35 protein-coding genes and 2 pseudogenes (2 of these 37 cut by a window edge) are annotated in these 57,671 nt (G+C 62.6%); 20 read left to right on the plus strand and 17 right to left on the minus strand.

Annotation, left to right across the window (positions count from 1 at the left end; all coding sequences use genetic code 11):
* On the plus strand, positions 1–235 hold the end of the coding sequence (locus ACWZHB_RS19100) for an HAD family hydrolase (RefSeq protein WP_427903223.1). The gene continues 455 nt to the left of window position 1, outside the view; the window shows 235 of its 690 coding nt (coding positions 456–690); the start codon falls outside the window, past its left edge; its stop codon occupies positions 233–235.
* A 19-nt stretch (positions 236–254) separates the two neighbouring features.
* Here ACWZHB_RS19100 and ACWZHB_RS19105 read toward each other — a convergent pair whose 3' ends face one another.
* From ACWZHB_RS19105 to ACWZHB_RS19120, 4 genes are all read right to left on the minus strand, one after another.
* Complete coding sequence (locus ACWZHB_RS19105) at positions 255–1,130, minus strand: phosphoribulokinase (RefSeq protein ID WP_427903224.1); 876 nt, start codon at positions 1,128–1,130, stop codon at positions 255–257.
* An 11-nt stretch (positions 1,131–1,141) separates the two neighbouring features.
* Positions 1,142–2,218, minus strand: a complete 1,077-nt coding sequence (locus ACWZHB_RS19110) for a class 1 fructose-bisphosphatase (RefSeq protein WP_427903225.1) — start codon at positions 2,216–2,218, stop codon at positions 1,142–1,144.
* Positions 2,219–2,300: 82 nt separating this feature from the next.
* Positions 2,301–3,731 (minus strand): MFS transporter, encoded by a 1,431-nt coding sequence (locus ACWZHB_RS19115; RefSeq protein ID WP_427903226.1) that lies wholly within the window; start codon positions 3,729–3,731, stop codon positions 2,301–2,303.
* Between the two features lie 72 nt (positions 3,732–3,803).
* Positions 3,804–4,280, minus strand: coding sequence for a MarR family winged helix-turn-helix transcriptional regulator (locus ACWZHB_RS19120; RefSeq protein ID WP_427903227.1), 477 nt, complete (start codon positions 4,278–4,280; stop codon positions 3,804–3,806).
* Positions 4,281–4,391: 111 nt separating this feature from the next.
* Between ACWZHB_RS19120 and ACWZHB_RS19125 the strand changes: the two genes are divergently transcribed.
* Positions 4,392–5,402: an LLM class flavin-dependent oxidoreductase gene (locus ACWZHB_RS19125; RefSeq protein WP_427903228.1), complete on the plus strand. Its 1,011-nt coding sequence runs from the start codon at positions 4,392–4,394 to the stop codon at positions 5,400–5,402.
* A gap of 7 nt (positions 5,403–5,409) precedes the next feature.
* Here ACWZHB_RS19125 and ACWZHB_RS19130 read toward each other — a convergent pair whose 3' ends face one another.
* Entirely contained in the window at positions 5,410–6,018 is a 609-nt protein-coding gene (locus ACWZHB_RS19130; RefSeq protein ID WP_427903229.1) for a DUF4126 domain-containing protein, read from the minus strand.
* A 170-nt stretch (positions 6,019–6,188) separates the two neighbouring features.
* Here ACWZHB_RS19130 and ACWZHB_RS19135 point away from each other — a divergent pair, with 170 nt between their 5' ends.
* Entirely contained in the window at positions 6,189–7,034 is an 846-nt protein-coding gene (locus ACWZHB_RS19135) for an NAD(P)H-binding protein (protein WP_427903230.1), read from the plus strand.
* Positions 7,035–7,214: 180 nt separating this feature from the next.
* On the opposite strand, the gene ACWZHB_RS19140 is transcribed toward ACWZHB_RS19135, so the two are convergent.
* Both ACWZHB_RS19140 and ACWZHB_RS19145 read right to left on the minus strand, forming a co-directional pair.
* Positions 7,215–9,551, minus strand: a complete 2,337-nt coding sequence (locus tag ACWZHB_RS19140) for a caspase, EACC1-associated type (RefSeq protein WP_427903231.1) — start codon at positions 9,549–9,551, stop codon at positions 7,215–7,217.
* Positions 9,535–9,876 (minus strand): effector-associated constant component EACC1, encoded by a 342-nt coding sequence (locus ACWZHB_RS19145; RefSeq protein ID WP_427903232.1) that lies wholly within the window; start codon positions 9,874–9,876, stop codon positions 9,535–9,537. The genes ACWZHB_RS19140 and ACWZHB_RS19145 overlap by 17 nt, the downstream gene beginning before the upstream one ends.
* A gap of 998 nt (positions 9,877–10,874) precedes the next feature.
* On the opposite strand from ACWZHB_RS19145, the pseudogene ACWZHB_RS19150 reads away from it, so the two are divergent.
* The 10 genes and pseudogenes from ACWZHB_RS19150 to ACWZHB_RS19195 form a co-directional block, all read left to right on the plus strand.
* A pseudogene (locus ACWZHB_RS19150) lies at positions 10,875–11,027 on the plus strand (transcriptional regulator); the annotation flags it as partial.
* Positions 11,028–12,206: 1,179 nt separating this feature from the next.
* Complete coding sequence (locus ACWZHB_RS19155) at positions 12,207–18,545, plus strand: hypothetical protein (protein WP_427903233.1); 6,339 nt, start codon at positions 12,207–12,209, stop codon at positions 18,543–18,545.
* Complete coding sequence (locus ACWZHB_RS19160; RefSeq protein ID WP_427903234.1) at positions 18,542–20,761, plus strand: MBL fold metallo-hydrolase; 2,220 nt, start codon at positions 18,542–18,544, stop codon at positions 20,759–20,761. The genes ACWZHB_RS19155 and ACWZHB_RS19160 overlap by 4 nt, the downstream gene beginning before the upstream one ends.
* Positions 20,762–20,922: 161 nt before the next feature.
* On the plus strand, positions 20,923–23,295 hold the full coding sequence (locus ACWZHB_RS19165; RefSeq protein WP_427903235.1) for a DISARM anti-phage system protein DrmE domain-containing protein: 2,373 nt from the start codon (positions 20,923–20,925) through the stop codon (positions 23,293–23,295).
* Between the two features lie 446 nt (positions 23,296–23,741).
* Positions 23,742–26,900 (plus strand): DEAD/DEAH box helicase family protein, encoded by a 3,159-nt coding sequence (locus ACWZHB_RS19170; protein ID WP_427903236.1) that lies wholly within the window; start codon positions 23,742–23,744, stop codon positions 26,898–26,900.
* 13 nt (positions 26,901–26,913) lie between these two features.
* Positions 26,914–28,731, plus strand: coding sequence for a hypothetical protein (locus ACWZHB_RS19175; protein ID WP_427903237.1), 1,818 nt, complete (start codon positions 26,914–26,916; stop codon positions 28,729–28,731).
* Entirely contained in the window at positions 28,728–29,564 is an 837-nt protein-coding gene (locus ACWZHB_RS19180; protein WP_427903238.1) for a phospholipase D-like domain-containing protein, read from the plus strand. Before ACWZHB_RS19175 ends, ACWZHB_RS19180 begins: the two co-directional genes overlap by 4 nt.
* 146 nt (positions 29,565–29,710) lie before the next feature.
* A complete protein-coding gene (locus tag ACWZHB_RS19185; RefSeq protein ID WP_427903239.1) occupies positions 29,711–31,474 on the plus strand; it encodes a hypothetical protein in 1,764 nt (587 codons plus the stop codon).
* 467 nt (positions 31,475–31,941) lie between these two features.
* Complete coding sequence (locus ACWZHB_RS19190; RefSeq protein ID WP_427903240.1) at positions 31,942–32,757, plus strand: class I SAM-dependent methyltransferase; 816 nt, start codon at positions 31,942–31,944, stop codon at positions 32,755–32,757.
* 216 nt (positions 32,758–32,973) lie between these two features.
* Positions 32,974–34,155, plus strand: a complete 1,182-nt coding sequence (locus ACWZHB_RS19195) for a DUF3558 family protein (RefSeq protein WP_427903241.1) — start codon at positions 32,974–32,976, stop codon at positions 34,153–34,155.
* A gap of 166 nt (positions 34,156–34,321) precedes the next feature.
* On the opposite strand, the gene ACWZHB_RS19200 is transcribed toward ACWZHB_RS19195, so the two are convergent.
* Complete coding sequence (locus tag ACWZHB_RS19200) at positions 34,322–34,978, minus strand: hypothetical protein (RefSeq protein ID WP_427903242.1); 657 nt, start codon at positions 34,976–34,978, stop codon at positions 34,322–34,324.
* A gap of 566 nt (positions 34,979–35,544) precedes the next feature.
* Here ACWZHB_RS19200 and ACWZHB_RS19205 point away from each other — a divergent pair.
* Positions 35,545–35,718 (plus strand): annotated as a pseudogene (locus tag ACWZHB_RS19205) (transcriptional regulator); the annotation flags it as partial.
* A 357-nt stretch (positions 35,719–36,075) separates the two neighbouring features.
* Here the strand turns inward: ACWZHB_RS19205 and ACWZHB_RS19210 are convergent.
* Both ACWZHB_RS19210 and ACWZHB_RS19215 read right to left on the minus strand, forming a co-directional pair.
* Positions 36,076–36,582, minus strand: a complete 507-nt coding sequence (locus ACWZHB_RS19210; protein WP_427903243.1) for a hypothetical protein — start codon at positions 36,580–36,582, stop codon at positions 36,076–36,078.
* A 170-nt stretch (positions 36,583–36,752) separates the two neighbouring features.
* A complete protein-coding gene (locus ACWZHB_RS19215) occupies positions 36,753–37,349 on the minus strand; it encodes a hypothetical protein (RefSeq protein WP_427903244.1) in 597 nt (198 codons plus the stop codon).
* A 522-nt stretch (positions 37,350–37,871) separates the two neighbouring features.
* Between ACWZHB_RS19215 and ACWZHB_RS19220 the strand changes: the two genes are divergently transcribed.
* The 3 genes from ACWZHB_RS19220 (at position 37,872) to ACWZHB_RS19230 (ending at position 45,346) form a co-directional block, all read left to right on the plus strand.
* On the plus strand, positions 37,872–40,748 hold the full coding sequence (locus tag ACWZHB_RS19220; RefSeq protein ID WP_427903245.1) for a dsDNA nuclease domain-containing protein: 2,877 nt from the start codon (positions 37,872–37,874) through the stop codon (positions 40,746–40,748).
* 540 nt (positions 40,749–41,288) lie between these two features.
* On the plus strand, positions 41,289–42,665 hold the full coding sequence (locus tag ACWZHB_RS19225) for a DUF4365 domain-containing protein (RefSeq protein ID WP_427903246.1): 1,377 nt from the start codon (positions 41,289–41,291) through the stop codon (positions 42,663–42,665).
* 1,031 nt (positions 42,666–43,696) lie between these two features.
* Positions 43,697–45,346 carry an AAA family ATPase gene (locus tag ACWZHB_RS19230; RefSeq protein ID WP_427903247.1) on the plus strand — a complete coding sequence of 550 codons (1,650 nt, stop codon included), beginning with the start codon at positions 43,697–43,699 and terminating at the stop codon, positions 45,344–45,346.
* 531 nt (positions 45,347–45,877) lie between these two features.
* Here the strand turns inward: ACWZHB_RS19230 and ACWZHB_RS19235 are convergent.
* Positions 45,878–46,996 (minus strand): competence protein CoiA family protein, encoded by a 1,119-nt coding sequence (locus ACWZHB_RS19235; protein ID WP_427903248.1) that lies wholly within the window; start codon positions 46,994–46,996, stop codon positions 45,878–45,880.
* A 573-nt stretch (positions 46,997–47,569) separates the two neighbouring features.
* On the opposite strand from ACWZHB_RS19235, the gene ACWZHB_RS19240 reads away from it, so the two are divergent.
* Positions 47,570–47,821, plus strand: a complete 252-nt coding sequence (locus tag ACWZHB_RS19240; RefSeq protein ID WP_427903249.1) for a hypothetical protein — start codon at positions 47,570–47,572, stop codon at positions 47,819–47,821.
* Between the two features lie 489 nt (positions 47,822–48,310).
* Here the strand turns inward: ACWZHB_RS19240 and ACWZHB_RS19245 are convergent, their stop codons facing one another.
* Positions 48,311–48,607 carry a hypothetical protein gene (locus ACWZHB_RS19245; protein WP_427903250.1) on the minus strand — a complete coding sequence of 99 codons (297 nt, stop codon included), beginning with the start codon at positions 48,605–48,607 and terminating at the stop codon, positions 48,311–48,313.
* Between the two features lie 414 nt (positions 48,608–49,021).
* Here ACWZHB_RS19245 and ACWZHB_RS19250 point away from each other — a divergent pair, with 414 nt between their 5' ends.
* Entirely contained in the window at positions 49,022–50,488 is a 1,467-nt protein-coding gene (locus ACWZHB_RS19250; protein WP_427903251.1) for a hypothetical protein, read from the plus strand.
* 95 nt (positions 50,489–50,583) lie between these two features.
* On the opposite strand, the gene ACWZHB_RS19255 is transcribed toward ACWZHB_RS19250, so the two are convergent.
* Together ACWZHB_RS19255 and ACWZHB_RS19260 are read right to left on the minus strand one after the other, a co-directional pair.
* Positions 50,584–51,693: a hypothetical protein gene (locus ACWZHB_RS19255; protein WP_427903252.1), complete on the minus strand. Its 1,110-nt coding sequence runs from the start codon at positions 51,691–51,693 to the stop codon at positions 50,584–50,586.
* 382 nt (positions 51,694–52,075) lie between these two features.
* Positions 52,076–52,606 carry an HNH endonuclease gene (locus ACWZHB_RS19260; RefSeq protein ID WP_427903253.1) on the minus strand — a complete coding sequence of 177 codons (531 nt, stop codon included), beginning with the start codon at positions 52,604–52,606 and terminating at the stop codon, positions 52,076–52,078.
* A gap of 478 nt (positions 52,607–53,084) precedes the next feature.
* Between ACWZHB_RS19260 and ACWZHB_RS19265 the strand changes: the two genes are divergently transcribed.
* The gene (locus ACWZHB_RS19265; RefSeq protein ID WP_427903254.1) at positions 53,085–54,323 is read left to right on the plus strand and encodes a GTP pyrophosphokinase; all 1,239 of its coding nucleotides are present in this window, start codon (positions 53,085–53,087) and stop codon (positions 54,321–54,323) included.
* Positions 54,324–54,431: 108 nt separating this feature from the next.
* On the opposite strand, the gene ACWZHB_RS19270 is transcribed toward ACWZHB_RS19265, so the two are convergent.
* From ACWZHB_RS19270 to ACWZHB_RS19280, 3 genes are all read right to left on the minus strand, one after another.
* Complete coding sequence (locus ACWZHB_RS19270) at positions 54,432–55,295, minus strand: phosphotransferase enzyme family protein (RefSeq protein WP_427903255.1); 864 nt, start codon at positions 55,293–55,295, stop codon at positions 54,432–54,434.
* 19 nt (positions 55,296–55,314) lie between these two features.
* Positions 55,315–56,694, minus strand: a complete 1,380-nt coding sequence (locus ACWZHB_RS19275; protein WP_427903256.1) for a UDP-N-acetylmuramoyl-tripeptide--D-alanyl-D-alanine ligase — start codon at positions 56,692–56,694, stop codon at positions 55,315–55,317.
* Positions 56,695–57,250: 556 nt separating this feature from the next.
* Positions 57,251–57,671, minus strand: the 3' portion of a protein-coding gene (locus tag ACWZHB_RS19280; protein ID WP_427903257.1) for a DNA-directed RNA polymerase subunit beta. 56 nt of this gene lie beyond the right edge of the window; 421 of the gene's 477 nt are visible here — the last part of the coding sequence; the start codon falls outside the window, past its right edge — the gene reads right to left on this strand; it ends in the stop codon at positions 57,251–57,253.

Here is a 57,671-nt window from a genome sequence, read left to right on the forward strand (position 1 = left end):
ACCGAGCCCCGCGGTGTATCTGGACGTGCTGATCCAGACCGGGCTGTCCGCCGATCAGGTGGTGGCCGTGGAGGATTCGGCGAACGGCGTGCAGTCGGCGGTGGCCGCGGGGCTGCGGTGTGTGGCCGCGCAGAACGCGTACACCCGCACCGATGATCTGTCGGCGGCGGTACTGGTCGCCGACGGCCTCGACGATCCCGAGCTGTTGACCTGGTTCGACGACCACCTCGGGTGAGGTGGTCGTCGCATTCATCTCAGCGGGAGCGGCCGCGACGTTCCATGAGCCGCAACAACATCGGCGTGAAGATCAACTGCATTGCCAGGTCCATCTTCCCGCCAGGACACACGATCGTGTTCGGGCGGGACATGAACGAGTCGTGCAGCATCGACAGCAGATACGGGAAGTCGATGCCGTGCGGGTCGGCGAACCGGATCACCAGCATCGACTCATCCGGTGTCGGAATGGTGCGGGCGACAAAGGGATTCGACGTATCCACCACGGGGACCCGCTGGAAGTTCACATGGGTGCGGGAGAACTGCGGGCACATGAAGTTCACGTAGTCGTGCATGCGGCGCAGGATCGTCTCGGTCACCGCCTCGGTGGAGTAGCCGCGTTTGTCCTTGTCGCGGTGCAACTTCTGGGTCCACTCAAGGTTGATCACCGGCACCACTCCGATGAGCAGATCCGCGTATTGCGCCACGTCGACCTGCTCGTTGGCCACGGCGCCGTGCAGACCCTCGTAGAACAGCAGGTCGGTGCCGGGGCGAACGTCCTCCCACGGCGTGAATGTGCCGGGTTCCTGATCGTAGGGCGCGGCTTCTTCCTTGTCGTGCAAGTACTTTCGCACCCGACCCGTTCCGGTCTCGCCGTAGCCTCGGAACAGCTTCTCGAGGTCTTCGAACAGGTTGGCCTCCGCACCGAAATGGCTGAAGGTGTGGTCACCGTCCGACAGCGCTCGCGCCAGCTCCTCCTTCATGCCTGCCCGGTCGAACTTGTGGAAACTGTCGCCCTCGACGTAGGCGGCATCGATGCCTTCCCGGCGGAAGATCGAATCGAACGTGCGCATCACCGACGTTGTTCCGGCACCGGATGACCCGGTGATGGCGACGACAGGGTGCTTGGCGGACATGAATCTCCTCCTCAGGTGGTGGAACGGTAGAGACCGCGTAGACCGAACAGCGGACTCCACTGGCCGTCGGGCTCCTCGGCCGCTTCGGCGTGATAACTCACGATGCGTGCTACCTCGTCGCGGGAACCGAAGATGAACGCGATCCGCTGGTGCAGCTCGGTGGGGGCTACCTCGAGGATCCGCTCGCGGCCGGTCGAGGCGAGTCCGCCTGCCTGCTCGATCAGGAAGGCGATGGGATTGGCCTCGTAGAGCAGCCGCAGCCGGCCCTTTTTCGACGGATCCTTCGAATCGCGCGGATACAGGAACACCCCGCCGCGGGTGAGAATGCGGTGGGTTTCGACCACCAGCGAGGCCACCCAGCGCATGTTGAAGTCCTTCTCGCGCGGGCCCGTCGCGCCCGCCAGGCATTCGTCGATGTAGCGGCGCACGGCCGGTTCCCAGAAGCGGCGATTGGAGGCGTTGACCGCGTACTCCGAGGTGGACTCCGGCAGTCGCAGGTTCTGCCCGGTCAGGAAGAACTCGCCGAGCTCGGGGGCGAGGGTGAAGGCGTGCACGCCGGTGCCGACGGTGAGCACGAGTTGCGTTGCGGGACCGTAGATCGCGTATCCCGCGGCCACCTGCTCGGTGCCGGGCTGCAAGAAGTCCTCGAGAGTCGCGTCCAGGCCGGGGGTCGGTGCGCGCAAGATGGAAAAGATGCTGCCCACAGCGACATTCACGTCGATATTGGATGACCCGTCCAGCGGATCGAACGCCAGCAGGTATTTTCCGCGCGGATACTCGGGCGGGATCGGGTAGGGGTCGTCGAGTTCCTCCGACACCATGCCCGCCAGCTGTCCGCCCCATTCACTGGCGCGCAGGAAGAGGTCGTTGGCGACCACGTCGAGCTTCTGCTGCTGCTCACCCTGCACGTTCACCACTCCGGCGCCGCCGAGGACGCCGGTGAGCGCACCGGAGGCGATGCGCTGGGAGATCGCCTTGCAGGCCAGCGCGACGTCGAGGATCAGGGAATTGAGCTCACCGCTGGAACCGGGATGGCGGCGGCGCTCTTCGATGAGAAACTTGGTCAACGTCGTGCGGTCGGTCAGCATCCTTCGAGGACACCACCGAACCCCCGGGTGAACATCCACCCAGGGGGTGAATCGCAGGGGTGGTCCCCTGCGATTCGCCCGCTCAGAAGGCGGGGACCGCCTCGGCGACCGGCTTCGCTTCAGCGCTGTCCTGCTTGCGCAGTACGGTGGCGCTGATGACGAGCGCTGCGGCGAGCAGACCGGCCGCGACGGTGAATGCCAGCCGGTAACCGCTGGTCAGAGCGGCGGCCTCGGATGTTCCGGCCACCAGTGCGGTGCCGGTTCGCGCGGCGGCGAGGGTGGACAGGACCGCGACACCGATCGCCATGCCGACCTGCTGGGTGGTGTTGAACAGCCCCGAGGCCAGGCCCGCGTCGTCGGCTTCGGCGCCCGACATGCCCAGCGCGGTGAGCGCGGGCAGTACCAGCCCGCCACCGGAGATGGCCACCATCACCGGCAGCACGTCGGTGATGTAGTCGGCACCTACGGGGAGACGCATCAGCCACGACATCCCGGCCAGCAGCAGGGCCAGACCGGCGATGAGCACCGCCCGCTCACCGAAGCGGGTGATCAGGCGGGCCGAGGCGAACAGCGACACTCCACCGATGGCGACGGCGGCGGGCAGCATGGCCAGGCCGGTCTGTGATGCGTTGTAACCCAGCACCTTCTGCAGGTAGAGCGCGACGATGATCTGGAAGGCGAACATGGCCGCGAGAGTGAGCATCTGGACCAGATTGGCACCGGAGACCGTGCGGGAGCGCAAGATTCGCAGTGGCAGCAGCGGGTTGGACGCGGTGGCCTGACGGACGACGAAGGCGGCGAGCAGCGCGGCGGCCAGCGCGCCGAGGCCGAGGGTGTGCGCCGAAATCCAGCCGTAGCGTTCGACTTCGACGACGGTGTAGATGCCGAGCATCAGACCGGCGGTGACCAGGGCGGCGCCCAGCACATCGGCACCGGCGGACCATCCGAGACCGCGGTCGGCGGGCAACGCCTTCACCGCTATCAACACGGTCAGCACCCCGATCGGCACATTGATCAGGAAGATCCAGTGCCAGTTCAGCGCGTCGGTGAGCACGCCGCCGAGCACCTGCCCGATCGAGGCGCCCGCCGCACCGGTGAAGCTGAAAACACCGATGGCCGTTGCCCGTTGGCGTGGCTCGGTGAAGATCGTCACCAGAATGCCGAGCACCACCGAGGCGGCGATCGCACTGCCGACGCCCTGGAGGAATCGGGCACCGACAAGCACGGCGGGGGTGGTCGCCACGCCTGCCAGCACCGAGGCGGCGGTGAAGACGATATTGCCGGTGACGAACATCGTCTTGCGGCCGATCAGGTCACCGAGGCGCCCCGCCAGTAGGAGCAGACCGCCGAAGGCGATCAGGTAGGCGTTCACGGTCCAGCTCAGACCGGCGGGCGAGAAGCCGAGGTCTTCCTGGATGGCCGGCATGGCGACGGTGACGATGCTGCCGTCGAGGATGGTCATCAGCATCGCTGCCGACAGCACCGCGAGGGCGGTGCGCTGGGACTTGGTCATGGGTCATCTCCTGCTTCGAGCCAACAAGAGAGACCGTACTAGATAGTTCCGTAGTAGACAATCTATAACGGACTATTGCCTGGCGCGGCGCGCGGGAGCAGCCTCCACCACCGTCGACAAATGACCCTCGACCAGGCCGTTCAGTGCGCGGAGCAGGGATTCGCGCTCATCCTTCGGTAGCGAACCGAGCGCTCGCTGATGGACGCCATCGACGATTTCAGTGCTACGCGCGGCAAGTTCCGCACCCGCCGGGGTCACCGAGATGATGCGGGCACGACGGTCGGTGCTCGAGGGCCTCCGTTGCGCCAGACCCGCCTTTTCCAGCGCGTCGACGGTGACGACCATCGTCGTCTTGTCCATGTCGCCGAGCTCGGCGAGCTGGGCCTGCGTGCGCTCGTCTTCCAGCGCGTGAACCAGCACGCAGTGCATGCGCGCCGTCAGTCCGATCTCAGCCAGCGCCGCCGCCATCTGCGTACGCAGGACGTGACTGGTGCGGTCGAGCAGGAAGGACAGGTCGGGTTCGGTGCGCGTCGTCGCCAGGGCAGTCATACCGCTCACTATAGTTTTGTCATAGATAATCCGCATCCATCCATAAACCGAGGGAATGATATCGGACTGCGGTCCGTTTAGACTGGGACCGCATCCCGAAGAGAGGTTCACATGGAACTGGGGCTCACCACCTTCGCCGAGCTGTACCCCACCGGCGACCGGCCTGCGCCGACCGCTGCCGAGCGGCTGCGTCAGGTGGTCGATGAAGCCGTCGCCACCGAGACCGCCGGGCTCGATGTGTACGGCGTGGGCGAACACCATCGCCGCGATTTCGCCGCGTCCTCCCCCGCTGTCGTACTGGCCGCCGCTGCCGCCCGGACCGAACGCATCCAGCTGACCAGCGCGGTAACGGTGCTCAGCTCCGACGATCCGGTGCGGGTGTACCAGGACTTCGCGACGCTGGACGGGCTGTCGAACGGGCGCGCGGAGTTGATGGCGGGGCGCGGGTCGTTCACGGAGTCGTTCCCGTTGTTCGGGTACGACCTGGGCGACTACGACGCACTGTTCGAAGAGAAGCTGGCACTGCTGCTGCATGTGCGCGAGGAAGGTCCGGTCACCTGGTCGGGCCGATTCCGGGCACCGCTGCACGAGGTGACGGTGTACCCACGCACCGATAACCGGCCCTTGCCGGTATGGATCGCGGTCGGCGGCAGCCCCGAATCGGTGATTCGCGCCGGCCTACTCGGCCTGCCCCTCGCCATCGCGATCATCGGCGGTGAGCCCGCACGGTTCAAGCCGCTGGTCGAGCTGTATCACCGAGCACTCGCCGAGGGCGGCCACGAGAAGCAGCCCGTAGCGGTGCACGCGCACGGCTATGTGGCAGACACGGACGCGCATGCCGTCGCCGAGTTCTACGAGCCCTACGCCCTGGCCATGTCGACGATCGGCCGCGAACGCGGCTGGGGTCCGATGACGCGCGAACAATTCGACGCCCTGCGCTCGCAGAGCGGCTCCCTGTTCGTCGGCACTCCCGACTACGTGGCGAACAAGATCGCCGAGGTCCGCGACACCCTCGGCCTCGACCGATTCATGCTGCACACCAGCGTGGGCACGCTCCCGCCCGAGCAGGTGCTGCACAGCATCGACCTGCTGGGGACGAAGGTGGCGCCGCAGGTGCGGTGAACCCCACCTACTCCAGCGCGGACTCGATGCCGTGCGTCCGAGCGGCACGGCGTTCGCGCCGTCGTCGAAGATAGCGGCGGATTCGACTGGCGCACATATAGACCACCGACAAACCGATCACCAACAGGACAGCGGCGATCACCGCGGCCAACACCGGGAAGAACACCGCGAGGGTGACTACACCGCCGACCGTGAAGTCTTCGGCGGTGCTCATCGCGATATTGGTGACCGGCTCCGGGGACGTGTTGATCGCCATCCGGGTGCCCGCTTTGACGATGTGGCTGAGCAAAGCGGTGGTGCCGCCGACAGCGGCCGCGAACATCGTGGGCAGCGAATCGTCTTGGCCCGCAATCAGAGCCGAGACGATCGCGCCCGACGCGGGCCGCACCACCGTGTGCACCGCGTCCCAGAACGAGTCCAGATACGGAATCTTGTCCGCCACGGCCTCGATCAGGAACAACACCCCGGCAGCGACGAGTACATCGGTCCGCTGCAGCCCCGGTGGCACGTCACCGGCCCACCCGATCCGCCCGAACAGCCCCAGCAGAAACACCACCGCGTACGCGTTGATCCCGCTGGCCCAGCCCGCGGTGAAGATCAGAGGTAGCACCGACACTCGCTCAGCGTAAACCGGCGCACCGACTTCGAGCGGCACCCGACTCCCTTGTCGTCACCGTGGTTTCATGGCCGCCCTTTCGACTGAGTCAGTCATACAACTAACTATTTACAGATCGTCGAGACGTCGGCTATGTTCTTATTAGTCAGTTAACTAACTTAGGGATGAACATGATTGTAGTGACCGGAGCAACCGGCAACGTCGGACGTACCCTCGTGCAGACCCTTGCCGCAGCGGGCGAGCAGGTAATCGCCGTGTCGCGCGGTGCCACAGAGCCCGCACTACCCGTCGGCGTGCGCCACCAGCGCGCCGATCTCACCGCACCCGAAACCCTCTCCCCCGCCTTCGTAGGCGCGAAAGCGCTGTTCCTGCACGACACCGGAATCAGCGCGCACCTGATGGACCCCCGAGCCATCCTCGCTCTCGCGAAATCCGTTGGTATTCAACGGGTTGTGCAGCTTTCGTCGCAGGGCGTCGCCACCCGGCCGGAGTCCGCCTCACACGGGCAGTTGGGACATTCCTTCGAGGAGGCCGTCCGCGGGTCGGGACTGGAGTGGACGATCCTGCGGCCCGGGGCCTTCGCCTCCAACGCCTACGCCTGGGTGGAGTCGGCCCGTACCGAACGCACCGTCACGGCTCCGTTCGGCGAGGTCGGGCTGCCGGTGATCGATCCGTCCGATATCGCCGAGGTCGCCGCGGCCGCGCTGTGCGAAGACGGCCACGCCGGACGGATCTACACCCTGACCGGCCCGGCGCTCAGCACCCCCGCACAACGTGCCGAAGACCTCGGCGCAGCACTCGGCGAACCGATTCGTTTCGTCGAACAGACCAGGTCACAGGCACGAACCCAGATGTTGCACTTCATGCCCGAACCCGTCGTCGAGACCACCCTCGATATCCTCGGCGCGCCGACACCCGATGAGCAACGAATCTCCCCCGACGTCGAGAGGGTGCTCGGCCGTGCACCACACACCTTCGCGGCCTGGGCTCACCGAAACGCCTTCGCGTTCAAGTAGTTCGATGCTCGCGGCACTCCTATGACTTGGCTCGATGGCCAATGCGGCATCTGCCGTGCGAGGCGAAGTGCTGCGTGATTTTCCCGCGCTCGTGGCGGAAGCGAATCGGTCCGAGCGAGGCGGGTCTGCCGACGGTGGGGCGTCGGCGGACTCCCCGCCCATGGAAGGGAAGTCACCTGATCACAAGGGCCGGATTTCGTCGTTCGCTGACGTGCTGCCAAGAGTCGTACCAGATTGAGGTATTGCGGCGAGCGGCACCCGCGACCTCGGGGATTCGTATTCGATGGATTGTCGTATCGCGTCGCGGTATGCCCCTTCCCACCATGGCGTCGTTCTCACCAACAGGGGTGAGCCGGTCTGCGGTAGTACGACAACTTCCCCACGCTGCAATGTAAGCAGGTCCGAGATAGAGAACTCAGTTCTACCTCGCCCAAGGCCGAATACTCCGCCTAATCCACTTCGACGCGCGCCGGGAACAGCCGGGAACCCCAGCGCTTCGAAGTGGGCGCGGGCGAACTCGATGTTGGGCAATCCTCCGCCGATGCACCGTAGAGCCGCGGCCGACCAGACATCGGCCATTCCCGAGGCGCCCCAGCCCTGGACACCGTGTTCCCACGACTGCATGATCGCGATCGCCACGATTCCACGTTGACCCAGTCCAGCATATACGCGCGGGAAATCCGGCCACCGAAGTAGCTGCGGGGCATCATCAAGTATTGCGATGAGCGGGATCGGCAGCGAGGAACCTACGGACCGGGCTGCCTTCTTCGACGCCTCGTCGAGAATTGCCCCGACCAACGCGCTCACTATCGGGGCCCCAGTGCCACGCCCAGCGGCCGACAGCGCCATCAGCGTGAAATTTTGCTCGATGAATTCTAATTCGTCGAACCGGACTGTATTTTCACTCCGGGTAATCCAGCGATGCAGCTCAGGCATTCGCAGACAGCGAGCCATCTGCATTGCGCCGGCAAAGATACGTTCACGCGCCCGATAGTCGCTGTTGTAGTGGTGGGCGAGAGCATTCACAGCAGCATGCATGTCGGCAGTACGTAGATTTACCACAGGCTCGGAATTGATTGGATCAGTCAGCCATTCCCAGACCAAAGTAATAGGTTCGTCTCGAACTGCCGCTGCCAGAAATAGATTTGCCAGGACGTCCTCACTCTGAGCAGCGACAGAAGCGTCCTTGTGGACGTCGATTCCGTCGGCGCTGTGCGAGAAATACCCCGCCAGTCGAGCCGCCCGATTCTCGGCACCGCTCCGTGAAACATCAACCCAGTCCAACGGGTTCCAAAACCAGGTCGGCCGCTCGTTGACCAGGTCATGTGGATCGAAGACGTATACCCGACTTCCTTGCCCTTCTCTCACGTTGCGAGTCAACGCGACCTCGTCGCCCTTCGTCGACGTGAATATCACGGGTCCGATGGCCTCGACCAAGGCCGGGACAATTGTTGAGGCGCTGATTCCTCGACGAGGGCCGCAAATCCATAACTGCGAGTCGAAGTATGACGAGTAGGCGGGTACTTTTCCCGGAATGATTGTGCCAATTCGGACTCCGGGAGCGTCCGCGGTACCCAACCGAATTCCGTGTCGATACGCCATCTCCCGTGCGCTCGACTCGGTAAATGCTCCGATATCACGACGTGAGGAAGAAAGGCGCTTCTTCCGTGATCCGGCACGAGTCAGGATCGGTCGCCGCTGCTCGGCGGGCTCCTCCGGTATATCGGCAAGAATGCTCTTCGTGGGCGTTGCAGACAAGCTGGAGGGTGTGATGATATTACGGGCAAAATGAAAAGTGTGCGAGAACCCGGTGCTGTTGTGGTCGGGTTGGGGTTTGCCATCGAATACCAGCCGGTTGGCGGCCTCTTGAAACAATATGTCCAAAGTCAGCCCGCGCCCAGCCCGACTTACACCGCTCTCGACCACGTCAACGACGGCTTTGGTGAAGAACGTCTGAGGTGTTTCGTGCTCGGCCCCGAACTGAAACCAGGCGGTCGAGTATGGGCCCGTCGCCATCATCAAGTAGGCGCCTGGTGCCGTGGGTACCTTGGCATCAACCGCGAGGGTTCCGTTTTGATTGACCGCCAATCCCGCGAAGCAGCAGTCCAGCAGTGCGATCTTCATTCTCGCCGGGCTCATCTGGAAAGCGTGCCGAACCTGCGAGTACGCTAGGCTTGTCGTTTGTCTGCGGTGCGCTTTCCTGGATGTGTTGCCCAGGGCGAGGCACAGCTGGTCGTACGCATCTTGCTGTCCGTGGCCGACAAAATAGAACAGCGCGACATCCTCGGCCTGATTGAACTTCCGGACCAGAAGATCCGGTAGCTCCCCTACCATCCGCTGGTTCTCGACCAGTGTGACTCGCTCACTCGGCCAACCACACAGATCGCTCGTCAACAGCGACGCCATGCGTCGCAGGCTGTGCTGCGCGGCGGGAATCTGCTCGAGCTCGGAATAGTCCCAGGTACCGACCAGAACGGCCTGTGATCCGGAGTAGTCCCCGTCAAGCGCGTCCGGCATCGATCGACTTCTCGATGAGGGTGACCGCGTCAGCGGCAGTCGCGGCCGTAATGGTCACTTCCATGTCCCCTGCCTTGTACACGATCGAAACATCACGTCGCCGGGACCGGATGAAGTCAGGAAGCGTTCGAATCATCAGCAGTAGCGCTCCACCACCTCCGCCAGCAGTAGCGGCAATCTGTAGGAAGTCGAACGCCCCCTGCTCACCGGGGGCCGTCCGACCGGTCATCTGCCGCACTCGGAGACCGGGGATTCGCTCCACAATCTTGCGCAGCGAGGCCAGTTCTCCGGGATCCGAGATCGAGAGATCTACCACCGCAACCACTTCCGCTCCCCTCAGCACTGGGCACCCAGCATCACCTTAGCCCGCTCCGGGTCGCCGTGATGCGCAGTTTCACAGAGACCGAGCGGCTCCGAATCGCGTCATCGTCCGCGCGACGCGAGAGCGCCCAGCGAATCCACCGCCCACGGCACATCGGGTGGTCGTATCACGGTGCCACGCAACGGTTTCCCGGTTGCGGAACCAGCTCGACAGCACGCGGGCGGGCGAAGTCCGTTGACTACCATGCCGTCATGCTGTTGTCATCAGGCGTCTGGACGCGCGTTCTCTCGGGGCTCGGCGCGTGTGTCGCTGCTCTGCTGGCGTTGGTCTACGCGTTCGTAGTGCTGGTCGAAGGTATGCCTGACGAGGAGGTCTCGTCATGCAGTCACGCCCTGGCAGTTACCAAGCTGATCGTTGCGGGCATGGCGGGTTTGGCATTGATCGCTGGTGCCGCGAGCGGGTGGAGGTGGGTGATCCTTGGTGGTTGCTCGTTGTTCTTCGCCGATTTCGTACTCTGGCTCGTGTGGGCCTCAGGGGTTTTCATACCTGTGGGTCCCGATCGTCCCGACTCTGGCCCGTTCTCGCAGCCACCGTTGTTTTGGTTGGTGCTGGTAACCGTCTGGGGCGTGTTTCCCGGTCTGCTCGCAGTGCTCGCGAGTCGACGGCCACCCGAACGCCCGCTCGACCGTCCCCAACTGCCGACAGCGCCATATCCCACATAGTCCGGACAACCTGTAATGCCGCGTGGCTCGCTGACCGAACCGGCCAGCGACCACCCGCGAAAGACCAAGTGGCCGTGCCGGTCCGAGGTCGGCCCGACGCACCGTAAGACCAGGCGCCGTATGCAAGCGGGAGTGCTAGTTGCTGCTCGCGGGGAGCGGACCCATGTCGCACATCTCGCGGTCAACCATTCGGGTTTATCGGCTGCCTCGATATCGGGGGCTCGCCAGAAAAGCGAGCAGCACCCCGCTCGCCCCGTTGTTACCGTGGATTCATGGTCAGTGCGGCATTCCACCCGGCGGCGCGAAGAGCTCCGTGACTTCCTGCGATCGCGGCGGGAGCGGATCGGACCGGGCGAGGTGGGTCTGCCGGTAGCGGGGCGACGGCGAACCCCCGGCCTACGGCGCGAAGTAGTCGCGATGTTGGCCGGGGTGATATCTCGGCTATGCACTCCTTGAATGGTCGCCTGCGGCGGTCTCCTAGCACCAGTTCGTCGATGCCCTTGTCGGAGAACAGCACTCCCGCGCCGATGAGGTTCTCGCGTAGGTGGGTCGCCGAGGAGGTGCCGAGGATCAGTCGGACGTTCGGTGACCGGTGCAACAGCCAGGCCAGGGCGGCCGACATCTGTGCGGCATTCACCCGTGCGGCGACGGCCGACAGTGCTGCGGATCGCAGCAGAGTGAAGCTACCGAAGTGGGTAGAAGAGGCACATGGGCGATGCCCTGTCCGGCGAGGGTGTCGATCAGTTTGTCGTCTCGGCGTAAGGCCAGGTTGTACATGTTCCGCACGCACACGATCGGCGCGATCGTCCGCGTTTCGGCGTCCTATTCGGCCGTCGCGTTACTCACGCCGAGGTGGAGGATCAGCCCTCGCTGCTCAAGCTCGGGTGAGGGCCTCGAAGCGCTATGCGGGTGAACCTGGTTGCGGCGCTACGGCATCGCCGAGCCGGAGTTTGACCACGTCGAGCGCCTCGAGCTAAGTGCCTTCAGGTTCTCGTTGACTGCGCGGCGCAGCTGTTCGGCTCGTCGGTCGGGGGCAGCCGCCCTGCTGATCGCGCCAGCCTTGGTCATGGTGTGCAGCGATTCGGGGTAAGGGTGCAATGCTTCGCGGATCAACTGATTGGTGGCGCGCGGCTGTAGGCGTCGGGCGGCGGCATCGATGTAGGTGATTCCGAACGCCGCGACCCCACGCAGGGCGGCGAGCGCGCCGTTGCGATCGGCATGGGTCTAATGACCCCGGTCTGGCGAGTTGCATTGCGCCGTAGCCGAACCGGGTGAAAGTCAGGTCGCCCAGGGTCTAGCTTCCCCCCGCGGGAAGCGAAGTGGAGGGTGCGTTCATCCCTCTGCCTTCAACTCGAAACCGGTTGGCGTCTATCGGAGCCTTGCTTCAACATTGACGTGTAAGTTCCCAACAGGAAGTAGGCACTTCGAAGTGCCTAGTGCACCCGCGGGTGGGAGGAGCGACCGATCGCGACGATGACGGCAGCGAGAAGAGAGCTCAGCCCACGTCTGAATATGCTGTTCTACCTGCAGTTTCCTTCAGATTTCTTTCGACTTGCAACACCAGATAGTCAGCCTGCGACAGGATAGGGGAGCTTTCGGAGTAGCGCTGCTGTGCTCGGCTTAGCCAGCAGGACACGCGCCTCGGAGGTCGGTCTTGTGGGTCAGATTGCGAACGAAGGGGACGCCTTGAGTCAGTGCACCGAATCCCACAGTGAGAAGCAACCTTCCGTCGATCGCGTAGGGCTTACCGCGGACGAGTGTCAGATCCTGGGGAGAGCGAGGATCGCGAAATCGGCAGCCGGCGCCCTCGGCCGGGCCGACCTCATTGCCGAAGTCCCGAGGCTCGATCCTCCTCACTCCGGCTTTCTGTACAGGAGACTCAAGCTTCCTACCAGCGCGCCCCCTGCGAAGATCGCCGTGGCAGTTCAGGCCACACTTGCTCGCGCGGACGATGAGCGGGCGGCACATATCCTGCACGACTTCTTCCACGGATCGATCAGAGCGACCTTCGTGACCAGCACGCTGGCTGAGTCCCAACTCGCCGCGATCCTCAGCGCCGACCCCGACGAGCTGACAGACGCCCTCGGCTCGCTGAACCAGAGCTGGCGCGACGCCGGCCTGTTCGATATCGAGGTATTCGGATCGACACCGGCGGCACGAGTGGCGCTCTGGTCGTCGATGGTGGTGACCGGGCACGCCGGCGATGCAGCCGCGCTCGCCTGGCTGCTCGCCGACCCGCCTCCGTTCTGGAGCACAACGCAAACCGATGCCGCTCGACAGGTATGGCAATCGGTTCGAGAACGGTACCCATCGTTGCCGGAACGACCCACCCCGCTGGCGGTGCTCGTGGAGATGCTCTCCGAGCTCGGCGATTACGACTATCCCGACGATCCGAAGGCCCTCGACATCAGCAGCGAGGACATGGATGCCCTGCAGGGCGGCGATATATCCCGTGGAGCCACCGCGGCGGCGCCCGAGTCCACCGTGGCGGGTCTGACCGAACGTATGACGGCCGAAGCAGCCCAAGAACTTCGTACCGGAAAGAATCCGACACTGCTGGCCGAGTGGATTTCCCTAGGTGAGCGCGTAGAGCAGGAGCGGCAGACGATAGCCGCTGTCGTCCTGCCGGACCTGGCTACTGCGGTCGCGCACGGTGTCCCGTCCGAGACGACCGATATCGCCAGAATCATGGAGTTTTTCGTGAACCTGCGCGAGCTGCTGGCCGCCGCCACAGCCGTTACCGACCAGGCGCCCGCGGACCTGGGCACGGCGCGTGCGGCCCTGCAGCGAGCACAACACGCCGTCGCCGAGGCCAGCGCTGCCGCCGAACGGGTCGAGCGCGTGCGGCGCCTTATGGCATTGATGGCATTGGCCGGATACGAGTTCCTTGCCGCCGACATCGCGCAGGTCCAAACTCTGGCCGGTGAGGTCACCGTCGACAGCGATGCAGATACAGTCCGTGCTCTCCTCGCGTTGCTCGACCTCATCGGACTCGCCGGCCGAGACCCCGAGCGTGCCCACAAGCTCGACCAGGTGATCAGGGCCACGCTGCCTGCCGCGATTCCATTGCTTTCGTTCGCGAATGTCCCCGACGTATTCGTCCTAGGTGATACGACTGTGGCCGGGGCGAGCGCCGAGTCGCCCGACGCGTACACGCCAGTACCCGTCACCATCGCAGCCCCATACGACGACAACGGCGTGGACAAACGCGCTGCTGCGGCCGACGGCGGCGCCACCAGCGACGAGAACACCGCGGCGGCCGACCATGGACAGCGGGCCGAGCGACTTGAGGATTTTCTCGCCGAGTTGGAGTTCGTTGTCCCGCAATCGAGTTCGGCCCAGTACACGTCACAGGCCCGGACTGCTCCGCCATCCGGCCTCGACACGGCCGGCCCGCAGACATCGAATTCGACCTCGCTGTACACCGCGCTCCTTCGTTCCGGTGAGCTGGCGCTGGCGTACTGGCTCACGGTCGCGGAAAACGGCGGTACTTCGATCCGAGCCGCACACCGGCTCGCTGCGCTCGCCGCTGCGATAAAAAGCTCCACCGGATCGAATGCGGCCGAATTCGCCGCGACTATCGCCGACCTCGAACCCAGCGACCTCAAAGACCATCCCGGTCTGCAGATGCTCGTGTACGGGGCCTCGGTCCGCGCGGGCTTGTTGTCCCCGATCGCTGGCGCATCCGATCCGCTTCGTGCGTCCGCCACCAGCGTCGTGCGTTCCGGCGACGCCGTCGGCAAGCTGACAGAGCTGCTCCAAGCCGCCATCTACGCCGGGGTTTACCTGACTCCCCGCAACGCCAACGCAGTGATCGAAGCGTCTGAAGCCGCCTCGGAGTACGAAGCCTTCGCCCACGAGGCGGCCGCCAAGCTCCGCAACGCCCCCAATCGCACGATCAAATACGGCCCGGCGACAGAACTATGGCAAAGCTGGATGGCACCGGAAGACGGCTACCTTGGCGCGCCTCTGCGCGTTGTCGCATCCGCCACGCCGTCGCCGGAGGACCTGGGATTCGTCCGCACCCGCGTTGCCGAGCTACGCACACCTCGTAGTCTCGAGCAAGCCCTGGACCGGGCGGCAACACATACCCGAAGCCGCAAGCGGAACACGAAACCGATCGAGGCCCAGGCACGGCTCAAACTGCTCGACTGGGCCGGTGACGTCACCGAACTACTGGCCAGATGGGTCACCGCTACGGAAAACACGCTGTCCTTCGGCGGTGGGACGTGGATGACCGATCCGATAGCAGATTTGCAGAACAGCGTGGCCGCAGTCCGAAAACCAGCACTGGCCGAACTGGCAGAGCTGTGCGAGAGCGGAGATGAGGCCCGTGATGCCGCGACCGATGCCGGGCTCACACTGCTGAACAATGCGCTGGATCTGCTCATGGGCACCGAGGTGATCGACGGTCCGGAAACCTCTTCGGCCCGTACCCTCAACGGACTACTGACCCTGGCCCCGGCTGTCGAACTCCTTCCATCGATTGAGCCACGCCGTCCGCCCACGGCGACAGACATCCAGACCGCGTTCGACGCTCTGCGTAACGGGGAAAACGGCTGGATCGCGACATTCAACGCGCGCACCGAACGACACGACCAACTAGGTACCCAGCTCCTCATCGAAACCCTGCGGCCTCACAACCCGCGGCTTGCGCAACAGTTGTCGGCCGAGCGCGAAGCTGCGATCGACGCCTCCATCGCCGAGGTGGATCAGAACGCCGCCGCGCTCGCGGCTCGTATCGACACCGACCGGTTGTATGGTCGGTTGAACGCGGACGCATGGACCGACCTGACCACCCGCGCCCGCGCCTGTCAAACCCCGCACCGCGGCGCGCGCAGCGACTTCGATGTCGTGCTCGACCGTCTCAGCAAGATCGAGCTCGATCGGGCCGAGGCCGTGAAGTCCGCGATCACCACCGCCCGCATTGCGCTCGACACCGCCGGGATGCCCCTCGACGCCGCCGATCGGATCCAGCAGTGTATCGACAAAGGCGACCTCACCACTGCGGCGGAGTATGTGGTCACGATCCGCGACAACGGCCAGCTGCCCGCCCGGCACGACACCACCGATCACCTGTCCCTTTTTCTCAGGGCGTTCCCGGACAGATTCGCCGTCCCCTGTCCAGCGGTCGAGGCCGCCGGCCCTGTTCTCGCCCAGCTGCGCAGCGCACTCAATGCAGGCGCATCGACCGGCGACCTGGCTGCCGGGGAGCTCGCCGACACCCTGATCTCCGCCGGGATCGAGCTGAGTCAGGTCGGCCGCGGATCAACCGCCGCGGTCCGGATCGATCAATGGATACAGCTTGCGCAGGCCCGGTCGTTCGAGTCTCGGATCGGGAACGTGCGGTCGATTCTCGGGCAGGTCGGATTCCAATTCGACAAGGCGACCACCCCGCCTACGCGGCGCGGGCACTCCGGGCGCCGTGGTCGGTGGTTGGACTTGCACGGTGTGCAGCCTACATCTGGCAGTGCCCTGCTGCCGGCCTTCGGGTCGGCGATGAGTCCATCAGGCGACTCGTTGCGTCTGCTGGGGATCTGGCACGGTCCGACACCGGGTGAACTCGTGGAGACGCTGCGCGACGAGCCGAACGATCACTCGGTCATGGTGTTCTACTTCGGCACGCTCGATTCCGTCGCACGTCGCGAGCTGGCTGGTCTGTTCCGTAGCGACCGACGGCTACCGACGACAATCGTGATCGATGACGCCGCTTTCGCCTACCTGTCGTGCCAGCCCGAACCGAGTCGTGAGATCACCATGTCAGCCTTGTTGCCGTTCACCGTATCCTCGCCGTTCGCTCCGGACATCCCTGGCGCGAGCATCCGGCAGGAAATGTTCTACGGCCGAAACGAGGAACGCGCCAAAATCATCGACATGATGGGCCCCTGCATCGTCTACGGCGGCCGACAGCTCGGCAAGTCTGCATTACTGTTGCAGGCAGCTCGACAGTTCGATGACCAGAGTGACCGGATTGCGATCTACGAATCGATCTTCAAGATCGGCAGGGCGGTGTCGGTCGAGGCGGTGTGGACAACGCTCTGGCCGCTGCTGGCCAGGCGGGACATCGTGCCAGCCGATATTCCGGCCGGTGATGTTGCCGGTGCGCTCACCAAGCACATCACCGACTGGATTATTTCTCGTCCGGGACGGCAACTGCTGCTACTGCTGGACGAGTCCGACAAATTCCTCGACGGCGACGCCGAAGCGGTCAACGGACGATTCACACATGTGACCCATTTCAAGGAACTGATGGAGCGGACCGGGCGCGCAGTGAAAGTGGTGTTCGCCGGGCTGCACCAAACGGCACGATTCGATCGCCTCGCGAATCATCCGCTGGCGCACTTCGGTGAACCCGTTTGCGTCGGACCTCTGGCCCCCCAGGCCGCCTACGATCTGCTCACCGGTCCCTTGCGCGCGCTGGGATATCACTTCGATGACCCCGACCACGCCGCGCGGGTCCTCGCGCTCGCGAACAACCAGCCCGCCCTCATTCAGCTGTTCGCCGCGCACCTGCTACGCAATCTGCAGGCTGCGTCGATGCCTGAGGACGCGCCACCGCAGACCGTGCACGCCGACGATGTCGAACAGGTGTGGGCCGACGCGCATCTGCGCAGGTCATTCCGCAAGCGGTTCGATTGGACTCTAGACCTCGATCCCCGGTACAAAATCATCGCTTACAGCGTCGCGTTGCATGCACACGCCCGCGGCATCGACGCGACCATGACACCGAGCGAGCTACGCAACGAGTGCGAGACGTGGTGGCCGACCGGGTTTTCCGCCGAAGACGTTCGCGCCGGCGAATTTCGGGCGCTGCTGGATGAATGTGTGGACCTCGGAGTGCTGTCCTATGCGACCAACGGATACCGACTACGGACACCGAATGTACTCGATCTGCTGGGTGCCAGAGAGGAGGTCGAAGCGGTACTCGATCAGGCCGAGTCGATCGAACTGCCCGAAAGCTTCGACGGCAGCATGATGCGGCCAGAGTTCGGTGGCGGACCGACCCGAGGGCCGTTGACCTCACAGCAGATCGCTGATCTGCTCGCAACCCGAAGCCAGGTCCGCTATGTCATCGGCTCGCCTGCCCTGACCGTCGAACGCTGTCTGAGGGCGCTACAGGACGAGAACGACCGTGCGGTCTCGGGCCATCGCGGGGGCCACATACGAGAAGCAAACCCGGCTACCCTGGCCAAGCAGTGTCAGCAGGGAACGTTGATGGCCGCCGGGCGACATGTGATCGTGCTCGTCAACCTGAAGACCGCTTCCCGGGACGTCGCATGGGCGACATGGAAGCAGGCGCGAGAACTGATCGCGACCCACTCCGGTGGCACCCTCGGGATCGTGCTGGTGTCCGGACCAGCACAGGCACCGACATGGCCAGCCGCGGCACGCGAGGCCGACATCTCCTCAGGCTTGACCGAGCTGCGCCGATACGACCGGACCGACCTGCGGCTGTGGCTGACCGAAACGCCCTTGCCATTCCAGGACAACGCCGCTCGCGACGAATTGCTGGCGGTGACGGGCGGCTGGCCGATCCTGCTGAACAAGATCGCCGAGGATCTCACCGCGCATGGCTCGGGCCTGCGTTCGGACCCACTGCGCGAGATCCGGACTCGCCTAGAGGATTCCGAGCGCTGCCACGAGCTGGTCGAGACGTCCGGGGTACGCAGCGACGCCACGCTGAGCCAGGCCTGGGATTTCCTCGTGCAGACGTGCGCGCAGGACCGGGCCGATCTCGATACGCTCGCCGAATACCTCACCCTGCGCGGCGAAGACGATGACGAATCCAATGCGCTCACCCCCGCCGCGGTTGCCGCCGCCGGGTACGCAAGTACGGCCGACGTCATCGAGGTGCTGCGCGGGCTGGGTGTCCTCGTCGGCCTGGGCGAGGACGGACGGTTCAAGCTCGAACCCGTCATGGTCGGCGCGACCAAGCGTGCACGCCGATGAGTCGGACCGCACCGCAGCTGCTCGAAGCGATCGTTCTCGATGCGGCCTGTGCGGTTCTGAAGTCGCCGGCCTACGCCGGGCAGCAGATAGATCCTCGGGCGTTTGCCCAGGCCAACAGGGCCACGCTGCTGGAACTCGTGGCGAGGGCATCGACGTTGCGAGCAGAACTTGCGCAGACCTATCGCGACGAATTGGGCGAAACGCATCCACGGGTGGTGGCACTGCTGGGCGATAGTGCCACCGACAGTGCCACCGCAGCAGCAGCGCTGCGAGACCCGCGGGCGATCCGGGCACGACGTGGGCGGGCCAAGCCTTCCTCGAAGGCCGGAGCCGACGGCGAGCAGTCGGCGATTGCGGACGAACGCCGACCAGCCACGCAGGACCCGGCGACCGCACGTCGGCTGGAACGGTACGAACGACGCCTGACCGAGATCCGCACGGCCCGCGACCGAGCCAGAGCGCAGCGCGACTACGCCCGTGCAGAGACCGACGAATTGCGCCGCGATCTCGAAAGGGCCGAGGAGGACCGGGACGAGTCGCTGGCCGTCATCGACGGGCTGCGTGCCGAACTGGCTGCCGAACGCGACCGTGTGGCGGAACTGGCAACCGACGTGCTGGCAGCGGCAGCGGTACTGAAGGCAGCGATTCTCCCACCACTGACCACCCTTCCGCCGGTCGGGGACATCGACGTCGATCCCCGTGAACGTGAAGCGGCCGTCGATACTCCGCCGGCAGAGGCGGCACCGGCAGCCGACCCGATGGTTGCTGCGGCACTGACGTGTGCTGAGGTATCGCCGGACGTGCTGTTGTCAGTACTGAACGCCTTGCTCGAACCGCCCGAACCAGTGAACCGGGTGTCGGTCGGTGAGCCGCGCGAGATCGCGCTCACGCCGCTCGGCGGGGGGACCGACATCGGTGGCTCCTGCATGCTGGTGACCGCCGGCGACGTCCGGATTCTCATCGACGCCGGGATGCGGGTCAACAAGCGCATCGACCAAGCCGGGCCGGAAGATATAGATGTGGCCCTCGCCGGGCCACTCGCCGCGATCGTGATCACGCACGCCCACAACGACCACGCCGGGTACGTACCGGCACTGACCGCGATTTACCCGACAGTGCCGGTGATCTGCACCCCCGAGACCGCGGCGATCCTCCCGACGATGTGGAGCGATTCGGTGCGGGTATTCGACCGCTCCCGCGGCAACCATGTCGGCAGTGATGAACCGCTGGCCGAGCCGCCCTACGGGGACGCGCAGGTCCATGCAGCGCAGCGCCGCATCAAGGAGGTGCAATGCGGTCGGGTTGTCGAGATTGCTGCCGGTGTCACGGTCACGCTGTTCCCTGCCGGCCATATCCTCGGCGCGGCTGGCGTGGTGGTCTGCGCCGGCCCGAACCGGGTGACGGTGACCGGGGACGTGTCGGACCTGGCCCAGATCAGTGTTCCCGGTCTGGTCGTGCCCGATGCGGCACGCGGGTCCGATCTACTGGTCATCGAGTCGACCTACTGCGGGCAGCACAGTTCCAACCGCGAGGCCGAAGTGGAGAAGTTCGTCCGGATGGTGTCGGAGACTGTCGGCGACCCGGCGAACGGTGGACGGGTGCTCGTGCCAGCCTTCGCGCTCGGGAGAGCGCAGGAAGTGGCGTTGACTCTGCGCAACCGTCTGCCGGATGTGCCGGTTCTCATCGATGGAATGGCCAAAGACATCGCGAGGATCTACGAGGAACAGACCGCTCGAAGCGCGAGGCCGTTGAAGATCTACGGCGATCAGGTGTCGGCGGTGCAGCCGGGCGCGCGCGAGCAGCTATTGCGCACATTCCGGCGCGGGGTCATCGTCACTACGTCGGGCATGTTAACTGCCGGTCCCGCGGTCACCTGGGCACGCTCGATCCTCCCGGATCCGAACGCGGCATTGCTGCTCGCGGGCTATCAGGACGAGGAATCTCCGGGGTTCGAGCTGCTCGAGCTGGCCAAGGCCACCAGACGAGCCACCTTCGTACTCGACCGAGAGGAACTCGTGGTCAACGCGCGAGTAACGAAGTTCGGCCTGTCGGCGCACGCGGACAGACGCGGCCTGTCCTCCATCATCACCGAGGTCGGCGCCACCGAAGTAATGCTGGTCCACGGGGTGGCGTCCAAACAACGAGACTTCGCCGACAACCTGACCCGCCGTGGGTTCCGCGTTGCCTCCACCGACCGTTGGCAGCCCATCAGTTGACAACCTTCCCGCAGAAATCGCTGATCCACGCCACGCCTCGTACTGTCTGCGGGACGTGGGGCCCGCGATCGACGTGACCACTCGGCCGGCCACGCCATCGATCTCAGTCGACAAAGCCGGACAACCACCGATCTCTTCTGCCCGGCATGAAAGGCTCTCGGATGACCGAAGACCCATCCCTGATCGACCTCCTGCTGCCCGGGACCACGGATGCAGGGTTGGACGGCCTTGCTTACAGCACTTTCCTCGACAACGGGGTTGCTGTCCCGGTATCGGCGGTCGACCAGTTGCTGGTTGCGTTCAGTCGTCACCTGATCGACCAGATGCCCCGTACTGTGGCGGTCCTACAGCTACCGCGTGCCGACCACAGAATCGCGCTGACGCTCGCAATCTGTCTGCACCTACTGCGCCTACAGCAACCCTTGGTTGCCGGACCGGTTGTATTCGCCGCGCTCGACGTCGATTTGACCGAGCAACTGCGAAACCTCCGGTGGCGCAACTACCGCAATATGGCCCTGGACCGAAACAACCCGCTATCGGCCCAGCGGCTTACCCGTAGTGGATACCTCGTTCCGGTGGTCGGCGCCGCCCCCCGCTCGGCAGATAGTTCCCTCATCTATGTCAACACTCGAATCGGCAATCCCGTACTGCCGCAATGTAATCCACCACTGGTCATCATCGATGCGGCCTCGATCACCTCCGCGGACAGCCGAGCGAGGATGCTCACCTGGGCCTCACACCACTCAGCTGTGTCGACAGTTGTCTTCGGCGATATCGGCGACGAATCGCTGGTAAAAGCCGTCACCGCGACTGGCTCCACACCGCTGGTTCTCCCCGTGACCGATGCGGAGGTCAATGCGCTGGTCTATGAACTCAACAGGCAGAAGCCCGAACCCAGTCCACTGTCGAGTATGTGGATGCTGTGGCGTGAGAAGCAACCTCCGCTCAGCATCTACCGCGCCGGTGACACGGAGATCAACGCTGCGATCACGCATGCCTTCGCCTGTTTGGCGACCCGGCCCGACGGGCTCGTGCCCCAAGCACTCGATTACCCGACGAAGCTGCTTTATTCGGGTACCCGGCTGGCTGCGGCAGTGTACGACTATCGCAGGGCCTGTGCCATGGCGGTCCGCCCCGGGGAGGGCCCCGCGGCCCTGCTGCGTGTCCTCAACGGCCTGACGTTCACCGGCCCAGGACCATGGCACGCATGGGGCGTCGCGCGGTGGGGCGAGCTCAAGGTCGCTGTCGAAGCACTGTGGCGACATCTCGAGGAATCCACCCCGAAGCTCGACCTCCTCTGGGGGCTGCTCGCACGCGCCGAGCATGCCACCTGCGGTCGGATCCTGATCCGTTGCCACAGCAACGCCGGGGCCGTGGCCACGGCGCAATCGCTCAGCAGCGAGAACCGGACCAGCGCGCAGATCGCATTGTGGGCGCGTATCAGCGCAAGGGTCGAGATCGACACGTTCGCCAAGCGCTATCCACCCCGCCACGCCGGCGTTCAGATCCTTACCGGAAATCCCCCGGCACGGCATTTCTCACTGCTGTTCAGTGGTGAGGCCGACGAGAATTGGCTGCTTGCATACGATGTCGAAGACGCCATCCTGCGGCACCAACTACGTCGCTGGTACGATACGACCGATGCATGGCGGCGGAATACGTTCCGGGCGCTCGGGGCATCTGAGCCCGCATCCGTCGCTGGCCCACTAGTGGCCACCGAACTCCACAGCACACCGCCGGAACCACCAGAACTGCATCTACCTCAGCTATCGATACTAGATGTACTCGACAGCGCCAACAGGTCGATCGACCTATCATCAATCCTCGGCACGGCATCCAACGATTGGTTCGGCCCCGAAACCACCAGTTGTGTGCCGATACTGCTCGATAACGGCCGGACCTGGTGGGTGCGTACCGAGAACGACCACGACGGCGACCTGGCCACGCCGATACTCGTGGTCACCGGCAACCACCGCTATCTACCCCTGCGAGACATTCGACCGGGTGATGTAGTTGTCGTTCCGGCCGGTGACGGCGCCGATTCGGTGCATGCCCGCCTGGTAACCCTCAGTCACACCAACGATGATGTCGCTGCGCTCGATGCAATACTCGGACAGTTCCGCAGGGCCGCCCGCACAGTGCTGCAGACGCATACCACGCTGCAGGCCGCGATAGCGGCGGTACGCGATGCCGGCGCGCAGGCCCCCGGCGAGCTGAAAATGTGGGCCAGCGGCCACACCATCGCCCCCCGAGTACCCCAGGATATCGCTGCCGTCTTTCAAGCCGCACAGCAAACGTCTCCTGATCTGTGGCTTCTACACAGTGTGGCCGGACGGCTCCGTACCCTGCACCGATCACTCGGCCATTTCGTGAAAGCACTGGCCTCGGGCCACGCCGGGGACGCCGTGAAAAAGCTCCGGAGCCTCATCGGCGACGGAGCCGATGAACTATTGGACGAGTTTCTCGTCGCCACGGTCATCAGCGTGGGCACGCCCACCGACGTACCGGCCAGCTTCTCGGGGCGGATCCAGTGAACCAACGCTGACCGGCCGCGGCCGAAGCGTAGTCTTTGTGCCGAACACCTTGGCGCACAACAGAAGACATCATTTCTCGGACCTCGAGAGGTTGGGTCACCGACCAGAGACGTCGGTTCGAATGCAACCGCACACTGTTCAAGGACGACATGACCGCAGTCACCCCGCACACCACCGGTACCCGGACACCGCCCGTCGACGTCGGCCGCAGTCGGCAGAATCGGGCCGAGGAGACCCTGGTCCGTTACATCCTCGCGGAACTGGTCGATGCGCTGACCGACCGGTCCGGTGGCGAGCACCCTTTCCCCTGGGCTCCTGAGCACAGAGTCCGCATCGGAGTGCTGGGCGCCACGATCGCATCTACGGCCGCGTCCGGTACCAGCGAAGGCGGCGAAACCACGCCTCCGACCACGACACCTCCGGTTGAAAACCGCGGAGTCATCGGTGTGGATTTCGTGGTGAAAGGAGCTCCGGCCACCGTCGATTTTACCCTTGAGGTCGGCTACGCCATCTACCAGCCGCTCTTGCCGGCCTTCACCGACGTGTCGGCAGAAGCCGGGCGGCTGACCGCTTCGGCCTCCGACAACTCCCGACGCCGCCCAACAGTCACGCTCAACCCGACCTGGTATCGCGATCAACGCCACGTGAGCCTGTCGATGTCAATCCCCATCATCGGGGACGAGTACATGCTCATCAGCAGCGAGCTGCCGGGAGGCTGCCCGTTGGCAGCAGACGCGCAGAACGCGGTGCGGGACCACTACGCCGGCGCTACCGCGCTCTGGAAGCTGACGAACAACCAAACACTGCCGGTGGCCGCAGTCTCGGGCACCGAGGCGGCCTACCGCCAGACAGTCGACTCGCGCCGTGATCGGCGGTGGGCGCCAATCGCTCCGATACCCCGTGTGACCGTCTCGACGCTGCCCACCGTGGACGGGGATACGGCTGTATCAGTATCGATCACCAACGCGTTGGTGATCGAAGCACGCGGCCTACAGGATGTGGCCATCTACGACACGACTCTCTCGGTCACCATCGATACCCCTGAGCTGCTACCCCGCCGACTCGGGTTTGCCGACGACGACTGCCGTTATGCCTCCGCCGCAACAGTGGTCGGCCGGGGGCGTGGGTGCGTCGCCCGTCCAGGAGACAGACCGAATATGGTGATCGCCGACACTCTTCCGATCCACACCCAGCACCACACCAGTTCCAGCGAGCCGACAGACATCTCGTTCGGTAATCTCGCCGGCAAATGGACTGCCGCGTTGAATTCGCTGAGTGCAGAGATGCGCGGCTTCCACCGTGGTTGGGACTTCAGCGCAGCGCAGACCACCGATGAGCGGCGACAGATTCAAGCCCTCCGAGATCACTTCGAGTCCGAGGTCCAGCGTTTCGAGCTCGGATTGGATCTGCTGCGGACCGATCCGCACCTTGCCCGCGCCTTCGAGCTCGCCAATTACTCCTTCGCTGCAGCCCGCGGGGCGACCGCACGATGGCGACTCTTCCAGCTGGTCTTCATCGTGTCCGAGCTAGCCGCCCTGGCCGGCCGAGAAAACCCTGCCGACCCGCGCCTGCGCGAGGAGCTCGATACCGTTGACGTGCTGTGGTTTCCCACCGGTGGCGGCAAAACCGAGGCATATCTCGGACTGATCGTCGTTGCCCTCTTCTATGACCGCTTTCGCGGCAAAGAACGAGGAACCAGCGCATGGCTGCTGTTCCCGTTGCGAATGCTGTCCGTGCAGCAACTTTCGCGGGTCAACGCGATACTGCATCACGCGGAGATCGTGCGTAAGGCGCACAACCTTCCCGGCGACTCCTTCACGCTCGGTTACTTCGTCGGTGCGGGCAATACCCCGAATCGTTTGGCCTACCCCGACACCCACGGTTGGTGGCCGGGCCTGGCGAACTTCGCCAGACAATCGCAGTCAGAGCGCGACAAGAGACGACTCGTCGGTGCGTGTCCCGCCTGCGGTGACGACAACAGCGTCGGCCTGGAATGCGATCTCACCGATCAGCGCTTACGCCATGTATGCCGCGCCTGCGACCATGAGCTGGCGATCCATGCCAGCGACGACGAGACCACCCGCTACCAGTCCTCGGTCGTCGTATCGACCCTCGACAAGGTCTGCGCCTTCGCTCGCAACGGCCAATTGACCGCCATCAACCACGGCCCTTCCGCGCGATGCCCACAACACGGCTGGTACACACACCAGGGATGCATCGCCAAGGACTGCTCGACCGCACCGTCGACGCACACGCCGCCCACTGGGTTCAAGGACCCGACACCGGCACTGTGGGTCCAAGACGAGCTGCATCTCATTCGAGAAGAACTCGGAGTATTCGCCGCGCACTACCACACTTTGCTGGCCGAACTCGCGCGCGGTGCACACAGTGAACCCTCCAAAGTGATCGCCGCTACCGCCACCATCGAGCAGTTCGAGGACCAGCTTTCCCAGGTCTACGGCCGCCGGCCGCGCATGTTCCCCACCGGCGGGGGCACTCTGGACCGATCCTTCTACACGACGGTCACCGACGACGTTCGCCGTCTCTATCTCGGCGTCTTGCCCTCGGGCGGTGGCACCGTCAAAGTGGACCTCACCGGCGCGGTCACCGCCCACATCGTCGAACACATCCACCACCTCACCGACGACCCTGCCCCGCTGCTCGCCGCGATGACCGACGCCGGATTAACGTTCACCACGGCCGAAGCAAGGTCGATGCTGTTCGCATACGAGCTCGCACTCGCCTACGTAAACTCCAAAGCACACGGGGTCAACATCGTCGACGATCTCAATCGTCTATCGGAAGACTTCATCAACGCCGGTACCGACCGGGTGCGATCGGAATACCTCACCGGCGAGTCGTCATTGGGCGAGCTCGCCGCGATCATCGCCGAGATCGAGGCATCTGATCCCGCCATGAGTCGGGCAGAACGCATTCGTGGCATCGTGGGCACCTCAGTCGTGTCCCACGGCGTGGATCTCGACCGGCTGAACTTCGAGATCCTCGCCGGAATGCCGCCCACCTACGCCCACTACATCCAGGCAACCGCACGAGCCGGCCGACGGCACGTAGGGCTCGTCATCGACATCTTCGACCGGAACAACCGACGTGAGACATCGATGTACCAGAGCTTCCTTACCACCCACGCAGCCCTGGAACGCATGGTCGAACCGGTTCCGGTCAACCGATTCGCGAGCAGAGCCATCGAGCGAACCCTGCCCGGCATCGTCTGCGCTCTGTTATGGGACGAGACCCGGCACTCGACCTGGGGGACGACGCAGAACATCGGCAAGACCAAACGGTTTCATGAATGGTGGAACGCCAGAGCTGCAGACCTCCTACCCCACATTTCCGAACGTATTGCACGGGCCTATCGCTGCCCGGTTCCGGGCGTCGTCATGCATGCCGACGAACAACGGCTCGTAGACGACGCCCAGCGCCGCTGGCAGGAGATCGAACTTCCCCGTGTCCAACAGTGGCAGTCCGACTGGCTCACCGAGCTGTTCACCGGCCCCGCAATGACCAGCCTCCGCGATGTGGAACCGCCCGCCGAATTCCGCGGCGGCAATCAGGCCCAACAGGTCATTTCCCGACTACGCCCCTGAGGAGGGTCCACCGTTGAAGCGCTCGACCACTCAGGTTCTATACCGCTACCTCCCCGGTGCAATTTTCGCCCACGACGACGGCTTCTACGCGCGTGTCCAACGCATCGACGGCCGCCGCGTCAGCGGTGAAATCAACCAGACAGTGCTGCTGGACGAGCTGGCGAACGAAATCAACCGCTGGCATCGCGACCAGATAGGTCTACCGAACCCCCGGACCAACCGCGACGAGTTCGTGTTCATCAGGCCCGAGGAGGTGGTCTGGGACGTCTTCCCACTCACCTTCGAGTGCGTGAACTCCACCTGCGGTCGTGTTCGGCGCTGGTGGCACCAGGACCAACTCGTTACCGACACCAAACAGACCGGGCGGCTCCGCTGTCAGCACTGCTCCTCGAAGATGCGACAGCTCCGATACCTTACTGCCCACAACTGCGGAGCCATGGAGCCCCTCTACACACCGAGCTGCTCGGCCTGCGACAGCGCAGCGAATTTGTACCTCGAGGATCTCGGGTCATTCCGGGCATCGTCGTGGCGATGCCGCACCTGCGGCAGCGCACGAAGCACCCGCTTCACCCCCTGCGACTGCGGCCGATACTCCGACGGAAACACGCCCTACCGTCAGGGCTACACCGCGCGCGATCAGCGCGTCTGGTATCCCCACGGCCTCACCATCCTCAACATCTCCTCGAATCAGACCTACGACAACCTTCAGCGCAACAACGACCGCGGCGTTGTCGCGCTGGCCTCCTGGCTTGGAGACGAAGAGAGCCTGGCCGCGTCGCTCACCGAGCTGAACCAACCCGCCGCCGGCCCACGCATGACGGCCGAGAAGTGGGCCGAGACTGAAGCCACCCTACGGAAAAGTGGCATCGACGCGCTCACCATCGATACCGTCCGACAGCGGCAGGCACCAGCCGCGCTCGGACCGCCCGCGATCATGGCCGGCGTCGACACCGACGTAATAACGATGGCCGCTGAAAGGCCGATGGTCGAACGCGCGGGGCTGTTCGACCGCAATGTCATCACCGACCGCCGCAGCTTCGCCGAAGTCGTGGCGAGCTCCTCCGGAGCGGCGGCGCGTGCGACCACGTCCGCTGTTTCCAAGGCCATCGCCGGGCTCGGCATCGACGACATCTCCGTCACACAGAGGTTCCCGATCGTGACAGCCAGCTATGGATACAGCCGAGCACGCCGAGAGCCTGGTCAGGCACATCTACGGACCTACGCCGTGACCCATCGGTACAACAACAAGACGCCGATCTTCGCTGTCCCAGCGAACACAGAAGCATTGCTGATCACATTCGACGCCCAGGCGATCCTCGGTTTCCTGCAGCACGCTGGCCTGTGGGCAGGCACTACACCGGCCACGCTGCGAGATGCGAAGCTGAAAATTGCCGAGATCCTGGCCGATCGTGATGATGCGAACGGCAGCGCCCGCGTTGTCCGCCGCCTCGTGCACTCCGCCTCGCACGCCCTTCTCCGCGCGCTGGATGACGGCCAAGCCGGCTTCGGCGAATCGAGCCTCGCCGAGTGGATCGTACCCAATGCACTGACCTCGGCCATCTACGTGGTGTCGTATGCCGACTTCACCCTCGGAGCATTCGACACCGTGCAACGCCGCCGAATCGGACCATGGCTCGAGCGAGCCGTGGATACGATCGACCACTGCGACAACGATCCGTTGTGCTCGCAGACCTCGACCTTACGACCCCATGCTGCCTGCGATCGTTGCCTGTATATGTCGTACGGATGCAGAGTGTGGAACGCCGATCTCGATCGCAAGCTACTACGCCGCTTCTGGTTGTGGACGAGACAGCGAGCTGCGACACGATGACCGGGATCGTCGACCTTGTTCCCCTCGCCGAACTGCTGGCCAGTATGGTGGGCACTCGCGCAGGTGCCGCTCATCTCGCAGCGCGGATACTCACCAGCGGAGCACAGGCTCTTCCGAGAGACACCGGCGACATCGGCTACACCGTGCGCCAAGAACTGGTCCGCACCGCAGTGGTCGCCGACGATGGCTGCCCAGTGCCGCACCGGGCTGCCGAGCTGGTGATCGTCTGCGAGGTGCTGGCGGCCAGTACGCTGCCCGACTCCAAGCCACCCAATGAGCAGCGGCTGGTACTTTCCGCGCCAGGGGAAGCCGTGTCGATAGGCGATGCCGAACATCTCGACAGTCTGGTACTCGACGTGATCCGCCGTGCGACCAGCACACTGCACATGGGGGGCGCCTTCTGGAACCACGCCGGCTTCGAGCGCCTCGATGAGGTGCTACTGCCGGCGCTGAAGGTCCGCGCCATCGCCACGGTCATCTACGCGAACAACCCTGCAGAGGAGCATCACCACGCAACGCTGTGCCGCCACCTCAATCGGCTCGCCCATACCGGCCCGGTTACCGTGCGCTGGTTCACCGGCCCCGCCCCTGCCATGCTGCACGCCAAATTCGTGATCGCCGACCGCCGCATCGGCTATCTCGGCACCGCGAATCTCACCTCATGGGGACTCCGCGGCCACATCGAGGCAGGCGTCGAGTTGACCACAGGCCAATCGGAGCGGTTCGTCCAGTTCCTCGGCGACCTCGAAGCGGCCGACCATTTCACGGCAACGCCACCCGCGCGAAAGATCACCCGGACAACAGATGACATCCGGCAGAGTAAAAACGGATGATGGCTACCCCTGATGCGCGGCGAAGCGTGCTCCGCCACCTTGACGTGGCCGACGTTAACACCAGGGCCCGCGCCGAAGCCCGATCCCGGCAGAACGTACTACCACCCCTGACCACTTACCGGTGGTGGGCACGGCGCACCGAGGCCGTGACTGGAGCACTCATAGACGCCGCCAACGTCGACCAACCAGGCCGACTCGTCGTTGCAGATCCGTTCACCGGCGGTGGCGTCATCGCCTTGGCCGCGCTGCTGCGCGGTCACCGCGTCTATGCCCAAGACATCAACCTGTGGGCCGCCCAAAACCTCACCACGATGCTTTCGCTCCCACAGGCGGAGCGACTCGAACCTGCGGCCCATCGACTCCACACCGCAGTGGCGCCCCTACTCGAAACCGCATACTCCACGTCGTTCGAGGACGGCACACCAGCGACAGTGGCGCACACCCTCAGGGTCGCAGTGGTCGCCTGCCCGAAGTGCTGCGATCCCGTACGGCTCTTTCCCTCAGCAATTGTCAGTCTCACCGAACGGGTCGACCAGGGCGGAAGAGCGGGCTGGCTCGCATGCCCGTCCGGTCACCTCCAGTTCGGCGCCGCAGATCGGCGAACCCAGTGTCGAACCTGCAAACGGACCATCCAACCGGATGCCCGCTACACCCAAGGCCGGAAGTTCCGCTGCCAATGCGGCTACTCTGGCCGAATCTGGGAGGCTGGACAAATACGCTGGGTGCCGATTCTTGTCGAGCGCACCGCTCCCGGCTGTCGCGAATTCGGACCTCCGAGCGACCACGAACTCATGCTCGCCGCAGACACGTCGTGGCCCCACCAACCCTGCCTCCCCGAGATCCTGCAGGGCACTGAAACCAACGTGCTCCGTCGCTACGGCATGACACATTGGCACCAAGTCATGCCACGCCGACAGCATGCGGTAATCAACGCACTCGTCGACACGGTCGAAGCCGCCGCCTCAGGAGACAAAGCTATCGCGTCCACGCTCCATGCGGCAGTACTCGGTTCGGTCGAAATGGCCGGTTACCTGTCCCGATGGGACGCCCGCTATCTCAAGGCCTACGAGGCAATGGCCAATCATCGCTACAACGTCACAACCCTTTCCGCCGAACCGAATGTATGGGGTGCTCCACAGTCGGGTCGAGGCACCGTCGGGCGCCGATTGGCCCATCTCGCAAAAGCAGGCAACTGGTATGCCGAACGCCTCGGGCGTACTCCCTCGGTGGCCGGGCCGCTACCCGCTCAACAGCGGCGTTCACGTGGGTCCCGCACCGTTGATGTCCGAGTCGTCGTCGGGTCGAGTACAAGGCTCCTCGCCCCGAGCAACTCATTCGACCTGGTGTGCACAGATCCGCCATACCACGACGACGTGAAGTACGGAGAACTGTCTGAAATCTTCCGCGCGTGGGCCGGCTTGGACACCTCACGTGTCGATGGCGAGGCAGTCGTATCCACAGATGCCGTTGACACAGACGCCTACGAAGCCACCCTCACCGAAGCCTTCCTCGAAATGCGAAGGGCCTTGAAGCCGGACGGCCACCTCGTTCTTTCCTACGCCAATCGCGACCCAGCAGCATGGGTGGCGCTATTCAGCGCACTCCAGGCTGCAGGGTTCACAGCGATCGGCTTCCAAGTAGTCCACGCCGAGAACGATGTCGACCACGCAAAGGTGCACCGTCGCGCCTGCAATCTCGACCTGATACTCGACCTCGTGATCGCCACCGATCGCCCTATAGAACAGTTCACCCCCATCGATTCGCAGAGACGAGCAGAGGAGGATGACTTCTGCCGCGCGATGGGGATGATCGCTTTGCAGATCGGTAGACTTAAAGGGCCATGGCGCGAGAGGCTACAGCACGTCGTTGCCAAAGACCCGTTTGTGACAAGAGGCAAGTCCACGATGTAGACGAGTCGGACGGACGCTGCATGTGCTGACTCCGACCTCAAGTCAGGCACTCGACAGCGGTGACGCCATCATTCGAATCATGGATTCCGACAATCGACTCGGCATGCTACAGCGGACACGTCGCGAACTGACGCGTCCGGACGAGTTCGGGATGCCCGCCGACGGCAGCGCCGAGTGTCCGGGGTTCGCGGCAGAGAGGTCGCATATCTGGCTGGGGTGAGATGCCGGTTACACACTCCTCGAAGCCCGAGCACGAGAGGAGAAGACAACGTCACCTCTGCCGTCCGCAGATCGGTCTGCGCATGCATCGCTATCACCGAGCCCGTCTGAGCATCCTGTAATGCCGATGAGCGCAAGATTTGAAGCTCTCCTTCGAAGCTGTTCTGGCGGTGTGGATTCGATCACTTCGCACCGAGCAAGGTCGCTAAACCGGCCCTCGGCTCACGAGACCGGCCTAGCGTCTGGACATGAGCTGGTCTTCATCAATCTCCTCGCCCGACGGCTCGTACTACACGCTGCCGAACGGTTGGAATTTCGCCGACGAACGCCTTGCTCTGCTCGGTGCGGCATACGACTCAGCAAGTATCGCGCTCGCGCGACGGCTGGGTGCGCGTGCGGGATGGCGGTGCCTGGAAGCCGGAGCAGGCGGCGGATCCTTCGCACGGTGGCTGTGTAGTGCCGTGTTGCCCGGTGGGCGAGTGCTCGCCGTCGATGCCGATCCCCGCCACCTCAGCGACCTACCCGACCGCGGTGGCGAAGTCGCCCAGCTCGACCTTGTCGTCGACGACATCCCTGAAGGGGTATTCGATTTCGTCCACACCCGATTCGTCCTGCTGCATATTGCCGATCGGGACCTCGTTGTGCAGCGATTGGCGCGAGCGCTGGCACCGGGCGGCGTGCTCGTGTCCGAAGAGGGCGATGGGCTCGGTGTACTCGATGAAATGCCGGGTGCATTCGGCGAAGTCTGGCGCGCCTTCGCGCGCTCGACCGAAAACGCGGGTGCGAGTCAATCCTGGGCCCGGAACCTGCCGACGCAGTTGGAGGCACTTGGGCTCGTAGATGTTCATGCCGAAGCGGATATCCCGATGTTTCGCGGAGGCTCGCCGACGGCGCGCATGTGGAACATGACCTGGGCACAGGCGCACGACACTCTGGTCGGACTCGGTGTCCGGCCCGAGGTGATTGCCGCTGCGCAGGCCGAACTGGAAGACGAACAGCGGTGGCTCTACGCTCCGCCCACGGTCCGTGCTTGGGCCCGCCGAGTCGACATACCCGGGTTGTGAGCGGGTCATCCGCTCGTGCCGCGACCCGCGCGGTCCGGAGCGGCCAGTGCGGGCCTGCGGAAGATCAACGGGCAGAGATCATCTCGAGGCCGACGACTCACTGACATGCCGATGACGAGTTTGGGACTCGCGACAGGTTTGACAGGCTCTGGCCCTCCGGACACACTCGAACACCTCGGCGCACAGCGGGCGGCCGTTCGGGGAGGGTCTTCACTCATGGGTATTCGTCATGGTCGCTCGGTGTCCGCATCGCTCGCCCTGCTCCTGGTGGTCGGCGTGGCCGGTTGTTCGCAGGGCGCCATGGTGCAGTACAAAGCGGGATTCTCCGAGCTACCCGCGCGCTGCTCCGAAACGTTGCAACCCGCCGAACAGGAAATCAAGGCGTTCGCAGGCGAGGCGTACAGTTCCGTCGCAGAATCGCAGGACACCAACCGTCGAGTCACGGACACCAGTCAGCATCTGACCTGTGCGATGAAGTTCGGTGGCTCGGTTCTGCGTGAACCCACAAAGGTGCACCGGACGCCGATGTGGCGAAACGTTTCGATCTCATACTTCCTGTCCCTGTATCCCATCAGTGCAAACGAGACCCCAAAGAACTTGGTGGACTACGTCCCCGGATCGACTCTCCCCAACCCCCCGCGAACTACACCCGTCGCCGGCATCGGCGAGAACGCGATCACCTGGGTCAAGGAGAATAGGGGCGATCCGCCGCGGGTCAGCGTGAAATTCGCCATCAACAATCTGATCGTGACTGTCGAGACGTGGGGCAAGGACTGGTCCGGACGCCCCGAGACATTCCCCGTCATCGACTCGCCGGAACTGCGAGCAGATTTGCACAACGGTACTCGAGCGATCGCGAAAGCTCTTGCCCGACAAGCTCCGTCAGCACTCCCGACAGCAATTCTCACCCAGCCCTCATTGACCAGCAGCACCAGTACACCCACGACCACACCCACGAAGGCTTCCGGTGGGGTGTGGGATCCCTGTGAGATCCCGGAGGACATCCTGACCGTCGCAGGACTCGATGTGAGGTCGCAATTCCGCGGCGATAAACAGGCCGGCAGTGCGATGTGCATGTGGGGCGGCGGATGGTATCGACTCCGGGTGTTCCACCAGGATGCACCGTTCGAATGGTCGGTCTATCAGAGCTCCAACTATGTGCGTCCAAAGCCGGTGACCATCGGCGATCGCCACGCGGTACAGGTGAACTGGGCCGATTCCGACAGCTGGTGCGTCCTGGCGTTCGAGGTGTCCCAAGAAGCGAATCTTCCTGATGCAGGCGGCCAAACGCTCACCTTCGAGGCCTCGTTGACCGAGGATCGATCCCAAACCGAGCTGTGCGACGAGCTGATCCGGGTGACGACCGCGGTGGCGGGAGCCATGCCGCCGACCACGTGACCGACCTCCGGGCGAAACCATCGTGCTCACCCTCGGACAAGATCACCCTGCACGACAAGCCCAGGCCCACGAACAATCGCGAGAGCGAGCGCGGCAAGGGTTTTCACTATTGCGGGCACGCTACTCGGACAACGCATCGACCTGCGAACACGACGTGAATAAGGGCTCAATCAGTGGGCTGCCAATGTATCCCAGGCTGCATATGACCAGGTCGAGCCTGCTGGAAGGTATCCAGCACCATCCGAATCGCCGCAACGACGGCACCTGGACCGTATTCGGGCCTGCTGTCGAAGTCCTCGTATCGCACTGCGGCCGAGCCGTGGACGATCAGTTCTTCGGTGTCCTCTGGATAGAAGCCGTAGCCCACTCCGTCGGTGAGTTCGGTGTACCGATGACGACTGGAGAATGCTGTAGCGACAACGCCCGGGCCGGGAAAGTGCATCATATCGCCGGCCACTGCACGGTTGATCAGCGTATCCAGTGTCGCTTCGATCGAGAAGTTGGGGTTGCGGAAGCCGAGCAGATCGGCCCAGTCCGGAAACGTCGACCGGCGTAGCTGCAACGCCGCTGGTATTCCGACGACCCAGGCTCGGGCCCACTCGTCGATCGCCGGATCGATCACGAATTCCCAACTCCGCGCATCGAATTCCTCCCGTGCCCGCTGCCGACGCCGGGAGTCCTCGACGTAGTAGGCCTCGCGAAACGCCGCAGTCGAGCGGTCGACAATCCGGGAATTGCTGCGCGCCCTGACCCGATCGTCCCAGCGCCGCTCAGTGGCGGTGCGCTTCAGATAGAGTTCGCATCCGGACGGCTCTTGCTTCATCCACGCACCGTACCGATGTTCAGCTTCCGAAGGTGCCGCAGCGAACGAGCGCCATCGTCGCGAATAGTGTTGGGTGAGAGTCATTGCCACCGTTGTGCCGCAAACCGCGGGCATCGCGACAACCGATCCGACCGGCCACGGACTGTGTGGCCAGTGCAGTTCATTGAGCAGGCGCAGTGCGGTTTCGGCTCGCGCGAGATCGCGCTCCGCATGTCAAGTCGTGCCGTGCTCGGCAAGGCGGCGTTGCAATGTACTCGGCGCAAGCGCGAGTATCGCAGCAACGGTCGCCGACTGATACTGCTGTCCTGTAACGCAATTCCAAAGGGCGTTGCGAAAGTCGTCGGACCATGTCGCTGCCGGGCGGCTGGGACAACGAGAGTAATTTCGACGACCTGACATAGCAGGGGTGAGCGATACTCATCGGGAGCCATCGAATTGTCAAGCGCAACAACATACTTCGCATGGAAACGTGCCGTCTCGATGGACGTCGGATGGATTAGCCCGAAGCAGGATCGTTGAACGAACCGAGCGACACCCGAATCCGCCGTTGTTACCTTGTTTGCATGATGAGTGCGGCATCTGCTCGGCGGCGCGAAGAGCTGCGTGACTTCCTGCGATCGCGGCGGGAGCGGATCGGGCCGGGCGACGTGGGGCTGCCGGTGGCGGGGCGACGGCGAACACCTGGCCTCCGCAGGGAAGAAGTTGCGATGCTGGCCGGGGTGAGATGTCGGTTACACACTCCACAAATGCCCGCGTACCGAGACGGAGGCGCAATGTTGTCTCTCCGCTACCCCCGTCCCATGATTCGGCGCAACGAGAGCGGGGATCGCCGTTGATCGGCTAGGCAGTTGCGGAACAGCTACCGCCGGTCCGCGGACCCTGGACAACCAGTCCAGCGCGGACAGATCTCACCCCCGGAGACTGGGTGGGTGGCGCATGTGCCACCGAAGCAAGCCCTCGAACAGCCAGAAGCGGACTATAGCTTCCTCACCCATCGTGTGATCGAATCGGACTGCCACCCTGCGGGATTGCCCTCCGATCGGGACCGGCACACAACGGGCAACTGCCGCTGTTGTGCCTCAGGCGCAGGCATCGCGTTACAACCGAGCCAGTGCGCGCTCCGGTGAATACAGCGCGCGATGCCATTTGACGACAGAGCAATCTGCGGATGCGACCGACACCAGACCAAGCTCGCCCCGCGTCGCCACGATTTCTCGCATCAGCAAGTTGCTGTCGCCGAGAGGCGGGGCGTCGCATTGCGGGCAGCGGACCGCCAGGATCTCACCATCGAGGGACGGGATCCGCTTCGGAGTAAGAGCGTCGACGAGTTCAGATGCCACCCGAGCGCGTTCGAGGAGGTGCTTGACCAGCCTGCATGCTGAGTCGGTCGTGGACAGGACGAGCAGATTGAAGCTGCGAGCTGGTGTGACTGGAAAGACCCCAGCGGCGAAGGTGACCTCGTCATTACAGGAACGGCAGTGATCGCGGATGCCGTAGAGGCGCAACCAAATCCGCTGGTGTGCGTTGCTCGGTGGTTTGTCGATCCGGACCGTCGGCAGCGGAACATCGATCTGGTGGTAGTTGTGCCCGGAACGGCGGCCCATGTCTTCGCATCGCCCACACAACACTGCCCACTCGCCTGGACTGCCTACCAACAACCCCTTCTCATCTACTACCTGGACCGAACACAGCGCGCACGCCGCGCCCCAACGAGCCCGTCTACCCGTTCCTGACATGTCATCCTCCTCGGATTCTTGGCCTGACAGCTGGGCTGTCAGGCCGCGTCCAGGATCTCGTCGAGTGCAACGCGGGCAGCTTCGAGGAAGGCGCGATGAGAGGACAGGAAGTTCGTACCGGCGGTGTCGACCTTGCGGCGGAATTCAACGACATCGCCTGCAGTTGCACGCGCTTGTACGAATTCTTCCACGGCACAGACCAAGTCCCCGAGTTCCTTGAGGAGCGCATGTGCGGCCTGGGCGACGCTATGAGGCCCTTCCAGAATGACCTTGTAGTGCGCCTTTTCGGCGCCCTTGAACAGTTCGCGAATCTCAGCCAATCGTGCTTCGTCGACGGCAACTGGTTCTGGCTCGGATCGTAGAGCCCGGAAGTATCGCTGGTTGGCCCGATCTGCGCTGCTCAGAGCCTCGAGTAGATCGAGGTATGCGGTTTGGCGTCGTTCCCGACGCCATCGCAGGTGCTCGGACCGCAACTCGCGTAGTTGCCTGTCTGCGTGCGTCTGTTGCTCCCGAGCGTGCTGGCGTTCCAACGCCGCTTGACGTCGTCCGTCTGACTTCGCGGCTATGGCCGCAGTCAGCGCGGCCCCGATTGCCGTGCCGAAGATGCCTACGGCTGCGATGAGAACACTGATCACTGGATACCCTCCCCCGGCTCTCCATGAAGAGTATGCGTGATTCGGGTAGTAAAACAGGGGTATCGTGACGGTCTGTATGACAGTAGTGATTTCGAAATCTGTTAGTAGACAGTCAGTTCCGGCATGGCCAGCTTCGCCTGCTGCAGTACCGGGCGGCGATAGCGCGGATCGTGCTTGATCGGTAAGGCAGTGGCGGAACCGCCACCACCCGTTCGCGGACCCGGGACACGGAGTCCGGCGCAACGGATGCCCCCAGATTGACGTTCCCCCTGTCGGGCCTCGGTACACGTTGGAACAGGTCAGCCATGAAGGTGTGTCGGCCGGATGCCTTGAAAGCAGCGGACACGCTGCCCGATGACGCAGGGTTTCACGGTGTCGAGGAATCCCGAAGATGCTCGTGGACGCCACATCGACGATGGTGGCGTGCCGCGCCAATGCGCAGTTACGCTGGCTGCGTGGTCATGTGGCGTGGCATCACACTCGGCACTCGCCGAACTAGCCACCAAGGACAGGGGAGGTCGGGTGGACGTCGGGCAGGATCCTCGCCACATTCCAGCGCCGGACAACACGGGCACCGAGACAGAGAAGCGGTTTGCTTTTCAGGCGCACGTGGCCGTGCGGTATGCCATAGAAATGTTGGGTGGCTACCCCGTAGCCAATGTGACGTGCGAACACATCGAAGACGTCGTGGTGGCCCGCACCGTGGGCACACCCCATGGCGGCGACACGACTTTGTGGGATTTTCAGCAGGTCAAATCGCGTGAGCGCGACAAGCCCTGGACGCTCCTGCAGATCGGTGACTCCAAGGCCCTGCGCAGCCTCCTTCGAACGGATCGCGTTCTCCGACAGGCTATTTCGAAAGGCTCGGCCCTTAACTATCGTCTGACTGTGGCGATCGAAGGGAAACTCGCTGCCGGGGAACCTTCGTTTCGTGACATAGCACGCAGCGGCGGCAAGCGAGAATCCAGGATTCGCGCGGGGCTCGGGTCGAAACTCGAGGATCTCGACGTCGATCCGGGCGAGCTGAGCAACTTTCTTTCCCGTGTCCACATCGACGAGCTCCCGCTGCGTGGTGAGCTCGAGCGAGACAATCGAGATGCGCTGGCGGCACTGTCAGAGCATCTGACCGTCGCCGAGATACGACACGTTCATCAGACCTTGTTCGACCTGGTGCGCTCGGCCATGTTGGAGCAGCTGTGCCCGCAGTGGCAACTGTTCGTCACCCAGCCAGACCCTGCCGAGGTGATCCTTCGAAAACGGCTGACCCAGCAAACACTTGCCACCATAGCCCTCCGGTTGCAGCGTCCCGAGCTCTTGGATTTTCTCCAAGCCAGTCGGCGCGCGGACCGTCAGCATCCTTATGGGCTGCCGGAGGCGAGCCGCCCTACTAGACTGTCGGACGTTCGAGTCCCGCAAAGGATCTCGATCGCCGCGAGCAGTGACACGCTTCCCGATACCTGGCTCGGGCAGGACGCGCTGTGCATGCTGACCGCTGGACCGGGTGGGGGTAAGACCAGCCTCCTGCGCACGATTCAGGCACGCTCAGCAACGCAGTGGCTAACAGGTATCGAAACGCAGCCGCTGGCTCTGACTATCAACGCCGCGGCGCTGACTCCGTCTCGGCCCCTCGGCGCCGCTCTCGCCGCGGCGGCAAACGAATCCCTGTCGCTGCTCGGACTCGAGCGCACACTCGGTGAGGAGTTTTTCCGAACAGCGCCACGACCCGGCACCACATGGCTCGTCCTCATCGACGGAATGGACGAGATCACCGACCCTGAACTCCGCAGGGAAGTCCTCGAATGGATCGCGCACTGCGCTGATCGTCCACGTGCCGTTCACTCCTTCGTCGTGGCCGGACGACCGATATCCGATGCCGAGCGCAAGCTCTTGGGCGTCGTTCCCGAATATCGACTCGATCAGTTCTCTGCCGACGATCTTCGCAGCGCTGTCCAGGGATGGTTTCGCCAACTCGGAATCCCTCGGCCCGACACCTCGACGGAGGCATTCATTGCAGCGCTGAGCTCTGTTGGAATGTCCAGGCTGGCGCGAACACCACTGATGACCGCCCTTCTGTGCCAAGTCTATTCGCTGAATCCGGGCGGTGTGATACCCGACAGCAGAAATGCACTCTACTCGAGCTTCGCGGATCTCCTGCACGAGCGAATGCATCGTCGAGGGCCATCCGGATTTCGCACGCAGAGCAAGTCGCTGACGCAGCGATTCGGCCCGGCAGTGGCCGAGCATGCCGAATCGCTTCTGAGCGAACTGCTCGATCTCATCGGACAAATGGCCGCTGCAGACGAATCGCGACCGGTCGATCCACTGATATACATCCGCCCCGCAAAGCCCGAATACCTCCCCGACCACAGTATCGAGGCATGGATCACGCTGATTTCGTGCAGCCCGGCAGGCGAACGACCACCCGGCGTCACTCGCAAGGTGTGGACGGACTTCATTGTGTCTGCACTGACCAGATGCGGTCTCCTCGTCCGCGAAGGCGACCGGCTCGAGTTCGCACACAAGACTGTGCAGGAATACTGCGCTGCACGATGGGCTATGCGTACCCCACAGGCATACGAGCAGGAACTGGACAGGACCCTCCACCCATGGATTCGCAACAGGGGATCCAATCCCTGGGGGGCGCCGCTGGAAACGGCGTCGTACATCAGCTTCCTGATAGAAGCCGACCGATCGGTACTACGCGACATCGCCCAGCGGAAGCTGTACGACAGAGTTACGCGAGAAAGCCTGCATTGCTGTCTGCTCGTTGCGATGATCAACCGCTTCGGATCCCTCGAACCCGAAAGTTGGCAACCTGTCATCGATCAAGCGATCCGCTCGATGACTGCAGTCGCCGAGGTCGATGAAGATCCGACAACGCGGGTCTGGGCGGCAACGATACTCGCCGAGCTCGACGAGGACCCTGGACTTGCCGCGCTGGAATCACTCGGAAAAGAACCAACCCTGGATCACAGTTTCAACGAAGATCCGCACACACCGGATTTCAGTGTTCGGCTCCAGGCTGCCAGAACGCTGATGGAGTTCGATACTCGCCGCGGCGCGGACGCCTTGATGCAACTCGTGCTCGACGACGAGGACCTCGACGAGCTAGTGCGGGTAAGAGCTGCGGAAATCCTGTTCGAAAACTCCGACGAACGGGCCGAAGCAGCACTGAGCATGCTCGCCGAGGATAGCCCCTGGTACTACTCGCGATTCACGGCTATCAAGCTGTACTCGAAAATCGATCGCCACATCGCCGCAGAGTATTTGAACAGATTGATCGAGGACTGGCGCTACGAGGACCCCGAATCGTGTCAGGACGACGCCTACCTCCTCGCCCAGTGGGGCGACCCCCGCCAACTGCACTTGGTGAAGGATCTAGACGAGGACGACATCTGACTGTGGATTTTCGGCGGGTATCCAGGTCGCGAACTCCAGAGTGTGGCACGACGTCGGCGACTCTTCTTGAACTGCAACGTCATTCGTGCGAATCAGTGCGCGCTCCTCCGGCGCTCGTGCGCAAACTATAGACACGAAGTGCCCTTAGCTCGGCTGCATAGGCGCATACCAAGGAGTGAACGCACGCATCTGCCGCTGATCGCGCGAGCTGCTACAGACCTTGAGAGCGCAGAGGCGGCCCCGCTCGCTGGGGTTGAGATCCGTTACACACTCCTCAAGTCGAGTCTCAGCAAAGCAGTGGCCGTCAGCAGGGGAAGCGGGACACCTGCGCGAGCGGGCCGCCCGCACCGAGAGGGCGTACGCTGGTTGACGATTTAAGCGATCAGTAGCCTACGAGCGAATGTCTATGTACCACAGCTTATCTCGTGAATTGCTGAATGCCGAGAAAGGCTGACGCGGGTTAGACGAGGCAAGAGGCGGACTTTCGCGGACCAATCTCTCGTCACCGCGCACTACGATCCGGAGGTTCCATTGCCGAAGGTGCCTGATGCTCGCAAAACCAGTCGTGCGGCGGTCAACGCACTGCGGGCGCTGCTGGAGCGACACAATCACATCGTTCAGGAGATCGACGGCCAAAACGACTTCGGCGAGGACCAACACGTCACGTTGACCGAGGACGGTGAGGTCACCGGCGACCTGGTCAAGATCCAGGTCAAGGGCGGCCGTTCGTGGCGCAGGGCCGACGGGTATGCCGTGCCGATCGGTGACCACGGTGGCACTTGGGCCGATGGCAACATCCCGGTCCTCTGCGTTGTTCATGACCCGGACACCGACCGTCTCTATTGGGCCAACGCCACCAAGCAACTGCTGTCGGCACGGCGCGAAGGTGAGGTGCCCAAGACGATCACCATCAACTCGGAGCAGGAGTTGGATGACGAATCCGTCGCTGACTTCGTCGCCGAGGTCAGAGCCTACCTGAGCCGCTATCGGGGCAACCAGATCATCCAAGCCCAGTTGGGTGAGATGGCGGGCGTCGAGTTCGGTCCATCGGACATCGTGCAGCACCACGTGAACGTGTACGGCGAGGATTTGATCTTTTGGCAGCGCCAAGGTGAAGGATTCGCGACTTTGCTCCACAGCGACTTCGACTGGTATCCGGAGCACATCGGCCCCGAGCACTTCTATCCCAACGGCAGACCAGGGCTTCTTCCCGGCATGTCCGTACTGGTGGACAAGATACTGAGTAAAGCTGAGGCACAGTGGTTAGCGGCCTGTTTCGATGCCGCTCAGTGGGCTCGCAAACCCACCGTTGACGTACCGCAGCTTCGCACCAACATCGACGCACGTGACAACTACGTTGCCAGGCGAATTGAACACCGTCTTCGGGTCGAACCCGATTCTTTGCCCCGGTCAATCCAGGTACTCCGCACCGAGATCGCGACCGACCACGATCTGGCTGCCATCGCCACGGAGTTGGAGTCGGATGCTGACGCATATGCCGAGGCGCTCTCGAAACCTTGCCGCGAAATGTCAGATAGGGCGCGCCGACTCGTCACCTTCTACCTGGTCAAAGAAGTTCACGTGGGTCTACCTGTCCTGCCGATCGACGAGCAGTTCCGGATCGCCTGGCGATGCCCCCGGCCGACCGGAGAATACGGTTTCGATGCGCGAGTCGGACAACCGAGTACTCGCATGACGTCGGGCCGGCAGTTGGTCAGCGCATTCCGGCTCAGGCCGGGAGACAGAATCTACTGGCTGAGCCGCTATGGGAACGAACGGGGCCGGAATGTATCGGCTGTCTGGGATTCCGAGGACAACCCGGGAACCGTCTGCGTTCTGTTCGATCAGCTGACGTTGGGAGACACCTTCTGGCCGGAGGAATACTTCGTCCGGAAGGCGTCCACCGAGCCGCGGTGATGCGCAGCCGGCAGACTGGCTTGACTGGTCCTGGGATGGCTTGTCTGCGCACGATGACCTCATCTCGATGCGCTCCCGCCCGCGCGAAAACAGCGGCTCGCCTGATGTGGGTAAGAGTCTGGCCGAACAACGGATGCAACTGTGCACCACCAACCCCGATCAGATCGACCTTCACCACCGTCCGTTCGCGCATTAGGCCCACCAAAGCACCGGCGCCTGCGCAGCCGGATAGCTATGGCCTACAAGCTGATCAGGGCCGCCCAGGTCACTGGCGCAAGATCAACGCATCCGAACTGTTCGCGCTCGTCCGCAACGGCGTCCTGTTCACATGGGCAAGCTCGCAGAACGCACAGCGCAATCGCCTATCGCCGCGTCGACTGAACCGGCTGAATCCACCCGATCGGGGTGTCTCGAACGGCCCGGTCTCCAAGTAGGGTCACCAGCACCAGCTTCTGAGTAGGGGTTTGCGGGCACGGGTGATGTCCGGCACCACTCAGGGGTTGTCCCAGCTACGGCCATGAGGAGTGTGAAGGTGGTATCACTCCTCGGGTTGAGACATCGGTTACACACTCCTCACACGCTTCGCCGAACGGACGCCGCCAACCGGCTCCAGTCCGCGTTGCAAGAGAAGTCAAAGTGCTGCAGCGCCGTGGGTCACCACATGGGTCCGCGGCGAAGAGACTTCCAGAGCAGCGTCGACGGCCCTCTCCGGATCGCTGAACACAGGCGAGGGTCGCAATCCCTCGCTCCTTGCCGACAGTCCCCACTGCGCCCCAATCCGCAATGCCACCTACAGACCGAACGCCACGGAGCATGCCACCCCTCGGCGACGACGAGCACAAGTCATCCGTCGGGGTCAGGCCGGTCTGCCTGTTGTCAGCTCATCTCATCCACGCGGTGCTGGTGGACTAGGTAGGGTGGCATGAATCTTCTTACAAGCGCTTAGGTTTCAGGTATCTGAGCCGTTCAAGAGTAGAAAGGAATGGCTACCGTTGGTTGCTAGAAGCGTCCAAAACGCATGGATCCGGTCCGTGTCAGTCGACTACTTCCGCGGTATCGAGCATAGCGTTCTCACATTTACGGATGAAATCGGCATAGCAACATCTGCGCTCCTTTTTGGGGACAACGGTTCCGGAAAGTCGAGCCTGCTTGAGGCGGTTGCATACGGACTGTCGGGGCGCGAACCTCGACATATTCAAATTGGTCGAACTGTTCGGATCGACCCCCGGAGTAAATTGGCTCGTGACGGTGACGAAACCAGGGCTTCCGTACTTCTGGAAGATGGTCGCACCGCAACTTCGGGCATCAAGGTTCCGTTTCCAGAGTTCGAGTTGGTTTCCATATTGATCAAACGAGATCATTTGCTGGCATTCGGCCGAAGCAATGATGAGCAACGTGGGAAACTGCTACATACAATCGTGGATACACGCTTCCTATCCAATGGTGAACTCAGCCAGAGGGAAAAGGAATTGCTGGCATCGAAGGCTGATTCGAGACAGAAATTCTCGGAGGTGAATTCGGAATTAGCACAACTCCTGAAAATTCGACCCCAGGAAATGCCGGGCTTACAGCCTGATGAGGTGCAAATTTTTCGAACGGCCAAGAGAATAACTTCCAAGCAAGTTTACCGTGGGCGCGCCAAGCGGTATGGGGACGGGATCCAACGTTTGACCGAGCTGGGCAACCAGTTGCAGGGATACGCAGACGATCACGAGCGGATCGTGAATGAACTGGCCCGGGCAGCCGTAAAACGCCGACGCTCAGCTGTCATCGAGGTCTTGACGGCCGCGTCAGACCGTCTCAATTCCGCATTCCATGAAATTGCGCACTTTAGTACCAGGAAGATTATCTCTAGGATTGAGCTATCACAGGTGCCCGACAGTGGACATGTGGCGTTATCTGCAATCTTGCTAAATGGTCGAGCAGTGCCCGCGTATTCAGTCCTGAGCGAAGCAAATTTGGATCTGGTGTCTCTCCTTGCCATCGTCGCGCTTATACGAGACGGGGCGAATCGAGGTCAGTCACGTGTTCTATTGCTGGATGATGTATTTCAAAGCGTGGACGACTCGCTTCGCGACCGGGTTGCCGAGTTCATGTTTAGCGAGCTGTCGGACTGGCAGCTGATCATGACTTTCCATGATCGAGCTTGGTATGAGCGCTTTTCCGACATCGCAAAAGAGTACAACTTCCCACATGTACGGCGGCGTGTATGGACCACCGCCGATGGGTCGGTCTGTGTATCAAGCGGGTACAATTCGAGCTACGTCGATCTCGGCAAATCCTTGAAGGAAGGCGATTTCAATCGAGTCCCGACAATCGCGACACGACTTCTAGAGGAGATGTTTGAATCACTAAGCGTATCATTGAAGTGCAAAGTTAATCGAAATGATAGCGACAAATATACTCTTGGAGACCTAACCCCGGGGATCAGAGAGCGATGTGCTGCGTACAGTTCAATTAATTCGGCCCTTGAGAAGCTGGAAAAGGTCCAGTATATGCGCAACCTGGTGGGTGCTCATTCTACGTCCTGGGCAGAAGGCTTCACCGATGCTGAAGCGAGAGATTTCGGGGTTGCCGTGCGAGACGTATATGAACTGGTGGTCTGTCAGGTGTGTAACACTTCCTTGCGGTATCGGAAGGGTGCGGTCGTGTGCAAATGCGGTTCACTGCACGGTGTTTGACGCGGACCTAGGCAGGGGTGCTCGACCTGAAGGAGGTCGGTCGCTGACCGTGAATGGGTCAGAGCTGCGTGAGTGACAGCTGCCGCGGAGGTGAACTGTCACTTGCTTTTTGCCGCGCTTCCTCCACAACGGCCCAACATCGACGCGGCTGCCGATGAGCTGAGGATCGACGGCAGGTTGGCTCGCGACGGTGTCGTGCCGTATGCCGCGATGGCGACCCACTTGCCGGCCGCGCCGCGGCGCGCGCAGGGCACGCACGGCGGCGGGCTAGTTGGCGTCCGACCGACACCATCACTCCAACGGCACGCCGGGTGACTGCGCGATCAGGCCACGGGATCGACCACACTCGAGGTACGCACAGTCCAAGCACAGCACGCGATTGCTTGACCCCGGCCCAAAGATGAACCCGCCGCCCGATCCAACGCCTTCATGGCAATCGATGCACAACGCGCCGAACTGATTCAGTTGCATTTTCAGTCGCATTCGGTCCTCCTGACCGGTCCAGACGTCCTTGACGTTGATGCCTAGAAATCAATAGCTGCCGAGCAGAACGAGAACCGCCAGCACGAGACAGACGGCGAGCAGAACCTTCACCAGCCTCGCACGCCAAACCAACGCGGCCTCAGTGCGGTTATGCGCCTCGCGCTCGGCTTCGAGTTGGGCTTCCAGAGCGGAGGCCGCCCCGGCGTGCTGGTCGCGCTGGCCGATGGCCTTCTCGATCAGCGACCGAGCCTTCTCGAAGGTTTCGGCATCACGGGCCTTGTGGCGCTTGCCCTCTTCGACCTTGCCCTGCTCCAGCGACAGGTCGGCCTTGGCGCCCTTCAGGTCTGATTCCACCGCGTCGATCCGCGCGCTCTGCTTGCGAACTGTCGTGCTGAGCCGCTCGATCTTGTCCGTCGCCTTGCCGAGTTCACCGCCAAGTCGCTCGATCTCTTCTGCCTGCTGCTTGGTGTGCTGCGCCCAGTCCTGCACGGTGGCCCATCCCGCCTTCTCGAAGTCTCGGTAGGCCCACGCGATCTCGCCGTCGAGCCATTGATGCAATGCCTGCCGCACTGGCCGGATGGCTGTCCTGAGTCCACCGCTCGGGGTGAGCGCAAGGAAGCCGAACTCGGTTCTGTAGCCATCGCTGTCGGGATTGAACCCGTGTAGGCCGAGCGTGGGCAGCTTCTCGACCCACGTGTAGCCGCGGGTCAACCACATGACCTCGTCGGCGCCGGCGCGTCGAAGATCTGCCGTTCGCTCCTGAGCGATAGCGAGACTCAGCGACGACCATTGGACTTCGACTGCGAACCGTCGGCCATCACGCACCGCGAGCACGTCAGGGCGGCGGTCACCGAGTTGCTGTTCGACTTCAGCGATCGCGCCGGCCTCGCGCAACTGGTCAGCGACCCAGTACTTGCATCGCTGGTGCAGAAATGACTCGTGCGCAGTCCTCTTCGCGGCCGCGGAAGCTGAGGTTCCCTCTCCGCTCTGATGACGAACGAACCGGTTTTTCTGGGTGGACAAGAACGGTGTGACGACGCGACGGCAGAGTACGCAACGCAGACCCAGCTTCCCGATTCCGTGCCACTGCTCCCAGTTCTCATCGACGCGAATGTCGATGAGATGGTCGCGATACGGATCGAGCGCCGCGTTCATCTTGTACGCCACGCACAGATCTTGGTTGTCCCCCATCGAGCACCCCTGCCTAACCAATGGTCTACCGCCCCACGGTAACTCGAGCCTCTGACTAGAACAGGGGTCTGATGTTTGGGCTGCCGCCGCCGATCGTGGAGGTGGGCCGCTGGCATCGACCGGCGAACCAGTGCAGGAATCCGATGACTCGGCCATTCGCGTCCCATGGGTCGTCCAGATATTATCTTCTGTGACCAACATCACTCATGGTCCTGCACGGTCCTCATTGGGGACTCAATGGTGACTCCGTGGGAACCTCGCGGTACATCATGGAACCTCACAGCGCCCTTGCCGCAGGCGAATTCGCCCACCGGCGCGGCTGGCGGTGCGGTTTCTCGCCCTGGCGGCAGTAGACTCTGAATCGGCGAACCCGCTGCGGGAAACTGCAGCGGATTCGGCACCTTGTTTGCTTGCTCTCCCGGAACCGTGGTCCGCAAAGAGTGTGGCGGGCGGGAGGTCTCGATCAACCGGCATCGAGACTTGCCCGTCCGCCGCAACCAGCGGGCATCCACTGGGTCGTTGACCCCCGACTGAGAGGTGGAGCCCCGTATGGGACCCGCCAAGGCGAACAACCGCGCCCGCAAGGTCGCAGCGACCGCTGCCTGCAAGGCAATGGCTATCGCCCGCAAGGGCGTAGCCGACAGCCGAGCAAGCGCGCTGATGCTCCTCAAGCATCTGCGCATGCTTCGTACGGTGCACTGGCTGTTGTACGTGGTCGGAAACGACGACGCCGTCAGCCCGGCGCATACCGTGCTGACGGCGATCGTGCAGTACGGAGAGATCCTGATAAGCAGCCTGTGAAACTGACAGGATCAACCCTCCGCTAGGGCCGCCCCCAGTTCGAGTACGTCGTACTCGAACTGGGGGTTTCGTAGTTTCGCTGTTACTTGTCAAGCCAAAGAGCACGACTCAGCACTGAACGAAACCTTCTGCGCGTCCCATCTTACGCATGTCACGCATTTCTAGCCGACCGCCCAGCGTCTCCTCAGATCAGGATGTCGCTCGCATAGGAAACCAGCAGCCCGGAGAACGAGCACGTCACCGCCCCTCCACAGGCACCACACGGGGTCGCAAGCAACGTTCAACCGAGTGCCAGACCACATTTCCTGTTGCGCGTAACAGGCTGCGTAACTAGGCATCTGCGTTGCCGTACGGCTTACCGGTCCCGTGCAACCCCGCCTTCAGGCTCTCCAGCGAAGACCTCACTGCAGATTCCACACAGAATCGGACCCGCGTCGGTGGTGCGTTTCGCCGCGCGGATCCTGCGAACCGGCGAGGTGCATCCGCAGGTCAAGTTGAACCCGTTGCGGGTGCCCGTTCGGGCTCGTCTTGGTCCGGCGTGGTTTCGGCATCGTCGATGTCGGAGCTGTCGCCGATGGCGGCGATCACGCCGCGCTCGATGCGGCGGTGCGCGACGAGCACGCCGACGAGGTCGTCGATCTGCGTGCGGTACAGCCTGTCGGTCTCCTCAGGCAGAGTGGTCTGCAACCAGCCGTTGCTCTTTTGCCGCTCGACGGTGAGGCCGACCTCGACGGCCAGCCATTGGTACTTCTTGTTGTGGTACACCCCGCCGCGGCTGGTGTCCACACAGTTGGTTCGGTGTCGGTCACGGCGCCCCCGGTTGCGGCGCAAGGCGTTGCCAGGACGAAGCTGCGCAGATCACGGTCGATCTGTCGGTCTCTCGATCCTGACGCCGAGCCGATGTCGGTGCTCCGCAGGATCGAGTGGTTCTCTCCTGCGACCGCAGAGAGATCGAGTCGTTCCGAACCCGGACAAGCAGGAAAGCGACCTCGCGGCTCCTGCCATACGGAGTGCGTAGGTGACACCATTCGCTGGGGTGAGATCGTTACACACTCTATGGTGTGTCCCCATGGTATCTGGGTGGCGGACTGGATGTGTACGGCAGCGCCTACGCCACGACGCCAGCCCTCGGTCTCTGAGCACGGAGTCTCACCCGGCACCGGTGTCGATCCGTCGAACCAAGTGATGCATTCTGAGCGGGTGGGAGATTCAGTTACCGACCTGTTGCGGCCCGACTTGTGGGAGCTACTTCTGCCTGCGGTAAAGGCTGCACGTCAGGCAGGGCGTGCGTACGCGGCCAGCGGACGTCACGTGCCAAGACAGACCCTGATCAAGTACGAGGAAAACGATGCGGGATGGCCCCAGGTCACCACGGATCTGATCCTTGGCCCCAAGAGCGAACTCATGGACTGGTCAAATCTGTTCGGATTCACGGACGGAGCTAGCACAACCATCCTGGTTCCCGATGTTTCAGAGTTGGCTGCGCCCGTGCAAGAAATCAGCCGACGCGCCATGGAAGACGAAGAGCTCATGCGTGGCATCAGCTGGCTTGCTCCACTGATGGATGGCGAGAACACAGAGCGTCGGCGCGAGCAGATCGAGTTCGAGACTGTTCGGTTGCTGATCGGCTGCATACTCAATCGCGCGGACGCTGTTTGCGCCGAGACGGACGAGGAACTCAGGTCCATCTACGAGCAGATCGAAAGAGCCCGGTTCAGTGAAAAATTGACTGGCGATGTGATTGTGCCCCTTGTGGCCGTATCGTTTGACGCCGACGAGCCCGTTCGAATTAACTCAAACACCTGGATCGAACCCCTGACGAAGGACGTCCACCGGGCACGTGCACTTCCATGGATGCGCCAGGAAAACGTCTCACCATATGTCGCCGCAGCAGCTACCCACGCTGTCGTAGTGCGCAACGTTCAGTTCTCAAATCAGGTCCACGGCCGGTCGCCCGGAGACCTCCCTCCCGAGATATCAGTTGATATCGCGTACTTGGTGGCGGAGGCCGTCTACATAGTCAGCGAGATTTCTACCGGGTACGCACAGATACTCGTTCGACCCCGGGACTGGGCCGACACCTGGGCACTCGATCTGCCTCCACTGTGGTCCGCCTGGACGGGTCGTGCCTACCCAGAGGAGCTAAACACTCGAGGGTGGAGCAAAGTAAGGAAGTCGATCCCGGCACCCGAGATCGACGAAATCATCAGGATCGCCAAATCCCTGGAGAACGCGCCAAAGAACGTGTCGATCGCGGCTCGGCGTTGTCGACGCAGTTCGTTCCGCGACGATGTCGAGGATGTCATCCTCGACATCGCAATTGGGATTGAAGCACTTGTTGGCCTGGAGCCCGATGCACTGACTCACCGCATGGCCCAGAGGGCCGCGATCGCATTAGCTGACGAGGTCCCGCCAGAGAATACCTACGGTTTGCTGAAGCAGTTCTATGGCATCCGATCCAAGATAGCGCATGGAAATTCACCAAAAAAATGGACGGTCAAGCTCGGCGATAGCGAGTTCAGTGCGGTCTCGGCTGGCAGGTATCTGCTTCGAACTCTGCTTCGAAGTCTTCTGTTGTCCGACAAGCCATGGAACGCGACCTCGCTAGATGAGCGCATGCTTGAGCTGTTCGAGCGACCGAACGGGTATCACTCCACCGCGGACTGAATTGCCCCAGAGTTGGTGCCAACCTATGTATCACAGCCCCACCCACACTGCCCAGCATATGGGCGAACAGTCGCTAAGCAGTAAGAGGGCCGAACTTACATACTTCCGCTGTCCGATTTCTCATCTGATTCGGGATTATGTAGTTCATAATACCGTTTGTAGAGTATCTCGGATAGCTGATCTGGGCCGAGATGTGGTTTCATGGTTAGATATGCTGGCTGCTCGTCGTGTGCATCTGATTGAGATTCCTGATCGGAATCCAATTCTTCCGATTCCCATACTGCGGCGCCGGTAAGGATCTGCGCCGAGAACTTGTTTACACGCTCGACGAGTTCGAGTACCGAATTCTTGGCGTGCTGAGCGTAGTCAGCCAGAAAATCGTACTGAATTATGTCAAATCCCGAAGTATCGGGCCATCTTCCGACCTTGGAAGTCGGCTCTGACCTCACTGCACGTACATGTGGAACCTCTGCAAGTTGAACCGTTCCGTTCTGAACCCGCGCCTCAAAGAGTGGGGCGCGTACGACGGCGATTGGAAAAGTAAGTCTTAGATCTAGGTACATTCTCTGCTCTGACGGTCTGGAGCTCTCCTTCAAATAGTCTATTGCCTTAAGCATCGGTAGGGTGAGACTTCGGTAGGTCTCCTGCCCAGATAGCTCCAGGTGTCCGCCTTTCATCCATTGAGCCTTCGATATCGATACGGCCACTGGTGGACCTTCTCCACATCGTGATCCAAACTCGTAAGTCCCAAGAGCATCCTCAGTCGACATGCCAACGGTCGCGGTTTTGCCTGTTCCATGAAAGCGAATCCCTAGGTCTTCATGCGGCAAACCGAGCAGCAGCGGAGTCCTGCATCCCGATGCGGTGTCTCGAGTGAATGCCACGTACGGCAATTCCGACTGTTTGCATTCTATTAGAAATGTCAAGTGTACGCGAATGAAGCTGCTTGGATCCGAAAAGTCGGCTATCGGACTAGGATTTGAATTGCTTGCCTGCCAGCTAACCAAGGCGTCGATTTGGCGTACGTCATTGGTGTCGCCATCGACAAAGCTCCATTCCTCTTGAATATCCCATTTTACAGAGGATGGCTCTCCGATCGTCTCGACCAACTTATCGACCACCATGCCCTGCAAAGGATATCCGGACCGGAGTACCGCAGCCCTCAATTCCTCCTCAGTTGCTCCGTTTTTATGTTCTTGCGTCATCGATTCCCTACTTTCCGGGCGTAGCACATCGTTAGTTAGGATTGAGGCCAAGAACTAGCGCGCTCGCCTGTACTATCAACCCTTCCCTCGGCAGCCATTTGCGTGCGGATTGATAGTTTTCCGAGGGACCGGCGATCGCTGAGACATTCAGTTCGTTGACTGACCGGCATAGAGTGCCGCGGGGATTGCATTTGGTTGCGTCGAGCGCGATCACCCTCGACTCGGGTCAAACTATTTGAACGCTCCCTAGAATTCAAGGGTACATTCAATTGCTCCACGCTTAAATGCACTAATCCACGCAGATAGGGAGTGGAAACGCCGCGAGGATTTGATCCAAACGAGACTAAGGACCGGCAAGTTTGGTAATAGTTTTTACGTCGCATCAAAGGATCTCAGTATTCTTACGCAACTTATTGACTAAGATCTTTCCATCCTCGGTTAGCGCATATCCGCGAGTGATGTGAAACGTTCGGCCATCTGCTAATTCCCCGTGCATCGCTTCTTCAACTTCTGCACCTGGGAGACCTTCGATCAGGCCATCTTTCAATAGATATCCGAAGAGTACTGATGTTTCAGGAAGGAGGACGTACGGAGCAGTATCATTTTCGACGAAATGTTCAATTATTCGACGTTCGACATCGTTGTATCGACGATTCACGAGAGCAAGGTTTCGTTTTATGATTCTCAGTGCCTTTTTGTCGAGCTTTCGAGGTCCAATACCTTTCCTGCGATGACAGTTTGCACATAACACGACCATATTGGAAAATTCATGTTTCCTGACCGTGGCGTATTCTTCTATGTGTTCGATTTCAAGTGGTTCCGCCGTCCGGCAGGTTGTGACAGCGCAGCGGTATCCAGCCTCGATCATCAGATCACGTTGGAGGTCGGCGGGTACGGGTTCTCGATCGGTCATGCTCCACCTCGCTGCGTTGAACCGTTATCATATTGTCCCCACCGCCCACACCGTATGCTAGGTCAGCGTGTCACGAGTGCATGTCTCCGGGAGGATAGGTTCGTACCCGGACAGGACGACGCGCTCGGAAGTCGCGCTGAGTCGAGATCGGTGACGGCGATGATGTCTATCGACCTGGGCGGACGTACGCCTCCTACCACACCGAGCCAACAGGCGAACCCTCGTGCAGCACCCAAGTCACTGCGGGCGGTTCACCGCCATGCGCATCCGAACCGTCCGCAATGTGTCGCAGCGCTGCGCTACTGGTCGAACGATGCACCGCCGCAGCGAGCCGAAAGACCCTGAGGCCAATCCGTTGCTGGCGCAGGCGAATCGAGATGCAAGGTGTATCCTGCGTCAATGCTGGGTTGCGCCTGTATTCGTTGCATCCGTGTCGCCAACACGATTGGCCACTCTATCCCGACTCCGAGATAAGAACATGGACGTAATAGATGAGTTTATCAAACAGTACGAGCGAGAGTTCGACTACTATTCAGAGGTTGCCAGAATAGTTGAAGGCCGCCTCAAAAGCGCTCTACATTCCGCTGGCATCAGGTGCATTGTTACCAGCAGGGCTAAAAGCATTGACCGCCTCCGTGACAAATGCTTCCAAAGAAGCAAGAAGCGCGACTATGCTTCGGTCGATATTTTGCGGGCCGATATTGCCGACCTAGCCGGCGTTCGAGTCGCTCTCTACTTTCCGGGAGAGAGGGATGAGGTTGACCGAATCATCGCCCGGCTATTCGACCAGGTCGGTGCGCGAAAAGAGTTTCCCGAGGAAACAATCAGCCGCAAGGGGAACCGTTTCTCTGGTTATTCCGCAATCCACTATCGTGTCCAGATCAAGTCGGACGATCTAATCGGAGCTAATGTCAGGCTCTCGCTGGCTCGCGTGGAGGTACAAGTCGCATCCGTTCTCATGCATGGATGGTCGGAAGTAGAACACGATCTTGTATACAAACCCCTCAATGGGGACCTATCTGATGAGGAAATTGCCCTACTCGACCAGTTGAACGGCTTAGTGCATGCCGGAGAAATAGCACTGGAACAGTTGCAAAAAGCTGAGCGGAAGAGAATTGACGAAGGTGTCAGAGAGTTTGCAATACACTACGAACTCGCGAGCTTCCTCCTCAACCATGCGCGAGAGCTAGGAAAGGGCGAGGTAAGCGAGACAGAACTTGGCCCTGTTGATGTCCTTTACCGATTTGCAAAGCGACTGAACCTCGCGACCCCGAACGAACTGAAGCCCTACCTGAACAAAGTCCACGAACGATTTGACGAAGGAGCCCTCGCTGAGCAGGTTATTAGTCAAATCCTAAACGAAGACCCGGAACGCCGGATCGAAATATTAAGAAAGGCATCTACGCTCCCGCAAAGCGTGCATGATAACTTCATCAATACCGAGCGTTTGCACCTTTTGGGTAAATTCGTAAGGGAATGGACGAAGCTCGAACAGCTACTTCTGGATGTAGCACCAGGGTCAAGAAATCCAATTTCGGCAATCAAAGCACTTGACAGTGGCGGGAAAATTAGCCCCGAATTGGCCGCCGAAATCCGACATCTTAGGCATATGCGAAATAGCATCGTGCACGCTTCGTCAGATCCTGACCCGCAGGTTCTAGCTAGCCAACTGCATCGGATAGAGAATGTGGCAGAGACGATTTCGAAGGTCGGTTGACGGCTACGCGCCCATCGGGATTCGATCATTGCCCCCACTGGTCCCGATGTCGTTGTGGGTGCACGGATGTAGGCGATCACTGCGGCGTGCAAGCTTCGGCGGCTCGTTTCAGGGCGCAACCCATCGCCAGGGCCGCAAGCCCTGGTGCCCGTGTAGGCAGGCCAGCCTGTAGTCCGCCTGGTGGCGTGCGTGGTCGGAGACAGCGGCATGGCGTAGCGCGAACAGGCACAACTCGAAGGATCGGACGTCACGGATCACCGGGTATCCCTCCCATTTGGTGACGTCGGAGCCGTAGGCGTCGGCGAACTGTTCCCATCTCGCTGGTGGGTCCGCGAGGGTGTCGGACTGGAAGGCGACGGTGGCTTGGTCCCATTGTGGGGGTCCGATGCAGCAGCGTTCCAGGTCTACGACGTGTCCTCCGGTGGCTGCGGACATGGTGTTGGCTGGGGATGGGTCGCCGTGGATGACACACCAAGGGCTCGGCCACTCCAGCGCGTGCCACCGTTCCGCGATGTCTTCGGCGTAGCCACGCAGCCACGCCTTTTCCGTGCCGTCGGTGAGGCATTGATCGATGCGGTCGGTGAAGTCGGGCAGGGTGAAGCGGGGCAGCCCGAGGTGGCTGGGCACGCGAAGTGTGTGTAGCCGTGCGAGCATCGTCCCGGTTTCGGCAGCCTCGGCGGGTCCGCCCGATCCGAGGTCTTCCCAGAAGGTGACAGGCCGCCCGTCGACCACGACCGGGTCGGGCACCAGTGGTTCGGGTGCGCGAACGTGATGGGAACGCAGCCAGTCCGCGGCCCGCAGCTCCCGGACCGCCGTCGCCAGTTCCCCGCGCTGATGCACACGGATGATGGTCGCGGTATCCGTGCGCAGCATAGCGTTGTCACGCAACCGAATTGGGTCGATCCGAGCAGCGGCGACCTGAGCCTGAGCGCAGGCCGCTCGTGCCAATGCCACGATGTCTTTGCTTCTCATGGTGTTTCGCTTCTTCTGGTCAATGACCGGCGGCGAGTGCTGCGGCGGTTTCGAACAGGCCAGCGGAGTTGGCACCCTTGATCAGGACCACGTCGCGACCGCGCAGACCTTCGGTAAGTATTGCCAGCACTTGGTCTCTGGTTTCGACATGGGTGACCTGCGCCGAGCCTGCGTCTCGGGCGGCGGTGGCCATGAGTTCGGCGTGGTGGCCGCCGACGGTGATCAGGGTGCCGATACCCAGATCGGCGACCTGACGTCCGATCGTTGCGTGCAAGGCCGGTGCGGTGTCGCCGAGTTCCCGCATCTCCCCGAGGACCGCGACGGTGGGCCGTTCAGTCGCGGCGATCGTGGCAAGCGACCGCAGAGCGGCTTCGACGCTTTCCGGCGAGGCGTTGAACGCATCGTTGATTACCATGACCCCGTCGGGGCGTTCGGTGACCTCCATCCGGCTGCCCGACGCCAACCTCGCGCCGTCGAGACCTTCTGCGACAGTGGTAAATTCGACGCCTGCGCTCAATGCCAGCGCGGCCGCGGCGAGTGCGTTGGTCAGGTGGTGCTCCCCGACCACGCCGAGGGTGACCGGTGCGGAATGGTCACCGTGGCGCAGGGTGAACTGCGCACGGGCATTGGCGTCGAGGGTGATGCCGGTGGCACGCACGTCGGCATCCGGGCCGGCGCCGAAGCGCAGGACCTTGGCGCGGGTGTGCTCGGCCATCTCCGCTACCAGCGGGTCATCTGCGTTGAGGACGGCGATACCGGAGGCGTAGAGGGCTTCGACGAGTTCGCGTTTGGCGACCGCGATTGCCTCGCGGCTGCCGAATTCGCCGATGTGGGCGGAGCCGATACCCAGGACCGCGCCGATCTGTGGGCGGGCGATGGCCGCGAGATGGCTGATGTGACCGCGCCCGCGCGCACCCATCTCCAACACGAGGAAGTCGGTGTCGGCCTCGACTCGCAGCACGGTGTGTGGGAACCCGATCTCGTTGTTGAACGAACGCTCGGTGGCGACGACGCTGCCGTGGCGGGACAGGATCTGGGTGAGCAGGTCCTTGGTGGAGGTTTTGCCCGCCGAACCGGTGATCGCGAGAACTCGGCCGGTGTAGCGGGTGGCTACGGCGTGGGCCAGATCGCTCATCGCGGTCACCACGTCCTCAACGATGATCGCCGGGGTGCCGGTCGGACGGGAGGCCAGGACCGCGACCGCACCCTTTTCTATTGCGGCAGTGGCGAAGTCGTGGCCGTCGACACGGTTGCCGTCCAGCGCGGCGAACAGTCCACCGTCGTCGACGTGGCGGGAGTCGAATGCGGTCGGTGCGGTGACGGTGACTTGGTCGTCGGTTACGGCGTCGAGCCGACCGTTGACGGCTTGGGCGATCTCGGCGAGGGTCATGGGGATCATGGGTTCGACCTTTCGATTTCACTGCGGTGTCGGGAGTTCGGGGCGAGATCCTGTGCGGACGGCGAGATCGGGTTGTGCGCCACGATCATGCTCGTCACCGGACCGGTTTGATCGCCCGGATCGGCTCGAGTCGGCCACAGTTGGCCGATCGCTGCGTCTGCGCTCAGGTCCCACACTTTTGCGGGTGCGGGACGGAAAGTTTGGGTGGCCCCGGACATCGCGATATCGCCGGGAAACGAGTCCGGGGCCGCCTTCGCTCGCGCCGTGGTGAGGTGTCTCGGGGCCTCACCTGGGTGCGTTGAAGGCCATTCAATTGGCCTGGATGCGAGCCGGTCGTGCGGCTAGGGCAGCAGGTAGAGGCGCTCGTTGGGCAGCCTTGGGAGCCCGACACAGTGGCCGGAATCGACGGCGACAGCGCAGGGTCGGCGTGCGGCCATGTCTTGCACGAACACGAGTGCGACAGTCAGGCATGCGGCGAAATCCATTCGTACACTGGCAAATTGGATGGTGAGGTGAATATCGGGCTCGTCGGGACAGGGCGACCGGGGGCCGGGTTTCATCGGGGGAACTGGCTCGGTAAGCACGCTCGGGTGCATGCGAGGACAACCGCCCCGGATGGCCGGAACTTACTGATTGCCGGCGAGATCCACGTTCGGGCGATCAGTGCGTCCGGCACCGGTGACGGCAACGCGATATCACCCTCACGGATCACCACTACCCGCGCACGCCATAGGCGTGCCACGACGGCAGCGTCACCGATCGGGCGAATGTCGGACCTCACCAAGAATGTCCACATTCCGGCTCGGGGGTGGCCGATAATCGGCAACGGCGCGACACCACGCACATCGAGGGCGGCTTTGACCCGTTGCGCCAGGTCGGTGGGCATCATCACCGCACCGACGAACCCGGCCTTCATGGTGATTCGCCCGGTGTCGGGGTCGATCACGGTGGGTAGTGAGCACTCGTGCCGGTAGAAC

This window comes from Nocardia sp. FBN12, from assembly GCF_054031145.1.

Excerpts from the sequence above, each read along its gene's own strand:
- ACWZHB_RS19165 (WP_427903235.1), top strand. The coding sequence starts at position 20,923 with ATGACCGAAGACCCATCCCTGATCGACCTCCTGCTGCCCGGGACCACG.
- ACWZHB_RS19180 (WP_427903238.1), top strand. The coding sequence starts at position 28,728 with ATGACCGGGATCGTCGACCTTGTTCCCCTCGCCGAACTGCTGGCCAGT.
- ACWZHB_RS19125 (WP_427903228.1), top strand. The coding sequence starts at position 4,392 with ATGGAACTGGGGCTCACCACCTTCGCCGAGCTGTACCCCACCGGCGAC.
- ACWZHB_RS19105 (WP_427903224.1), bottom strand. The coding sequence starts at position 1,130 with ATGTCCGCCAAGCACCCTGTCGTCGCCATCACCGGGTCATCCGGTGCC.
- ACWZHB_RS19195 (WP_427903241.1), top strand. The coding sequence starts at position 32,974 with ATGGGTATTCGTCATGGTCGCTCGGTGTCCGCATCGCTCGCCCTGCTC.
- ACWZHB_RS19115 (WP_427903226.1), bottom strand. The coding sequence starts at position 3,731 with ATGACCAAGTCCCAGCGCACCGCCCTCGCGGTGCTGTCGGCAGCGATG.
- ACWZHB_RS19260 (WP_427903253.1), bottom strand. The coding sequence starts at position 52,606 with ATGACCGATCGAGAACCCGTACCCGCCGACCTCCAACGTGATCTGATG.
- ACWZHB_RS19190 (WP_427903240.1), top strand. The coding sequence starts at position 31,942 with ATGAGCTGGTCTTCATCAATCTCCTCGCCCGACGGCTCGTACTACACG.
- ACWZHB_RS19270 (WP_427903255.1), bottom strand. The coding sequence starts at position 55,295 with ATGAGAAGCAAAGACATCGTGGCATTGGCACGAGCGGCCTGCGCTCAG.
- ACWZHB_RS19160 (WP_427903234.1), top strand. The coding sequence starts at position 18,542 with ATGAGTCGGACCGCACCGCAGCTGCTCGAAGCGATCGTTCTCGATGCG.
- ACWZHB_RS19120 (WP_427903227.1), bottom strand. The coding sequence starts at position 4,280 with ATGACTGCCCTGGCGACGACGCGCACCGAACCCGACCTGTCCTTCCTG.
- ACWZHB_RS19265 (WP_427903254.1), top strand. The coding sequence starts at position 53,085 with ATGGACGTAATAGATGAGTTTATCAAACAGTACGAGCGAGAGTTCGAC.
- ACWZHB_RS19275 (WP_427903256.1), bottom strand. The coding sequence starts at position 56,694 with ATGATCCCCATGACCCTCGCCGAGATCGCCCAAGCCGTCAACGGTCGG.
- ACWZHB_RS19110 (WP_427903225.1), bottom strand. The coding sequence starts at position 2,218 with ATGCTGACCGACCGCACGACGTTGACCAAGTTTCTCATCGAAGAGCGC.
- ACWZHB_RS19200 (WP_427903242.1), bottom strand. The coding sequence starts at position 34,978 with ATGAAGCAAGAGCCGTCCGGATGCGAACTCTATCTGAAGCGCACCGCC.
- ACWZHB_RS19210 (WP_427903243.1), bottom strand. The coding sequence starts at position 36,582 with ATGGGCCGCCGTTCCGGGCACAACTACCACCAGATCGATGTTCCGCTG.
- ACWZHB_RS19255 (WP_427903252.1), bottom strand. The coding sequence starts at position 51,693 with ATGACGCAAGAACATAAAAACGGAGCAACTGAGGAGGAATTGAGGGCT.
- ACWZHB_RS19240 (WP_427903249.1), top strand. The coding sequence starts at position 47,570 with ATGGGACCCGCCAAGGCGAACAACCGCGCCCGCAAGGTCGCAGCGACC.
- ACWZHB_RS19140 (WP_427903231.1), bottom strand. The coding sequence starts at position 9,551 with ATGCCGGACGCGCTTGACGGGGACTACTCCGGATCACAGGCCGTTCTG.
- ACWZHB_RS19135 (WP_427903230.1), top strand. The coding sequence starts at position 6,189 with ATGATTGTAGTGACCGGAGCAACCGGCAACGTCGGACGTACCCTCGTG.